The 57505-nt window shown below is 68.5% G+C and carries 42 protein-coding genes and 13 pseudogenes; 20 read left to right on the top strand and 35 right to left on the bottom strand.

Going from position 1 to position 57505, the window contains the following annotated elements; translation table 11 throughout:
• Positions 1 to 181 (top strand): annotated as a pseudogene (locus tag GA0115254_RS45205) (IS5/IS1182 family transposase); the annotation flags it as partial.
• A 101-nt stretch (positions 182 to 282) separates the two neighbouring features.
• Here GA0115254_RS45205 and GA0115254_RS12100 read toward each other — a convergent pair.
• Positions 283 to 3306: a 3-keto-alpha-glucoside-1,2-lyase-like domain-containing protein gene (locus tag GA0115254_RS12100; protein WP_093895279.1), complete on the bottom strand. Its 3024-nt coding sequence runs from the start codon at positions 3304 to 3306 to the stop codon at positions 283 to 285.
• A 314-nt stretch (positions 3307 to 3620) separates the two neighbouring features.
• Between GA0115254_RS12100 and GA0115254_RS12095 the strand changes: the two are divergent.
• A pseudogene (locus GA0115254_RS12095) lies at positions 3621 to 4307 on the top strand (site-specific integrase); the annotation flags it as partial.
• A 180-nt stretch (positions 4308 to 4487) separates the two neighbouring features.
• Here GA0115254_RS12095 and GA0115254_RS12090 read toward each other — a convergent pair.
• The gene (locus GA0115254_RS12090; RefSeq protein ID WP_093895284.1) at positions 4488 to 5258 is read right to left on the bottom strand and encodes an SDR family oxidoreductase; all 771 of its coding nucleotides are present in this window, start codon (positions 5256 to 5258) and stop codon (positions 4488 to 4490) included.
• Positions 5259 to 5449: 191 nt separating this feature from the next.
• On the opposite strand from GA0115254_RS12090, the gene GA0115254_RS12085 reads away from it, so the two are divergent.
• Entirely contained in the window at positions 5450 to 6430 is a 981-nt protein-coding gene (locus GA0115254_RS12085; protein ID WP_093895278.1) for a helix-turn-helix transcriptional regulator, read from the top strand.
• A gap of 132 nt (positions 6431 to 6562) precedes the next feature.
• Positions 6563 to 6655: pseudogene (locus tag GA0115254_RS47495) on the top strand (helicase); the annotation flags it as partial.
• A 111-nt stretch (positions 6656 to 6766) separates the two neighbouring features.
• Here the strand turns inward: GA0115254_RS47495 and GA0115254_RS12075 are convergent.
• Together GA0115254_RS12075 and GA0115254_RS12070 are read right to left on the bottom strand one after the other, a co-directional pair.
• Positions 6767 to 7405 (bottom strand): HD domain-containing protein, encoded by a 639-nt coding sequence (locus GA0115254_RS12075; RefSeq protein WP_093895276.1) that lies wholly within the window; start codon positions 7403 to 7405, stop codon positions 6767 to 6769.
• 135 nt (positions 7406 to 7540) lie between these two features.
• Positions 7541 to 8532, bottom strand: a pseudogene (locus GA0115254_RS12070) (GlxA family transcriptional regulator).
• 789 nt (positions 8533 to 9321) lie between these two features.
• Between GA0115254_RS12070 and GA0115254_RS12065 the strand changes: the two are divergent.
• Complete coding sequence (locus GA0115254_RS12065; protein WP_093895275.1) at positions 9322 to 10107, top strand: HD domain-containing protein; 786 nt, start codon at positions 9322 to 9324, stop codon at positions 10105 to 10107.
• 65 nt (positions 10108 to 10172) lie between these two features.
• On the opposite strand, the pseudogene GA0115254_RS12060 reads toward GA0115254_RS12065, so the two are convergent.
• A pseudogene (locus tag GA0115254_RS12060) lies at positions 10173 to 10943 on the bottom strand (Tn3 family transposase); the annotation flags it as partial.
• A gap of 457 nt (positions 10944 to 11400) precedes the next feature.
• Here GA0115254_RS12060 and GA0115254_RS12055 point away from each other — a divergent pair.
• The 3 genes from GA0115254_RS12055 (at position 11401) to map (ending at position 13962) form a co-directional block, all read left to right on the top strand.
• Positions 11401 to 12189: a calcium-binding protein gene (locus GA0115254_RS12055; protein WP_093895274.1), complete on the top strand. Its 789-nt coding sequence runs from the start codon at positions 11401 to 11403 to the stop codon at positions 12187 to 12189.
• A gap of 660 nt (positions 12190 to 12849) precedes the next feature.
• Positions 12850 to 13152: a hypothetical protein gene (locus GA0115254_RS43795; RefSeq protein WP_141720798.1), complete on the top strand. Its 303-nt coding sequence runs from the start codon at positions 12850 to 12852 to the stop codon at positions 13150 to 13152.
• A gap of 27 nt (positions 13153 to 13179) precedes the next feature.
• Entirely contained in the window at positions 13180 to 13962 is a 783-nt protein-coding gene (gene map, locus GA0115254_RS12045) for a type I methionyl aminopeptidase (RefSeq protein ID WP_093895272.1), read from the top strand.
• A 37-nt stretch (positions 13963 to 13999) separates the two neighbouring features.
• On the opposite strand, the gene GA0115254_RS12040 is transcribed toward map, so the two are convergent.
• Genes GA0115254_RS12040 through GA0115254_RS12030 form a run of 3 tightly spaced genes read right to left on the bottom strand, consistent with a single transcriptional unit; the run spans position 14000 to position 16164 of the window.
• Positions 14000 to 14296 (bottom strand): hypothetical protein, encoded by a 297-nt coding sequence (locus tag GA0115254_RS12040; RefSeq protein ID WP_218105529.1) that lies wholly within the window; start codon positions 14294 to 14296, stop codon positions 14000 to 14002.
• 57 nt (positions 14297 to 14353) lie between these two features.
• Entirely contained in the window at positions 14354 to 15535 is a 1182-nt protein-coding gene (locus GA0115254_RS12035) for a GDSL-type esterase/lipase family protein (RefSeq protein WP_093895271.1), read from the bottom strand.
• A gap of 56 nt (positions 15536 to 15591) precedes the next feature.
• Positions 15592 to 16164: a TetR/AcrR family transcriptional regulator gene (locus tag GA0115254_RS12030; protein WP_093895283.1), complete on the bottom strand. Its 573-nt coding sequence runs from the start codon at positions 16162 to 16164 to the stop codon at positions 15592 to 15594.
• A gap of 499 nt (positions 16165 to 16663) precedes the next feature.
• On the opposite strand from GA0115254_RS12030, the gene GA0115254_RS12025 reads away from it, so the two are divergent.
• The 3 genes from GA0115254_RS12025 to GA0115254_RS12015 all read left to right on the top strand — a co-directional run bounded on the left by GA0115254_RS12025 (position 16664) and on the right by GA0115254_RS12015 (position 20237).
• Entirely contained in the window at positions 16664 to 18490 is a 1827-nt protein-coding gene (locus GA0115254_RS12025) for a S8 family serine peptidase (RefSeq protein WP_093895282.1), read from the top strand.
• Between the two features lie 115 nt (positions 18491 to 18605).
• Positions 18606 to 19610 carry a helix-turn-helix transcriptional regulator gene (locus tag GA0115254_RS12020; protein WP_093895270.1) on the top strand — a complete coding sequence of 335 codons (1005 nt, stop codon included), beginning with the start codon at positions 18606 to 18608 and terminating at the stop codon, positions 19608 to 19610.
• Between the two features lie 33 nt (positions 19611 to 19643).
• Complete coding sequence (locus GA0115254_RS12015; protein WP_093895269.1) at positions 19644 to 20237, top strand: Imm21 family immunity protein; 594 nt, start codon at positions 19644 to 19646, stop codon at positions 20235 to 20237.
• Between the two features lie 30 nt (positions 20238 to 20267).
• Here GA0115254_RS12015 and GA0115254_RS44350 read toward each other — a convergent pair whose 3' ends face one another.
• Positions 20268 to 20426, bottom strand: a complete 159-nt coding sequence (locus GA0115254_RS44350; RefSeq protein ID WP_176740077.1) for a hypothetical protein — start codon at positions 20424 to 20426, stop codon at positions 20268 to 20270.
• Between the two features lie 110 nt (positions 20427 to 20536).
• Here GA0115254_RS44350 and GA0115254_RS12010 point away from each other — a divergent pair, with 110 nt between their 5' ends.
• Entirely contained in the window at positions 20537 to 21079 is a 543-nt protein-coding gene (locus GA0115254_RS12010; protein ID WP_093895268.1) for a MarR family winged helix-turn-helix transcriptional regulator, read from the top strand.
• Positions 21080 to 21095: 16 nt separating this feature from the next.
• On the opposite strand, the gene GA0115254_RS12005 is transcribed toward GA0115254_RS12010, so the two are convergent.
• The 11 genes and pseudogenes from GA0115254_RS12005 to GA0115254_RS11945 form a co-directional block, all read right to left on the bottom strand.
• Positions 21096 to 21449 carry a hypothetical protein gene (locus GA0115254_RS12005; protein ID WP_093895267.1) on the bottom strand — a complete coding sequence of 118 codons (354 nt, stop codon included), beginning with the start codon at positions 21447 to 21449 and terminating at the stop codon, positions 21096 to 21098.
• A gap of 46 nt (positions 21450 to 21495) precedes the next feature.
• Positions 21496 to 22272 (bottom strand): annotated as a pseudogene (locus tag GA0115254_RS12000) (cbb3-type cytochrome c oxidase subunit I); the annotation flags it as partial.
• A 123-nt stretch (positions 22273 to 22395) separates the two neighbouring features.
• Positions 22396 to 23355, bottom strand: coding sequence for an alpha/beta hydrolase (locus GA0115254_RS11995; protein WP_256102515.1), 960 nt, complete (start codon positions 23353 to 23355; stop codon positions 22396 to 22398).
• Between the two features lie 190 nt (positions 23356 to 23545).
• Positions 23546 to 24655 (bottom strand): radical SAM protein, encoded by a 1110-nt coding sequence (locus GA0115254_RS11990; RefSeq protein WP_093895265.1) that lies wholly within the window; start codon positions 24653 to 24655, stop codon positions 23546 to 23548.
• Between the two features lie 915 nt (positions 24656 to 25570).
• Complete coding sequence (locus tag GA0115254_RS11985; RefSeq protein WP_093895264.1) at positions 25571 to 27829, bottom strand: ATP-binding protein; 2259 nt, start codon at positions 27827 to 27829, stop codon at positions 25571 to 25573.
• Positions 27830 to 29158: 1329 nt separating this feature from the next.
• Positions 29159 to 29686 (bottom strand): SixA phosphatase family protein, encoded by a 528-nt coding sequence (locus GA0115254_RS11970; RefSeq protein ID WP_093895263.1) that lies wholly within the window; start codon positions 29684 to 29686, stop codon positions 29159 to 29161.
• Positions 29683 to 29961, bottom strand: coding sequence for a hypothetical protein (locus tag GA0115254_RS44345; protein ID WP_093895262.1), 279 nt, complete (start codon positions 29959 to 29961; stop codon positions 29683 to 29685). Before GA0115254_RS44345 ends, GA0115254_RS11970 begins: the two co-directional genes overlap by 4 nt.
• Positions 29900 to 30646: an ATP-binding protein gene (locus tag GA0115254_RS47490; protein WP_370740857.1), complete on the bottom strand. Its 747-nt coding sequence runs from the start codon at positions 30644 to 30646 to the stop codon at positions 29900 to 29902. The genes GA0115254_RS44345 and GA0115254_RS47490 overlap by 62 nt, the downstream gene beginning before the upstream one ends.
• Positions 30647 to 30914: 268 nt before the next feature.
• A pseudogene (locus GA0115254_RS47485) lies at positions 30915 to 31316 on the bottom strand (GAF domain-containing protein); the annotation flags it as partial.
• Between the two features lie 64 nt (positions 31317 to 31380).
• The gene (locus GA0115254_RS11950; RefSeq protein WP_093895261.1) at positions 31381 to 32073 is read right to left on the bottom strand and encodes a cytochrome b/b6 domain-containing protein; all 693 of its coding nucleotides are present in this window, start codon (positions 32071 to 32073) and stop codon (positions 31381 to 31383) included.
• Entirely contained in the window at positions 32021 to 32743 is a 723-nt protein-coding gene (locus GA0115254_RS11945) for a molybdopterin-dependent oxidoreductase (protein WP_176740079.1), read from the bottom strand. Before GA0115254_RS11945 ends, GA0115254_RS11950 begins: the two co-directional genes overlap by 53 nt.
• A 449-nt stretch (positions 32744 to 33192) precedes the next feature.
• On the opposite strand from GA0115254_RS11945, the pseudogene abc-f reads away from it, so the two are divergent.
• From abc-f to GA0115254_RS11925, 3 genes and pseudogenes are all read left to right on the top strand, one after another.
• Positions 33193 to 34826: pseudogene (gene abc-f / locus GA0115254_RS11935) on the top strand (ribosomal protection-like ABC-F family protein).
• Positions 34827 to 34905: 79 nt separating this feature from the next.
• On the top strand, positions 34906 to 36570 hold the full coding sequence (locus GA0115254_RS11930; RefSeq protein ID WP_093895259.1) for an ABC-F family ATP-binding cassette domain-containing protein: 1665 nt from the start codon (positions 34906 to 34908) through the stop codon (positions 36568 to 36570).
• 100 nt (positions 36571 to 36670) lie between these two features.
• Complete coding sequence (locus GA0115254_RS11925; RefSeq protein ID WP_093895258.1) at positions 36671 to 37234, top strand: CGNR zinc finger domain-containing protein; 564 nt, start codon at positions 36671 to 36673, stop codon at positions 37232 to 37234.
• Between the two features lie 122 nt (positions 37235 to 37356).
• Here GA0115254_RS11925 and GA0115254_RS11920 read toward each other — a convergent pair whose 3' ends face one another.
• The 4 genes from GA0115254_RS11920 to GA0115254_RS45880 form a co-directional block, all read right to left on the bottom strand.
• Positions 37357 to 37668: a helix-turn-helix transcriptional regulator gene (locus GA0115254_RS11920; protein ID WP_256102513.1), complete on the bottom strand. Its 312-nt coding sequence runs from the start codon at positions 37666 to 37668 to the stop codon at positions 37357 to 37359.
• A gap of 120 nt (positions 37669 to 37788) precedes the next feature.
• Positions 37789 to 38418, bottom strand: coding sequence for a hypothetical protein (locus GA0115254_RS11915; protein ID WP_093895256.1), 630 nt, complete (start codon positions 38416 to 38418; stop codon positions 37789 to 37791).
• Between the two features lie 503 nt (positions 38419 to 38921).
• Positions 38922 to 39203: a sigma factor-like helix-turn-helix DNA-binding protein gene (locus tag GA0115254_RS45885; RefSeq protein ID WP_256102512.1), complete on the bottom strand. Its 282-nt coding sequence runs from the start codon at positions 39201 to 39203 to the stop codon at positions 38922 to 38924.
• Positions 39104 to 39340 carry an RNA polymerase sigma factor gene (locus GA0115254_RS45880; protein ID WP_256102517.1) on the bottom strand — a complete coding sequence of 79 codons (237 nt, stop codon included), beginning with the start codon at positions 39338 to 39340 and terminating at the stop codon, positions 39104 to 39106. The genes GA0115254_RS45885 and GA0115254_RS45880 overlap by 100 nt, the downstream gene beginning before the upstream one ends.
• Positions 39341 to 40249: 909 nt before the next feature.
• Here GA0115254_RS45880 and GA0115254_RS11900 point away from each other — a divergent pair.
• Together GA0115254_RS11900 and GA0115254_RS11895 are read left to right on the top strand one after the other, a co-directional pair.
• Positions 40250 to 41014, top strand: coding sequence for an MBL fold metallo-hydrolase (locus GA0115254_RS11900; RefSeq protein ID WP_093895253.1), 765 nt, complete (start codon positions 40250 to 40252; stop codon positions 41012 to 41014).
• 348 nt (positions 41015 to 41362) lie between these two features.
• Positions 41363 to 41914, top strand: coding sequence for a hypothetical protein (locus GA0115254_RS11895; RefSeq protein WP_093895252.1), 552 nt, complete (start codon positions 41363 to 41365; stop codon positions 41912 to 41914).
• Positions 41915 to 42481: 567 nt separating this feature from the next.
• On the opposite strand, the gene GA0115254_RS11890 is transcribed toward GA0115254_RS11895, so the two are convergent.
• From GA0115254_RS11890 to GA0115254_RS11880, 3 genes are all read right to left on the bottom strand, one after another.
• Positions 42482 to 43084, bottom strand: coding sequence for a GPP34 family phosphoprotein (locus GA0115254_RS11890; RefSeq protein ID WP_093895251.1), 603 nt, complete (start codon positions 43082 to 43084; stop codon positions 42482 to 42484).
• Positions 43081 to 44520 carry a dihydrolipoyl dehydrogenase family protein gene (locus GA0115254_RS11885; RefSeq protein WP_093895250.1) on the bottom strand — a complete coding sequence of 480 codons (1440 nt, stop codon included), beginning with the start codon at positions 44518 to 44520 and terminating at the stop codon, positions 43081 to 43083. The genes GA0115254_RS11890 and GA0115254_RS11885 overlap by 4 nt, the downstream gene beginning before the upstream one ends.
• A gap of 126 nt (positions 44521 to 44646) precedes the next feature.
• Positions 44647 to 45093 (bottom strand): VOC family protein, encoded by a 447-nt coding sequence (locus tag GA0115254_RS11880; RefSeq protein ID WP_093895249.1) that lies wholly within the window; start codon positions 45091 to 45093, stop codon positions 44647 to 44649.
• 515 nt (positions 45094 to 45608) lie between these two features.
• On the opposite strand from GA0115254_RS11880, the pseudogene GA0115254_RS11875 reads away from it, so the two are divergent.
• Positions 45609 to 46474: pseudogene (locus GA0115254_RS11875) on the top strand (SGNH/GDSL hydrolase family protein).
• 473 nt (positions 46475 to 46947) lie between these two features.
• Here GA0115254_RS11875 and GA0115254_RS11865 read toward each other — a convergent pair.
• From GA0115254_RS11865 to GA0115254_RS11855, 3 genes are all read right to left on the bottom strand, one after another.
• Complete coding sequence (locus GA0115254_RS11865; protein ID WP_093895247.1) at positions 46948 to 47376, bottom strand: organic hydroperoxide resistance protein; 429 nt, start codon at positions 47374 to 47376, stop codon at positions 46948 to 46950.
• A 1472-nt stretch (positions 47377 to 48848) separates the two neighbouring features.
• Entirely contained in the window at positions 48849 to 50054 is a 1206-nt protein-coding gene (locus GA0115254_RS11860) for a ParB/RepB/Spo0J family partition protein (protein ID WP_093895246.1), read from the bottom strand.
• Positions 50051 to 51316: a ParA family protein gene (locus GA0115254_RS11855; RefSeq protein ID WP_093895245.1), complete on the bottom strand. Its 1266-nt coding sequence runs from the start codon at positions 51314 to 51316 to the stop codon at positions 50051 to 50053. Before GA0115254_RS11855 ends, GA0115254_RS11860 begins: the two co-directional genes overlap by 4 nt.
• Positions 51317 to 51491: 175 nt before the next feature.
• Between GA0115254_RS11855 and GA0115254_RS11850 the strand changes: the two genes are divergently transcribed.
• On the top strand, positions 51492 to 53174 hold the full coding sequence (locus tag GA0115254_RS11850) for an IS200/IS605 family element transposase accessory protein TnpB (protein WP_093895244.1): 1683 nt from the start codon (positions 51492 to 51494) through the stop codon (positions 53172 to 53174).
• Between the two features lie 309 nt (positions 53175 to 53483).
• Here the strand turns inward: GA0115254_RS11850 and GA0115254_RS11845 are convergent.
• The 3 genes and pseudogenes from GA0115254_RS11845 to GA0115254_RS11835 all read right to left on the bottom strand — a co-directional run.
• Positions 53484 to 54066: pseudogene (locus GA0115254_RS11845) on the bottom strand (IS3 family transposase); the annotation flags it as partial.
• An 85-nt stretch (positions 54067 to 54151) separates the two neighbouring features.
• On the bottom strand, positions 54152 to 54742 hold the full coding sequence (locus GA0115254_RS11840) for a hypothetical protein (protein WP_093895242.1): 591 nt from the start codon (positions 54740 to 54742) through the stop codon (positions 54152 to 54154).
• 589 nt (positions 54743 to 55331) lie between these two features.
• Positions 55332 to 55574: a pentapeptide repeat-containing protein gene (locus GA0115254_RS11835; protein WP_256102511.1), complete on the bottom strand. Its 243-nt coding sequence runs from the start codon at positions 55572 to 55574 to the stop codon at positions 55332 to 55334.
• On the opposite strand from GA0115254_RS11835, the pseudogene GA0115254_RS47480 reads away from it, so the two are divergent.
• Positions 55567 to 55802: pseudogene (locus GA0115254_RS47480) on the top strand (IS982 family transposase); the annotation flags it as partial. The gene GA0115254_RS11835 and the pseudogene GA0115254_RS47480 sit on opposite strands and share 8 nt — an antisense overlap.
• A gap of 1037 nt (positions 55803 to 56839) precedes the next feature.
• Here the strand turns inward: GA0115254_RS47480 and GA0115254_RS47215 are convergent.
• Together GA0115254_RS47215 and GA0115254_RS47475 are read right to left on the bottom strand one after the other, a co-directional pair.
• A pseudogene (locus GA0115254_RS47215) lies at positions 56840 to 57022 on the bottom strand (AAA family ATPase); the annotation flags it as partial.
• A gap of 186 nt (positions 57023 to 57208) precedes the next feature.
• A pseudogene (locus tag GA0115254_RS47475) lies at positions 57209 to 57322 on the bottom strand (hypothetical protein); the annotation flags it as partial.
• Positions 57323 to 57505: the final 183 nt, after the last annotated feature.

The following is a 57505-nucleotide window of genomic DNA, read 5'->3' as shown; positions in this document are numbered from 1 at the left end:
CGACGCGCCGCCCGGCGAGCACTACGCAGGGCGGGAAATGCGCCGACGGCAGTCCTCGGCCCGGATCTGCGTCGAGCACACCAACGCCGGATTACGGCAGTGGTGCCCGTTCCAGCGCTGCACCACCCGACGCGAGGCCTACGCCGAAACCCGCGGACATCCATCGGTGGCCGGATGTTGAGGCGGTCCAGTGGCCGGTTGCGCCACTGGACCGCCCAGTTCCGCGGAGACCTTGTCGGTGGCCCGCGAGATCAGGTCTCGGGCCCCGTCTCCGTCCGGCTGTCAGCCGAGCGGTTCGATCCAGAGGTTCCTGAAGCGGACCCTGTTGCCGTGGTCCTGGAGCCGGATCGCGCCGGCCGCGGCCGACTCGGCATCACCGGCCCCGGTCGGGCCGTCGACGGCCACGTTGTCGTGGACCTTCTTGCCGTTCCACACCACGGTGATCCTGGCGTCGTCGGTCTTCTTGCCCGCGGCGTCGAAACGGGCCGCGCGGAAGACGATGTCGTAGGTCTGCCAAGTCTCGGGGGCGGTTGCGGCGTTCAGGTCGGCCGCCTTTTTGTTGTAGATGGACGCGGCCTCGTTCGCGGCAAGCTTCTCCACTCCGAAGGAGTCCAGGATCTGGATCTCGTACCGCTCCTGGAGATAGATGCCGCTGTTGCCGCGGTCCTGCCCGGTGACGTCGTCCGGCAGCTTCGGCACCCGGAATTCGGCATGCAGTCTGAAGTCACCGAAGGCCTGCTTGGTACGGATGTCGCCGCAGCACACCTCGATGGAGTCCTCGGCGGTGTGCGGCCATTCGACGCTACGGCCGTCGGTGTGCTGCCAGCCGGTGGAGACGCTGCCGCCGGAGAACAGGTCGATACGGCTGCCGGGTCTGCGCACCTCGATCATGTCGAGGTTGACGTGACCGGTGTCCTCGGGCCGATAGGTGTAGGTGATGGTGTTATGGCCCTTGCGCAGGTTGAGCCGCTCGGACCGGGTGGACCAGCGGTTCCAGCCGCCGGTGGAGGGGAGGCTGGTCTGCTGCGACTGCCCGCCGTTCACGCTGACGCCGATCGTCTTGGTGCCGGTGAAGGGGTTGGGGCCGTTGGCGTAGCGCAGTCCCACGTCGTAGATGCCCTTCGCGGGTGCGTCGACGTCGAAGGTGGCGGTGGCACCCTGGGTGCCGAAGCCGTCGACGAAGCCGCCCCCGGTGTAACCGGTGTGCTCGGTGTCGATGTCCGCTCCCCCGGAGAGTCGCGCCGACTCGGCGTCGTACGCGGTCACGGGCGACTCGGGGCCCGGACGCGCGTTCAGCGTGTACCAGGCCTCGGTGGACCAGAGTTGCTCACCGTCGGCCGAGGCGAACGGGCGCGGCGAGCGTATGTGCACCACCCGGTCGGTCTTCAGGCCGGGGACGGTGATCCTGACCGTGCGACGGTCGTTGGATATTCGGGCCGCCGCGACAGGGAGTTCCTCCTCGTCGACCTTCGGCCCCCCGTATGCAGGGGTGGGAACGTAGCGCCACTGCTCTACGGAGTAGGCGCCGCTCGTCAGCTTGGCGACGGTCTCCTCCGACAGAGGCTTGGTGTAGCTGAGTTCGAAGCCGTCGCGCGTGGCGCGCATGGTCTTGATGTCGAAGACGCTCTTTCCGTTCGGTGTGAGTTTCTGCAGGCCGAAGCGGAGTTTGCCTTCCTGGCCCCAGTTGCCGTCGGCGCCGAGGCCGCCCACGTAGATCGCGCCGTCCGGTCCGGTGCTGATTCGGGTGATGCCTGCTTCCAGGCCCTGTGTGTGCCGGAACACCGCGCCCTGGTATTCGCCGTCCACCTTCTCCAGGTCGGCGCGCTGGATTCCGCCGTAGGTGACGTCGCCGAAGAGCATCTGCCCGGCGAAGGGGCCCTTCTTCAACAGCATCGGTGTGCTGGGCGAGTTGGCGATCTCGTTCTGCGGCAGCCACAGCACCGGCTTGGTGACCGTGCGGTCGTCGAACGGGCCGTCCGGGTTGGTGTAGTGGTTGAAGAACCGGTCCTGCTTGACATGTACCAGCTTGGAGGCGGGCAGCCAGCCGCCCTGGTTGTCGGTGACGAAGAGTTCGCCCTCAGGGCCCCGTCCGATCCCATTCGGTGTGCGCAGGCCACCGGCCAGGTAACTTACCTTTCCCGTCTTCTTGTTCACCTTGATGGTGGTGCCTCGGTTCGCGGCCGGCTGCGGATCGGTGGTCGCACCGCCGTAGTTGATGGCGACGGACAGGTTCAGATAGAAGTTCCCGTCCTCGTAGAGCAGGCCGAAGGCGAACTCATGGAAGTTCCCTCCGTACGGCCACTCGGCGACCTTGCGGATCTCGCCTGCGGTGTTGTCGCCCTCGATGTCGGACAACTCGGTCAGCTGGTGCTTCTCCGAGACGTACAGCTTTCCGGCGACGTACTTGATCCCCATCGGCTCCTTCAGGCCGCCGGCGATCTTCTTGTACGTGACCTGCTCCGGGCCGGTGTCGCCCGTGACGTGGTCGAGGACGTACACCTCTCCCTCGGTCTTGGTGCTGCCGCCCCAGGTGGCCACGGCGAGCCGGCCGTCCGGCAGCCAGTCCATCGCGGTGACCTGCGGCTCGAAGCCGGAGGGGCGCAGGTCGGTGAGGGTGTAACCGGGGTTGACCGAGGTCAACGGGAGGCCGTCGCCAGGGGTGTCATAGGTACCCTCGCACTCCTTGCGCCCGGGGGCGGTGACCCGGACGACGTCGGCGTCGGTACTGAGCACGGAGTTCGGGACGAGGGTGAAGTCGGCTGCACCCGGTGGCTTCCACTGCAGGGTGACCTGCTGGCCGCCGCCGCGGTCGAAGTGGTCGATATGCAGGGCGTGGTAGCCGGGGGTGAGAGTGATCTCACCGTCCTTGGGTTCGGCACCGTGCAGTCCGTCGTGGTCGATGACCTGCCGGCCGCCGATGAAGAGGCGGGATCCGTCGTCGCTGATCAGACGGAAGGCGTACGTACCGTCGGCAGGGACGTTGATGTTGCCGATGATCTGCGACACGAAGTTGTCGGTGAATCCGAAGCCGTCGGTGGAGGACCAGTCGGCAACAGGGATCAGTTTGTCGACGTTGGGGGTCTGGGCGGGCTTGAGGTCGCAGAGCTTGTTCAGCGGGGACTGGATGTCGAAGACGCGGAGGGTGACACCGGGTTCCTGGGGCGGCAGGTCCGTGAAGGGCTTCTCGCCCGCGTCGGCGGTGGCGGCGGCGAGGCCACTGGTGAGAAGCACCGAGAGGAGCAGCCCGGTGATTCTTTGTGCTCCGGGGCGATGACTACGGAGGTTCGGGTACTTGCGTGACGTCACTCTTCCTCCTGCTGGGCGCTGTGATGCGGCGCGTCCGGGGCGGCCCACGTCCGCGGAGTGGAGTTCATGCACGTACGAGTGGTGCGGTGGCGTTCTGCTCTGTTGCAGGCATACTTCCGCGTGAAATCGACGCCCAGCGTACGAACATCGCACCGAGCCGTCCATACTTTGTCCTCAACGAGGAGAAACTGGTGGAGAGTTGACCAGCATCACCAAGACCTGAGAGATGGGCTGCTTCAGGAGAGAGGGTGGCGTCCTGGCCGAGGGCGTCGAGCCGACGGACCGGGTCACGGGTGCGGCGGCAGGGTTCGATCAAGCACGGCTACGACGGGCCGACGGTGCCGGCCTGGACGAAGCGGATGCCGCCGCCGGACTCCGACACCCCGGCCCGCTCGAAGCTGGCGATCGACCGGCTCATCGCCCGCTGGGATGTCCACCTGCGGGAGAAGACGCTGTGGCGGATGCTCTACGAGACGTGCGCCCGCGCCGAGGAGATCTTGGACGTCAACATCGAGGAGCTGGACCTGGCCGGGCGCCGGGCCCCAGTGAAGACGAAGGGCGCCCCCGCGCGGCGCCGAGGCGGCCGCGCCCGCGAGGACTTCGCGCTGGAGACGGTGTACTGGGACGCGGGCACCGCCCGGCTGATCAAGGGCCGCACCCGCGGGCCGGTGTTCGTCACGCACCGCCGCCCCGGCCCCGGCAAGGTCCTCGCACCCCGCGACGTCTGCCCGGACACCGGGCTGGCTCGGCTGTCGTACGGGCAGGCCCGCGCACTGCTGGACGAGCACACCGCCATGCACGGCCCGGGAACGGGCTGGGACCTGCACGAATACCGGCACTCCGGCCTCTCCCGCCTCGGGGAACAGGGCGCCTCCCTGCTGATGCTGATGGCCAAGTCCCGGCACAAGAAGCCCGAAAACGTCCGCCGGTACTTCAAGCCGACCCCAGAGGCGATCGCCGAGGTCACCAGCCTGCTCGCGCCGGGCGGCAGCAGGCAATGAGCTGGCAGGCGTAGCCCTCCGACAGCGGTTTCGTTGTCCGGGTCCTTGCGTGAGGACACCGAACTCTGATCTCCCCCTCGTCACCCCGTCGCTACGAGGCGCACGTACGACGAGCAGATCCGCCCGAAGCAGCAGCCCAGGCTCCGGGCAGGGCGCGACCGCGCCTGCCCGCTCCGGCGGTCAGGCGGGCTGGCCGGTGGGCATGATCGTGATCTGCTGCAGGTTGACGCGCGGCGGCAGCGAGGCGGTGAACACGATGGACTCGGCGATGTCCTCCGAGTGGAGCATGATGTCGTGGATTCCGGCCGTCCACTCCTGCACGCCCTGGTCGGTGACGTGGTCGTGCAGCTCGCTGTGCGTCATCCCGGGCTCGATCGCCGACACGCGCACGTGCTTCTCACCCAGCTCGGCGCGCAGGTGGCGGGAGAGCTGCGTGACGTAGGCCTTGGTGGCCGAGTAGACGGCGAAGTTCGGGAAGATGTTCTTCGCGGCGATCGAGGACAGGTTGACCAGGTCGGCGACGCCGCGCTCGGCTCCCGCCGTGACCAGCTGCGGAACGAACGCGCCGATGACGTTCCTCAGGCCGGTGATGTTCAGGTCGATCTGGCGCTGCCACTGGTCGGTGCGCAGCTCCTCGATGGGGGCCGGGAGCATCACTCCGGCGTTGTTGACGAGCAGATCGACGGTTCCGAGCTCCCGCTCGATCCGCTCGGCCGCCGCCCGCACGGCCTCGGCGTCGGTGACGTCGACGGCCAGGACGATCGCGGCGCCGCCGGCCTGCTCGATCTCGGCGGCCAGCGCCTCCAGGCGGTCGGCGCGGCGGGCCAGCAGGGCCACCTTGGCGCCACGTGCGGCCAGCCGTCGGGCGGTGGCCTCGCCGATACCGCTGGAGGCTCCGGTGACCACGGCGATACGGCCGGCGAGGGTGGTGTCGGTGATCAGTTTGGGCATGAGGTGGTGCTCCTTCATCGCTGCCGGCGGCGGACATCCCCCGCCACCTCATCCAGGAGACCAGCCGCACAGGCGATCGCGGCGGCTGTAGCTGGCCCGCTCCCGCCTGGTTCCACCGGTACCAGGTTGCGGGCCGGCAGCCTCACCAACGCCCCGCACAATGGACATACGGAACAGATCACGGAGGCCGTATGAAGCAGACTGCGGAGCTCGGCGCGTTCCTGCGCTCCCGCCGCGCCCGGCTGCGGCCCGACGACGTCGGGCTCGCACCGGATGCCCGCGCCCGGCGCATGGCCGGACTGCGCCGTGAGGAACTGGCCCAGCTTGCCGGTATCAGCACCGACTACTACATCCGCCTCGAACAGGGCCGCAGCGGCAACGTGTCCGAGGAGATCCTGCACGCCCTCGCCGAGGCCCTGCGCCTGGACCGGACCGAGCGCGCCCACATGATGAACCTGGCCGCGGCCGGTACCGGTCCGCGCCGCCGCGCTCCGGAGCGCCCGCAGCGGGTCCGCCCCGGCCTCCACGAGGTACTGGACATCCTGGAACACGTACCCGCGTTCATCCTGGGCAGGCGCACCGACGTCCTCGCCGCCAACCGGCTCGCCCGCACCGTGCTCACCGACTTCGACGCACTCCCGGCGAGCCGGCGCAACTATGCCCGCTACCTGCTTCTCGACCCCGCCGCACGGGAGCGCTGCCTGGACTGGGAGCGCACGGCGGCGGAGACCGTGGCCATGCTGCGCCTCGATGCCGGCCGCCATCCCCACGACCGGCAGCTGACGGCCCTGATCGGCGAACTGTCCGTGCACAGCCCGCAGTTCCCCCGCTGGTGGTCTGACCATCAGGTCCAGGAGCGCAGCCACGGCGTCAAGCGCTACCGCCACCCCCTCGTCGGCGACATCACCTTCCGCTACGAATGCCTCTCCCCGCCGGACGACCCCGACCAGACCCTGTGCATCTACACCGCGGGCCCCGAACCCTCCGACCGGGAGAACCTGGCGCTGCTCGGCAGCCGGACCGAGCGGGAACACCACGCGCACAGCCAGCGCCGCACCCGGTACCGAGCGCGGATCCACGACCCGCCGGCCATAACGCTCCTCCCGGGCTCTGCTCCCGAAGCCGCAGTTCAACGGAATGTCGCCGTGCGTGACGATCGTCGCGCACGGTGATTCTCGTAAATGCCTGGAACGTTGCATCACCGTCTCCTACGACACGGCCCGGGCCTGGTGCGCCACGTTCGGCCCCGCCTACGCCACGCAGTTGCGCCGCCGGCGGCCGCGTCCCGGTGAAACATGGCATGTGGAGTGCGGATTTCGAACACCCGCGCGAGACGTGACAAGCTCACCGCCGATCAGCTCGCCGCCCTGGCCGAGCTGGGAGTCGAATGGGCATAGCTCGCGGACCCCTGGGCCCTCACGGTCCGGGGCATCTCCGGCCGACCGGTGACAGTGCGGTTGGACCGGTCCGGCTCTTTCGCCAGCTGCTGGTGAGCCGCCGTGGCGGCCTCACTCCGGCCACGGGTTGTTCCGGATGATCTCGACGAAGTCCTTCCGGCGAAACGAGGCGTCGAAGTGGGCCAGCACGTCGTCGTTCATGGTTCCGAAGGTGGTGTCGGGGCGGTCGGCCATGCCCTCGTAGAAGGCCTTCAGGATGCGGTTCTTGAAGTCTGGGCGCGGGTGCGCGGCCACGACCTCGGCTCGCTGCTGTTCGGTGATCTCGGCGAGGTCGAGGCCGAGGACGTCGGTCTCGACGCCGAGGGTCACCACGGCGACGTCCGGCGGCAACTGGAGCGGCACCTCGGGGGTGGTGTGCAGCGCAATGGCCAGCCAGACGTTGCGGGCGTCCTGCTCGGTGCGGCCGTGGTCGAGCAGGAAGGTGCGGGCGGCCTCGGCGCCGTCGAGTTCGAAGCGCCGGTCCTTGGTGGCGTAGGTCGGGGTGAGGCCGAGGTCGTGGAAGAGGCCGCCCACATAGGCGAGTTCGGGATCGACCTCGAGCCCGCGCGCGGCCGCCTTCAGCGATCCCCATAGATAGACGCGACGCGAGTGGTTGAAGATCGTCTCGTCGGCAACGCCACGGACGAGGTCGGTGGCCTCGCGGACCAGCTGGGTGTCGGGAATGACGATCCCCGCGATGTTCTCCGACATGAGCGCTCCTTGCTCGGGTGTGGAGTGAACTGAATTCAGCGTTCCTCCCGATCGCTGTCCGGCCCACCGCCCAAACTGCCGGGTATCCCACAGATCCGGACCCCGGCCAGATCCGGACCCCGGCCGTGCGAGGGTTCAGCGGGCCCGGGCTGCCACACCATCTTTGCCGCCGCGCTGGGCGGTGGCGAACCGGGCCCGGTAGCCGCTCGGCGAGACACCCAGGCGGGCCACGAAGGTGCGACGCATCGTCTCCGAGCTCCCGAATCCGGCGGCTCGCGCTGCCTCAGCCACCCCACAGCCCGAATCGAGCAGCGCTTTCGCATGGTCGAGACGGACCTGCTCGACAAACTTCGCCGGAGTGGTGTCCATCTCGGCGGTGAACATCCGCGCCAGGTGGCGTGGGCTGACGTCGATCAGGGCGGCCAGTGAGCCGACGGTATGCGGGAGCCCGGGCTGCGCTGCGACCAGGTCGACCACAGAGCGCAGGGCCTGTGTACGGGGAGGGCGTACCTCCAGGGGTGCCGAGAACTGGGACTGTCCCCCGGGGCGTTGCATGAACACCACGAGGCTGCGGGCAACGTTGCGCGCCAGGTCGCCACCGTGGTCCTGCTCCACCAGCGCCAGGGCCAGGTCGATGCCGGCCGAAACGCCTGCCGAGGTGACGATGCCGCCGTCCTCGACGAACAGGGCGTCGGGCTGCACCTGGACATCGGGGTGGGCGCGGGCGAGCAGCTGGGCGTGCCGCCAGTGGGTGGTGGCACGCCGCCCGTCCAGAACGCCGGCGCCGGCGAGGGCGAACGATCCGGTGCAGATCGACACCAGCCGCCGGGCGCGGGGGTGCAGCATGCGGATCGCCTGGGTCAGATCGGCAGGGACGGCTCGGGTGACCAGGGCGTCGCCCCCGAGACGACGACCGTGTCCGCCTCGGTCACGTCGGCCGCCGCCTTGTCGACGGGTAGGCGCAGGCCCACGGAGGTGATGACCGGTTCTCCGGACGGCGAGGCATAGCTGAGCGAGTAGTGGGCGCCGAACAGGTTGGCCTCGGCGAACACCTCCGCCGGGCCCGCCACATCGAGCATCTTGATGCCGTCGAACACGACGAACACGATGTGCCGCCTGGGTTCCATGACTGCTCGCCTTTCGCTGCCGTACCACCGTCCCTGTTTCGGGAGGTCGGGCCGCGGTATCCGATCGCCTTCCATCGCCGGCGGCGGCTGCCGGGCCGCCCCATGCGCGGCAGCACCAATGTCCCACAGATGCAGACAGAAAGGCGATCAAGGACTGCGGTGGCGAGGACTTCGTCTTCGCCCCGTCGGCGTACGGATCCGTCGTGCACCATCGCGTACGGACTGGATGTGCTCAGCCGTCTGTTCGAGCCGGGAGTCCGGTCATCGGCGCTGAGGCAGAACACGCACGACGCCATTACTGTCTGCCGACTCCCTCAGCTGGTGGTTCTCCACTTCCAGGACATGGACCAGCCTGGCGGACTGCTTCGTCTGCTCCTTCAGCGTGCCCCCTCCGCGCGGACCTTCTTGAGCCGTTCTTCCAGCTCCTGGTTCCGCTGCTGCAGGTCCTCGTTGATCGCGTTCGGGGATCCTTGGCGCTTCCCAAGGCATAGAAGAAGGCCGTGAGAGTGGTGTGCCTGTGGGTGAGCTTGCTGCGCCTCAGCCCTGCTTCCCCGGCGGCCGGGTGGAACCGTCCCCGCAGGAGCGGGACTGCCGAGGCGCCCGAGATCGCCCCGGCCGGTGCGGGTGCGCTCAGTGTGGTGCGCCGTGACCCCGGCCGAGCTCGTATGGATGCTGGCGGTACGAGTGCTCGTCGTCCTGGCGGTGCGCGGTGGGAACACCCTGGGCACCCGGTGCGCCGTCGACGGCAGCCCGGCGCGCTCGCCGGTTGGCGTCCTTGGGCACCGTTAGATGCTGCCCGGCACGGCCGAGGTAGCCGAGCTGTACGACGGTCAGTTCCAGACGCCCACGACGTGCGCCGCAAGGGCGTCACCGACCGCTGCTCCGGGGTTCTTCCTTGCTCGGCTGAAGCAGATCAACCCCGAAGTCGAGACCGCTCACATCGACCCCGTCAACTTCACCACCCGAGTCAAGGAACGGCACACAGTCGACAAGACCTCCGCCTGCCTACCAGCGCATGATTTCGTCTCGGCCCGGGTTTCAACGCCCGTCCTGCACCACTCCGTGCGGGTCGGCTCTCTTTCGCAACTCATTGCCGAACGGGAGCAAATCGATATACCTGAGGAAATCATCTGGGCCGCCGCACTCCTTCACGATGTCGGAACCGCCGCCGGACAAAGCTCGCCACAACGATTCGAGGTGGCCGGCGCCAATGCGGCAACTGCACTCCTGAAAGCTCAGACTGAGCTGTCAGGAGTGCAGTTGCAGGAAGTATGGGACGCCATTGCTCTGCACACCTCACCTCACATCGCCGAAGCGCGTGGCGGTCTGACTCGAGTTATCCGACTTGGCGTGTTGATGGACTTCGGGAAAGACATCCTGCCAGATGCTGCTGAGGTTCGAAAAGAGCTGGAGCGCGCGTGGCCACGCGCGGACATCGAACGGACCTTGGCTAATGCGGTGGTACAGCAGGCGCTGCAAGTGCCAGAGAAAGCTCCGGTCGCGAGCTGGCCCAACAATCTCTACGTGGCCCACCTACAGAATCCAAATCATACGGGCATCAACCCCGCGTTCTAGGACCCTGTAGCAGGACCAACTACCGGCGGTGACTGTCAGAGAGAAAGGACCAAAGTTGATGCATCTTCATCCGGAAGTTCCAACGATGGGTTCCCCGACACTCTCTCGGCGAGGGTGAGCACGCCGAAGACGGTGTCGGGGTAGCTGGCGGTGTCGGTGACGATCATCTCCGGGCGGCGGCCGCCGTCGCGGTCGAAGAGGACGTAGAGGACGTCGAGGACGTAGAGGGAGTCGCGCGGGGTGCCGGCCACGACCTTCCCGCCGAGCCCGGCGGCCTGGTCGTTGATCATGTTGAGCCAGGTGGCGCCGGAGCGGCGCCCGCCGCCCCGGGTCGAGGCGCCGAAGTACCGGGGGTTGGGCCGCGCGTACACGCTGGGGACCGGGACGACGAACCGCATGCCGTTCACCGAGGCCACGAGCCCGCCACCCCACGCCTGTGCGAGCGGGATGGACGCCTGGTGCGCGATGAGGGCAGCGTTCGCCGCCCGGTACGTCGCCAGCCGCAGGTACGTCTGGTCGACGTGGGACAACCTCCCGTACTTCAGCGCGTCGGCGCCACCGAGGACCGGGGTGTAGCCGACGTTGCAGCCGTGGGCGACCAGCAGCGCGGCGATCGTCACGTGCAGGTCCCGAAGGCGGGGATCGCCGCCGGTGACGGAGGTGAACGCCCGGTCGGCGCCGGTCCAGGAGAACACCTCCAGCAGCACCTCCGGCAGGTCCACCCGCGGCAGCATCGCGCCCACCGCGGCGCGCAGGTCGAGCAGGGAGGCAGGTTCGGGCTCCGGCTCCAGGGCGGCGAAGTGCAGCCGGCCGCCGTCGTCGTAGACGGCCTGCGCCGCTCCATCCCGATGTCCTTGCGGCCCTGCTCAACGACATCGGCATCCCCACCACCGCCGGCCGCACCGCCGCGATCCGGCAGCACGTGTTGGAGATGCCCGCCCCGGTCGTCGCGGAGGATCTGAGCTACCACCGGCTTACCACAGCCAAGTTGGCCTCCGAAGCCGGAGGTACCTGGAGCCGATACGCCTCCGGTGACCACTGGCGGTCACCACCAGGCTGGACGCCTCGGGGAACTGACAGTTGAATACGCGAGCCCACCAGTAAACCGAGGCTGGAACACTTTGGGGCCCGAAGATGGCGTGAGCCCCGCGCTCGTCCTGGCAGGCGTGTGATCGATGGGCAACCATTCCTGCGACCTGATGGTCATATCCGTGCCACCCGCGTACCGGGTGGGCATTGTCAGCTCCGCCTCGGAATGCTCCTGAGGCGCTGGAACATGGGGGATACGCCTTCATGCATCACCGCACCACCGTGGCAGGCTTCGTCGGGGCCCTCGCCCTGTCCGCGCTCACGATTCCGGCGGCCGCCCAGGCGGATGACTTCTCGGGCGACATCAAGATCACGAAGGTGGTCGTCAACGGAGGGAAGGACATCGTCCTGGGGACCACGGACGTGAAGACGTTCACCATCGCGGTGACCGCCACGGACGACTCGGGCATCGAGGTCGGAAGGACCTTCCCGGTCATGTGGCACACGGCCCTCCCGAACGGCGACTCCTACGGTCTCGTGGTGCCCGACAACATCGCGGGCAAGTGCGTGCGCCAGAGCTTCACCACGACCACCTGCACCTACACGCTGAAAATGAATCCGCGCATCCACCCCCACGACAACACCACGGCCGGGACCTGGACCGTGAGAGCCCATGCCCTGGCCAACGACGGTGACTACATCACCAAGGATTCCGCCGCGAAGGCGAAGGTCCTGCGCAACTCCAGGCTGACGGTCAACGCCTCGCCGGAACCGGTGAAGAAGAACAAGACGATCACCGTCACGGGCGCCCTGACCCGCGCCAACTGGGAGACCTACAAGTACGGGGGTTACGCCAAGCAGCCGGTTAAGCTCCAGTTCAAGAAAAAGGGCACCAGCACCTACAAGACCCTCAAGACCGTCACGACGGACAGTAAGGGCAACCTGAGGACGACGACGACGGCCACGGCGGACGGCTACTTCCGTTACTCCTTCGCAGGCACGTCTACCACCCCGGCGGTCGCCTCCGCGGCAGACTACGTCGACGTGAGGTAACCCTCGGGAGGGTCATCTACCCTCCAGCAAGCGCGGAAGGCCCAGGCCGGCGACCCTTCGGTCTGGGCCTTCTTGAGCCCTGGCTGTTTCCCGGCCGGCGGGCCGGTCGGCCGCTGCATCCCTTCGCGCTCTCCAAGTTGATCGACGATCTCGGTGTCCCCCCAAGCCTGCCAGCCGCACCGCAGTATCCGAACGCAGGCCCTGGGACATCCGCCTCCGTCGTCACCCCTGTCTGCCACCGCACCACGACCTCACATCCCGCTTCGCACCCGAGTTCGGTGGAGCCCGGAACCAGCATGCCTCCGGCGACCACACTCGGTCATTAATAGGTGGGTCTCATGGTGAATTGGTGACAGTTGAATACGCGAGCCCACCAGTATCAACCCCCGTCAACCGCTGACCACCCGAACCGACCCACAGCCCACGCGTCCCCAGTACCTGCCTGACACATGTTCATGGGCCCGACCCGTCCGCACGTCAGCAGATGTGTGCGCCCCAAGCGCGTCGGAGGTTGTTCAGTACTGGAACGGTGCTTGTGCTGATGGGTGGCCGAACGGCATCCGGACCTGCCCCACGCGGGCCTGCACCGCGGGGGTTGTCCTGTCCGAGGACCTGAACCATCCCGATGACGGCTGGGCGACCTTCGACATCCGGTACTGGGTGCTGGGAACCACGCCGGACACCCGCGACCGGTATTTCGACCTGGTGACGGGGGTGTGGCGCGAGTGGGGCTGGGCGACGAGGGACGGAGGGGCTGCCCGTACGCTCACGGGTTGGGACACCCCCGACGGCTACGGCCTCGCCCTCACGCGGAGTGTGAACGGCTACCTGAGCATGGCCGGCTCGGCACCGCTGTTCCTGCGGGACTCGGTGGTGGGGGAGCCGATGCCGACGCGGATCGCTTGGCGGGCGGCGGCACGGACCAACCACAATTCTAATACCGGTATAGTAAGGCCGGTATAGTTATTGGTTGCGTGAGAAGGGCGCCGCATGATCGAGATCCTCAACCCCACCCTGCTGGTCCGGGCAAAAACCACCGGCGCCCTGGTCGGTGACATCCTGCAGACGCTGAAGAGCCGTAGCACGATCGGCACGAACCTTCTGGACATCGACCGGTGGGCCGAGAAATTGATCGTCGAGGCGGGGGCGTCGTCCTGCTACGTCGACTATGCGCCCTCCTTCGGACGCGGCCCGTTCGGCCACTACATCTGCACGGCCGTCAACGACGCCGTGCTCCACGGACGGCCGTACGACTACACGCTTGCCGACGGCGATCTGCTGACACTCGACCTCGCCGTCTCCAAAGGCGGAGTCGCTGCAGACGCTGCCATCAGCTTCATCGTGGGCGACGCACAACCCCCGGAGAGCGTCGCGATGATCAGTGCGACCGAACGCGCGCTGGCCGCAGGAATCGCCGCTGCCGGGCCCGGGGCCCGCATCGGCGACATCTCCCATGCCATCGGCACAGTCCTCAGCGAGGCGGGGTACCCGATCAACACCGAGTTCGGAGGGCATGGCATCGGATCAACGATGCACCAGGACCCACACGTTGCGAACAATGGACGGCCTGGCCGTGGATACAAACTGCGCCCCGGGCTGCTACTGGCACTGGAGCCGTGGGTCATGGCGGACACCGCTGAACTGGTCACTGATGCCGACGGGTGGACGCTCCGAAGTGCGACAGGCTGCCGGACAGCACACAGTGAGCACACGATCGCCATCACCGACGACGGAGCCGAAATCCTCACCTTGCCGAAGCAAGCGCAGCCATGAGGAACGCCCCCGCAGACCCGCTGACACCCGGCGATCTTCAAGCAACCATCCATTGGTGATCCAGTCCGAGCCGCTCCGCACCGCCGACGGCGGAGCCGATCTGCTGGGTGGTGGAGGCCATGGCGGAGGCGATGCCCTGGTGGCGGGCGTCGACACCGCTGGTCGCCGCGACGAGCATCGTGGTCCAGGCGATGCCCTGGCCGAGGCTGTGCAGGACGACGCCCGGCAGCAGGGCCGGGTAACTGCCGCCGGGGAACATCGCCAGGGCCAGGGAGGCCGTGCCGTCGGCGCCCAGGAGAGCCTGCGCGGCTGTTTGACGAATGGGGGCACACACTTCGGGACGTGAAACTCGGCCACGGCTACGGCCATGAAGCCTCTCGAAGGTCGGCGGTCAGTGGTTCCCCGCGGCAAAAGCGCCGCCTTCGCCGAAGGCATGGTGGGCGAAGCGTTCGCCGATGCGCTGGTGGGTGGCCGGGTCCGGGTGCAGATCGTCGGGCAGGGGCAGTTCGGCGTGGTCGGCCTCGCCGTAGAGGTCGAGGCCGTGGAGGTAGTGCAGGTTCGGGTCGGTGGCGGCTCGCTGCTGGACGATGCGGGCCAGCTCGTCGCGGATCACGGTGAGGGTCAGCTTCCCGGCAGCTGTCTGCGCGGGGTCGCCGGTGGCCACGAACCGCAGCCGCCCCTCGCTCATCGCGCTGAGGTCCGGGGCGCTGGGTCCGGGCGTGTTCTCGTGGATGGCGCAGTAGATGGGCGAGACGACCAGCAGGGGGGTGGTGGGGTGGCCGTCGCGGATGGTGTCGAGGAAACCGTGGACGGCCGGGCCGAACGCGCGCAGCCGCATCAGGTCGGTGTTGACGAGGTTGATGCCGATCTTGATGCTGATCAGGTCGGCGGGGGTGTCGCGCATGGTGCGGGCGGTGAACGGGTCGAGCAGGGCGCTGCCGCCGAATCCCATGTTGACCAGCTCCACCTTGCCCAGAGCTGCGGCCAGGGCGGGCCAGGTACCGGTCGGGGTGGTGGCATTGGAGCCGTGGCTGATCGAACTGCCGTGGTGCAGCCAGACCTTGCGGCCGCTGGGCAGTGGTGTGTGGACGGGGGCGTTGGTGCGCAGGGCGGCCAACAGGGTGGTCTCGTCGTGCGGCAGCCAGATCTCGACGTCCTTCTCCTTGTCCGGCAGGTCGGTGAAGCGCAGGGTCTCCACCGGCCCGGGACGGTTTTGCGCGGCCCCGGAGGTGAGGTCGATGGTGATCGTGTCGCCCTCGGTCGCGCTGGCCCGGCCCGCGAGCCGCCCGTCGACGAGGAGCTCGTACACCCCGTCGGGACGCGGCGGCGCTCCGACGTAGACCCGCTTGGTGGCCACGACGTCCAGCTCGACGGCGGTGGCCCGGGTGCGGAAGGCCAGCCGCACTCCGGAGGGCTGTGACTCCGCCATGGCCAGCTGGCCGTCGGGGATCTGCTGCCGGGCGCGCGCGGGCAACCGGTGGGGCAGTACGCCGCGTTCGGTGCGCTCCAGGTCGAGGGCGCCGCGCAGCAGGCCGGCGGTGATGGGGGTGGTCCAGTGGTGCTCGGTGTTCATCTCGTCGGTCTCTTCGATCGGGAGGGTCGGTTGTCGGGGGCGGCCGGAAGGGTTGGTCAGGAGGTGGTGGGCCAGGTGCGCAGCAGGGCGTCGAGCGCGTTGAGGATCTCGGTCCAGCTCTCCTGCGAGTCGGGGGTGCTGTGGCTGAAGCCGCCCGCGGTCTCCAGGCCGACGTAACCGCTGAAGACGCTGCCCAGCAGCCGCACCGCGTGTGTCTGGTGCGGTTCGGCCAGGTTGTATCCGCGCAGGATCGCCCGCGTCATCCGGGCGTGCCGGACTCCGGCGCTGGCGGCCGCCGTCTGCGGGTCGAGCCGGAACTGGGCTGCGGCGAAGCGCCCCGGGTGCTTGAGGGCGTAGTCGCGGTAGACGTTCGCGAAAGCGGTCAGCGCGTCTTTGCCGGCCCGTCCGGCCACCGCGGTGGAGACCTGGTCGGCAAGTTCCTCCAGGGCGAGCAGAGCGATCTTGGTCTTGAGATCGTGGGCGTTCTTGACGTGCGAGTACAGGCTCGCGGTCTTGACACCGAACCGCCGGGCCAGCTCCGCAGGGGTCGCCTGCTCGAAGCCGACCTCGTCGGCCAGCTCTGCCCCCGCCCGGACCAGGCGCTCCGTGGTCAGTCCTACCCGTCCCACCCGTGCCATGTCCATCCTCCTAATCACTTCTCATCCCTGACATCGACGATTATGCACTTACCTAAATAGATTAGGCAAACTAGCATGTCCATTATGAAGCGCCTGGCTGAGCAAGCTGGACGCGCAGGCTCTGGCTGAACGAGTGGACTGCGACCTTGTCGGCGTTGTAGGTCGGGGTGAAGGGGAGCGGCTGCGTTGCCTCCCGCCTGACGGGCGGCCCGGACCCCGCCCGGGTCCTGCGGGCCCAGCAGGCCACACCCGGCAGCGTGCGGCCCATCACCGGCCCGGATGAAGCCGATCATCAGGAAGGGCGGACCGACGACTGCCCGCTCCACCGGCGGCCCGATCCCCTGCCATGTCCCGCCTCCGCCCCGGCGGTAGCGCAGTTGTGCCATGACGCAGCCGCGCCAGAGGGAATCCATTGCGGGAGGCCGAGGGCCCCTCCATGATCCAGGTCAACTCCCGTTCCTGGTTCCCCCGGAGGCCCTCCTTGCCCGAAATGACCGTTCCCAGACCCAGGTTGATCGCGCTCGGCGCGGTCGCCGCGCTGGTACTCGGAGTCGTACCGGCCACCGCCGCTGTGTCCGCGAACCCGGTCACCCGCGTGCCTGCCGCATCCGCACAGCAGTCACCCGGCAACAGCGGCACACACACCGTCACCCTGATCACCGGTGACAAGGTCACGATCGGCACCGCCGCCGACGGCACCGTCGTCCGGTCCTTCGAAGCCGCGAACGGAGCCGGTGCGGGCTTCCACCGTGCCGTCATCGACGGGGCGACGTACGTGTATCCCGACGCCGTCCTGCCGTACGTCGGTGCCGGGAAGCTGGACAAGCAACTGTTCAACGTGACTCGGCTCATAGCCGACGGTTACGACGACGCGCGCGCCTCCCGGTTGCCGCTCATCGTGAGCTACACCGACGCCGCCACCAGGTCCCGGGCCCGGCCGAAGGTGGCCGGTTCGAGCGTCGTCCGTCGGCTGGACGTCATCCAGGGTGCCGCCCTCGCGCAGAGCCGTAAGCAGGCCCCGGTGTTCTGGTCCGCGCTCACCGGCGGTCCCGGCGCGGCGGCCCGGACGGCGAAGCCTGCCTTCGCCGGAGGCATCGCCAAGGTCTGGCTCGACAGCAAGGTGAAGGCCGACCTGGCCGACTCGACCGCTCAGATCGGCGCGCAGCAGGTCTGGGCGGAGGGGAACTCCGGCAAGGGCGTGACGGTCGCGGTGCTCGACAGCGGCGTGGACGCCGAGCACCCGGACCTGACCGGCCAGGTCGACACCGGCGCCAGCTTCGTCCCCCACGAGGAGGACACCGCCGACTACAACGGTCACGGCACCCACGTCGCCTCGACCATCGCCGGCACCGGCGGCGCCTCGGGCGGCAAGGAGCGGGGCGTCGCCTCCGGTGCCCGGCCGGCCATCGGCAAGGTGCTGGACTCCGACGGCAGGGGCCAGGAGTCCTGGATCATCGCGGGCATGGAGTGGGCCGCCCGGGACCAGCGGGCCAGGATCATCAGCATGAGCCTGGGCGGTGGCGGCGACGCCACCGACCCGATGAGCCAGGCGGTCGACACGCTCAGCCACGAGACCGGCGCGCTGTTCGTCGTCGCGGCCGGCAACGGCGGCCCGGATGCCATCAGCAGCCCCGGTGCCGCGGACGCCGCGCTGACCGTCGGCGCCGTCGACTCCGAGGACCGGCTGGCCGACTCGGACTCGCAGGCCGGGCACTGGTCGCGGGCCGTGGCCGGCGACGGCGGCGGTGTCGGCACGTCCGCCGCGGACCCGGTCGGTGACGCCACGGGCGCTGTCCTGTATCGCGACGGCCAGAAGATCGAGGAGATGGACGGCGCCTGGTCGGACGTGGAGGTTCCCGCCGACCGGGCCCGGTACCGGCTGGATCTGGCGACCTCGCGGAATGCGCAGGACTGGAAGTCGGGCGTCGCCACCAGCACCTCCTGGTCCTTCCCGTCGGGCCGGACGGACACCGCCACGCCGTTGTCGCTGCTCCAGCTCGACTACGACGTACCGGTCGACGCGCGCAACGCGATACACGCCGGGCGTGCACACACCATCGGTGTCCGGGTCCGCCTCCAGGACGGGCTGTCCGTTCCACGCGGGGTGACGGTCCGCGTCGAGGCCTCCTACGACGACGGTCGCACCTGGCGCCGGGCGGAGGTGACCGACCGCGGTCACAACGCCTTCCGGGCCCGGATCGAGGGGCCGTCGCGGAGCCGACCCGGCTCCTGGGTGACCCTCCGCGTCACGGCTCGTGACGCGGCCGGCAACTCGGTCCGGCAGACCGTGCAGCGCGCCTACGCCCTGCACCCGTAGCGCCCCGCCGGGGGCGTACGGCTCGCCGTACGCCCCCGGCTCCTCCCCCTGGTGTAGTACGGTATTCAACCACCAAGTTCAATCATGGAATCCCAGGGGCCGAGGAGGGACATTCGTGGCGCTGGAGGCCGCGGGAGTCTCTCCCGAGGAGGAGTCCGTCTATGGGCTGCTCGTGACGTCCGGCCGCGCCACGACGGCGGACCTCGGCCGGCGGGCCGGTCTGACGGAGCCGGAGGCCGAGCGGATCCTGACGTCACTGACGTCCAAGGGCCTCGCCAGCCATACGGACGCGACCCCCCGGGTGTTCCGGGCGGTTCCCCCGGACGTGGCGCTGCTGCCCCGGCTGAGGCGCAGCGCCGACGCACTGGACCTGGCCCGGACCGAGGCCACTCGTCTGGTCGAGTCCTACCGGGAGACGATGCGCCGGCACGACGCCGGCCAGTTGCTGGAGGTCATCACCGGGGCCGAAGCCCTGCGCCAGCACCTCCGGCAGATCCAGACCAGCGCGCAGGACGAGATGCTGTGGTTCTGCAAGGCCCAGTACGTGGCCATGCCGTCGGGCAGCAACGCCGAGGAGTACCAGGCACTGACCCGGGGCGTCCGGTACCGGGTGCTGTACGAGAAGGCGTTCTTCGACGACGAGGGTGCCGTGGACAACGTCGTTGCGGGCGTCCGGGCCGGCGAGGTCGCCCGCGCCGTACCGCACTTGCCGCTGCGCCTGGCGATCGCGGACCGTTCCGTCGCCATTTTCCCGCTCGTGGCCGGCGGACCCCACGGCAGCCCGGAGGAACCCACCACCGCGCTGGTCAGGGACAGCAATCTGCTGGCCGCCCTGATCGCCCTGTTCGAGCGCTACTGGGAGGACGCCGTCCCCCTGCACGTCGACGACGCCGGCGCGGTCTCGGGCACCGACGGCGTCGGCGGGGCCGGCTCCCTCTCCCCCACCGACCACAAGCTGCTGTCCCTGCTGGTGGCGGGAGTCGCCGACAACGCGATCGCCTCGCAGATGGGGCTGAGCCGACGGACCGTCCAGCGCCGTATCCAGAGCATGATGGAGCACGCCGGCGCGACGACCCGCATGCAACTCGCCTGGCAGGCGGCACGTCGCGGATGGCTGTGAAGCGTTGTCGGTGGGCGGGGAGACACTGGCGCCATGAAGGCTTCCTCATCCACCTCAGCCAGTTCGTCCGAGCATTCCCTCACCTGGGTCGAGTCGATGGGCGGCCCTCTGATCGCCGTACCGGTTTCCGGATTGGACGGATGGCGTGGTTGCACGGAGTCGGGGCTGGTCATCGGCGACGGGGACGCCCCGGACGACTACGACCGCGCCTGCGAGGTGGACGGTCTGGCGGGAGTGATTGCTGTCGGTGGAAACGGCCCGCAAGGGCTTGTCCTGGCGGACGAACCCGCCACCACCTGCTATCTGCCGGAACACCAAGTCTTCGTCCGTTGGCTCGGAGCCGGCTCGGAGGCCGATCTGATCGCCGCAGCCAGGGCCGTCCTCACCGACCCCACGGCCGAGTGGGAGGAGTGCGGTATCTGGGAGACGGACGGGCCGGCCATGCTCATGGACTCTGTCATCGCCGGGAACGAGCTGGACGTCGAGTACCCCAGCGGCGGCGGACCGCCGGAGCAGGCGCCCGTCCCGATACCGCCCGGCCGCTGGGCCGTCCGCGCCGTCCACACCTCGGCAAACGAGTCAACCTCGGTGGGTCTGGTTCAACTTCTGCCCTGGTCACAGAGCTGATGGCGTGGCCCCATCACCGGGAGCAGGACATCAAGAGGCTTCGCCGTCGAGTCGGCTGAGGAGTCCGTCGAAGATCTGCTCGCGTACCACCTGTCCCTTGGCGGCTGCATCGTCTCGCTGGCGTTCGAGAGTGGGCCGGAAATCGATCGTGGTGACGAAGAAGGTGCGGCCGGCGGCGGCGTCCCACATCCGCGCGCAGCTCGCCCTCGCGCTGGTCCCTTCGCGACGCTGACAGGGCGACCGTACTGGCCCCAGCGCCGGGCCGTCCTCGGTCACCGTGCCGATATCCTGGTCCCAAGATGAGCGAGGACGACGTGAACAAGGCCGTGAGCGACGGCGATAGCGTGGACGCGATGCTGGCCGAATGGCGGAGCGAGTGGCCCGAGCTCGACGTGTCGTCCAGCGAGGTGGTGGGACGCCTGCTGCGCGCGGCCCGGCTTCTGGAAGAGTTGTTCGCGACCCGGCTGCGCCGTTCGGCAGGGATGCCCATTGCGAATGTCGGCGACTTCGATCTGCTTCAGGCGCTGCGCCGCAGCGGTCCCCCCTATGCCCTGACGCCAGGTCAGTTGCGCCGAGCGCTTGTGGTGTCCTCGGCCGGCTTGACCGGACGGCTCAACCGACTGGAGCGGGAGGGGTGGATCGAGCGCGGCCCCTCTCCCGTCGACGGCAGAAGCATCCTGGTGGGTCTGACGGAGGAGGGGCGGGCGAGTTTCGACCGCACGGTGAGACGCCACTTCGGCCTGGAACAAGACGTCCTGTCCGTCCTGGGACCACGTGAACGCGCCGCGATCGCGGACGCCCTGCGCAAGCTTCTGGTCTCCCTCGAGCAGGACACCCTCTGACCGCAGACGGACGACATCAGGCAGTACCGGCCGCCGTCCCCAGGATCACCGCGATGCAGAGGCCGATCAGCGCCATCGTGATGACCCCCATGGCGACGGCCGTGTCCCGGACGAAGCGGCGGTGGCGCGCCGTGTACTGAGCCTCGACCTGGCCGATACGTTCCGCGATGTGCTGGGTGCCCTGGCGCGCGTTCTCCATCTCCTTGTGGGCGTAGGCCTCCTCGACCATGAGGCGCTGGTCGTGGGTGAGTCCGGGCAGCTCCCAGGCGAAGTCCCGGGCCCTGCACTGTGCCTCGTGGCGGTTGGCCTCCCAGTGGAGGAATCCCTCGATTTGGTGCAGCCCGAGGGCTGCTTCGTCATTGGCGTCCATGGACGACTCCTGAGCGTGTGATGGAGCGGGCGGACAAGGGCCTGGATCAGCCCCGGCCGCCGGTGGCCGTCTGCTTGTACTCGGCTTCCTCACGGACGGCGATGCCGGGGTGGTGGAGGTCGAAGGCGGGCGACTCGCTGCGGATCCGCGGCATTGCTGTGAAGTTGTGCCGTGGCGGCGGGCAGGAGGTCGCCCGCTCGAGGGAACGGCCCCAGCCCCATGGGTCGTCGACGCCGACCGGTTTGCCGTACCTGGCGGTTTTCCAGATGTTGTAGAAGAACGGCAGGATCGACAGGCCGAGCAGGAACGAGCCGATGGTCGAGACGGTGTTCAGAGCGGTGAAGCCGTCGGCCGCGAGGTAGTCGGCGTACCGGCGCGGCATGCCCTCGGCGCCCAGCCAGTGCTGGACGAGGAAGGTGCTGTGGAAGCCGATGAACAGCGTCCAGAAGGTTATCTTTCCGAGGTCCTCGTCGAGCATCTTGCCGGTGAATTTGGGCCACCAGAAGTGGAATCCGGCGAACATCGCGAACACCACGGTGCCGAAAACCACGTAGTGGAAGTGCGCGACCACGAAGTACGAGTCCGTGACGTGGAAGTCGAGAGGAGGCGAGGCCAGGATCACACCGGTCAGGCCGCCGAAAAGGAAGGTGACCATGAAGCCCAGGGACCACAGCATCGGGGTCTCGAAAGACAGCGAGCCCTTCCACATGGTTCCGATCCAGTTGAAGAACTTCACCCCGGTGGGGACCGCGATCAGCATCATCATGAACGAGAAGAAGGGCAGCAGCACGCCGCCGGTGGCGTACATGTGGTGCGCCCACACCGGCCAGGCCCACGTCTGCACCCACACAAGGGAAGGACCGATCCACCGGGGGACCGATCCGGTCCGGACCGGTCCCCCGGGGCGCATACGGACGGGCCCGTGCGGCTCGCCCGTACCGTGCGTTCAGCGGTTCAGAAGGCGGCACAGCCAGCGGAACCGGGCGTGACGGGCATCCCTCGCGACGTTGGTGTGAGGTGCCAGTTGATCGAAGCCGTGGAATCCGCCGGCCCAGACGTGCAGCTCGGCGTCACCAGCCGCTTCCCAGATACGCGTCGCGTACAGGACGTTCTCGTCGCGGAAGGTCTCCGCGGCACCGACGTCGACATAGGCGGGGGGCAGCCCCGAGAGGTCCGCCGCACGGGCCGCAGCGGCGTACACGGAGATGTCTGCGCTCCCCCGGGCCTCACCGAGGAGAGAGGCCCAGCCCAGATCGTTGGCGTGCCGATCCCATACTCCGCGGCCCGCCATCTGGTGGGCGGAAAGGCTGTCGTTACGGTCGTCGAGCATCGGACACATCATCAGCTGACCTATGAGCGAGGGGCCTTGACGGTCCCGCGCCATCAGCGCGAGTGCGGCGGTAAGACCCCCGCCGGCACTACCACCCACGATGACGATGCGCTGCGGATCCCCGCCGAGGTCGGCGGCATGGCGGGAGATCCACACCAGCCCGGCGTAACAGTCCTCGATCGAGGCCGGGTACGGGAACTCCGGGGCCAGTCGGTAGTCGACGGAGACGACGACGAGTTCGAGGGGTTCGGCCCACTCCCGCAGTATCGTCTCCATCCCGGTCCGGCTGGTTCCGCTGATCATGCCTCTGCCGTGCATGTGGTAAATGACCGGTGCGCCTTCGTACAATCCGGCGGGCCGTGCGACGAGCAGTGACACGTCCGGCGCCCCGGCCGGGCCGGGCACCAGTCGTTCGTGGATTTCGAACCTGCCCCGGTCGCGCAGCTCGTCGAGTGTCGGGTCCGCCTTCGCGAGGTGCGTGCGCCATCGGGGAATCTGGTCGGCCGACGTGGGCGCGCTCTCGTGCGGGGGTCCCAGTTTCTCCAGGGTGGGGTTCAGTTCCGGGTCGAAGGGCACGGGCGGGACCGTGTGCTGACCTCGGTCACGATGGTTGTTCATACGTCCTCCAGGACTGCGGGGTGGGTATCACGGGTGCCGGGGCGGGGCATTGGCCACCGACCGCCTTTGTGCTGTGCATGTGCGGACGGTCGACGCCGGGACGGAAGCGCACGCCTCCGGTCGTCGTACCGATGCCCCGTTCCGTGCTTCAGCCGGTTGCCGTCCGACGGGACTCCGACCGGGCCGGCCGTCCGATCTGCAGCAGACGGTCCTCAGCGGGACGCATCGGCGGAAGAACGGTGAGGGAGCCGCCGGGAGGGGCGGAGGCGGTGTAACGGGCGTGCAGTTGGCCGCAGGCGGCATCGATGGACGAGCCGAGCTGGCGTCGTCTGGTGGCGTGGATGCCACGTTCACGCAAACCTGCGACGAACTGACTGACATGTGTCTTCGAGGGCGCCTGGTAGGCGGGATGTGCTCCCAGGGCCTGGTTGTACCGGATCACGCTCACGTGGAAAAGTTCCGGCCTGGATCGCGACGCCACGAGTCGGGCAAGCTGATGCAAGTGGTCTTCGGTGTCGTTGACGCCGGCGATCAGCAGATACGCGAGGTAGATCTTGCGACGTGCCGTGCCCGCGTGCTCGTCCAGAATCGCCAGGTTCTCTGCGAGGGGGAATCTCTTCTCCAGCGGAATCAGTTGCGCACGTTCGTCCGTGAACGGTGAATGCACGGACAGCGTGATCGTGACCTGTGGGTATTCCTTGGTGAGCCTGGACAGATTGGGCGCGAAGCCCACAGTGGAAACGGTGATACGGCGTTGCGACAGTTCCCCGTAACCGGTTCCCGAAAGCAGGCACAGTGCATCGAACACATGCGGGTTGGCCAGTGCCTCACCCATGCCCATGAACGCCACGCTCTCCGGCAGGGATTTGTCCGGAAGCCGCCAATGCGGATGTATCACCTGCGCGTAGATCTCGTCGGCCGTCAGGTTCCTGGCGAGGCCGACGGCGGCCGTGGCGCAGAAAGTGCAGCCCAGTCCGCATCCGGCCTGTGACGAGATACAGAGAGAAGTCCATCCGGCCCTGTAGCGGGAGAGAACGGTCTCGAAACGGATTCCCGGATCCGACTCGAAGACGACCTTTTCGACCTGGTCCTCCGACTGGCGGGCGACCGGAACGATGGGAAGTATGCGCGGCCCGAACTTCTCGGTGAGTCCTGCCCTGAGTTCGGCGGGCAACTCGCGAACGGTGTCGAAGGTCTCGGCTTCCGCGCGGCGAAGGGCGTTCACGAACTGCCGGTAGCGGAAATCGGGTGCGCCCATCGATTCGAGATGCTCCCGGATGCGCGCGAGCCGGGTACCGGGGGAGGGTTGGCGAGTGCGACGCGGGACCGTCGAGCCCGGTCACTCGATTTGTTGGCATGGTGCTGGTTCGTCATGAGGTGATGCTCACAATCTTCCACGTGATCTCTCTCTCGGTGGACCAGGCATTGCTGACGAGAGACAGTCCTCGAAAGGAATGGGCGCCGTCCGACGCATGGCGACGGGAACACAGGGCGGAACCGCACAGGACGGAATCGCACAGGGCGGACTGCACATTGCATTCCTCGAACGACGTCAGCCATGCCGGTCCGGACCCGGACCGGAGGAATCACGGCTTGAAAAAAATTTCTACGTAGCTGAAGGAGTCAGTGCATGCTGTGAACGCGCCACGAGGGGAGGCTGATTCGGGATATTCCAGCAGGTGGCAAAAAGAAATGTGAGGCGCGCCGGCCATAGGTGTGCCTGGGTATGCACTTCCAAGCGCGGAAGTGTGTAACCGTGCGCGTAATCCACATCCTGGCCATTGCGGACCGGAGTCAGTGGCACAGGCCGATAGCGTCTTTCGACGCCCGGCGGCTACGGTCTGTCAACCTCGATAAGCATGGCGGTACTTTACCACGAAAGAAATCTCGGTCCAGCGAATAATCCGGGGGCTCCACCGCCGGCCCTTGCGCACCGGTTTGTGCCCTCGCGCCGCAGCGCGGTGATCAGCTCGTCGAACCGACGAGTAGCCCGCCGACACTGCGAAACGTATCGCGGCCGTCAGGTACTGCCACCCGCCTGACGTCACAGCGGGGACTGATCCGACCCCGGTGGCAAGACGCCTGCCTGCTACGGCTCCCCGCAGAACGGGAAAGCCTCCCGTCGCCCGGTCCGGGCACGACTGCGCAGCCCTACCGCACACAGAATGCCGAGTCAGTTGATCGGCCGGTTCCTCGGCTCTGGCAGGGCCTCCGCCTTGGCCCGCATCTCCGCGGCTCGTGCGCTGCGGAGGGTGTCCAGCACCTCCGCTGCTCGCAGCCAGCTTGCCCGTGCTTGAGCTGCGCGTCCCCGTTCCAGCTGCACCGTCGCAAGGTGATCCAGCACCCCCACCTGGCTGAAACTGTCGAGGAGTTCTTCGAAGAGGTTCAGCGACTTCTCGTAGCTGATGATGGAGCCTTCGAGATCGCCCAGGCCCTGCTGGGCGTAGCCGATTCCCTGCCAGGCCCCCGCCTCGAAACGCCGGTCCCCGACCTCCCGGAGAAGGGGGATCGCCTCCTCACACGTGGCGATGGCTTCCTCGTACTCGCCGAGCTGGGCGAGTACCCAGCCCACGTTACTGAGGGCGCTCGCGATCCCGTCCTGCCGGGACAGCTCGTGGTTGATCGTCAGGGCCCTCCGGGCGTGCCCCAGGGCCTCAGCGAAGCGGCCCTGACGAATACGGTAGTAGCCGATCTCCCGCTCCGTGCGGTCCTGGGCCATCAGCGGCAGCCGGTGAATTTGTACGAGTATCAGGTCGATCAGCGCGTTGACCTCGTCCACGGTGCCCGATTCGAGCAGGGCACGGGCCAGGATCGAGCGAATGTGCACGGTGGCAATCAGATCGTCGAGCGCAAGGGCAGCATCGAGGCCGATGCGCGCGACTGCGATCTCCTCGGCCCACCGGCCCACGGCCAGGTTGTAGCCGATCGATTCCAGTGTGAGGTTCACAAGGTGGCGGCGCAGTTGTGGATCGTCCATGGCGCGCGCAGCGGCCCCGACGGTGGACTCCTCCTGGCGGAACCAGCCGAGTGCGTCGTCGCGGTTGTCGAGCGCGACCTCCACGACACCTTCGAGACGGGAGGTGGTCGGTTCGGGCTCCAGGTGTGTGACGAATCGATTCGCGTTGTGCGCGTTGTGGCGCAGGTAGTCGAGCAGTCGTGCCTGGGTGCCGAGACGGTCGTCGTGTTCCTGCTCGAAGAGTTCGGTGCCGTAGGCGCGGACCAGGTCGTGCAGGACGTAGCGGCCGTCGGCGTCCCGTGACAGCAGGCTGGCCGTGGTCAGTTCACGCAGGTGGCGTCGCGCAGCGGGCATCTCCACGCCGGCCAGCGATGCGGCGGCTTCGGCGGACACCGTCGGCCCGGGGTGCATGGACAGGTACCGGAAGAACCGCGCGGTCCCGTCGGTGAGCGCCCGGTACGACCAGGAGAAGACGGCGCGGACATCGACTCGCTGGTCATCTGTTGCGAGGGCGTCCAGCCGAGGCCACGCCTGCCGCAGTTCCCGAACTCCCAGACGCAGCGCCATCTTCGGCTCCGCACTCAGTTGCGCGCCGACCACGGCGACCGCCAGTGGCAGGTACCCGCACAGCTCGACCAGTTCGGCAGCGGCCTCGGGTTCCGCTTGGCACCGCTCCTCGCCGATCCGGGCCTCCAGCGCGGCCAGCGCTTCCTGGGGCGTCCACACACCCAGCCTGATCGTCGAGGCGCCCTCCACCGCCACCAGGCCGGACAGCTGATCACGTGACGTGACGATGGTCAAGCATCCCGCGGAGTCGGGCAGCAGCGGCCTGACCTGCTCCGAGTCCCGCGCATTGTCCAGGACGGCAATCAGCCGCCGGGACGCGGTCTGTTCTCTGAACAGAGCACTGCGCCCCTCTGTGCTGGAGGGCATACCGCTGCTGGGCACACCCAGCGCCCTGAGGAATCCTCCGAGTGCCTCGCCGGGATCCAGGGGCTGTCCCGAGGGCTCGAACCCGCGCAGGTTCACATACAGCTGACCGTCCGGGAAGCGGTCCGCCATCTGATGTGCCCAGTGCACTGCCAGGGTGGTCTTACCCACCCCGGCCATGCCGCGGATCGCGGAGATGACGACATGCCCGCCTTGTGCCGTGCCCTGGCCGGTAGCCCCTCGGGCGGCTGTCAGTGCTTCCTCATGCCCGCGGAACACCAGAAGATCGGGTGGCAATTGCTGAGGAACCGGGACGTCCTGTGCACGCCACGTGGATATCTGCACCAGTCGGCGCCGCTCGTCCTCATCCAGTTCGAGCGCGTCCATCAACTCGCTCAACGTGGTCTGACGCGGCAGGCTGTGCCCGCGCTCCATGTCGCTGATGGCCCGGACGCTCACTCCGGACGCCTCGGCAAGACCTTCCAGAGTCAGCAGCGAGCGCTGCCGCGCCTCCCGCAGCAGCCGACCGAATTTCCTCTTGTCCATCCCCACCCAGCCAGGAAACACGCTGGCTCACTGTCCGAGAGCCACCACCACTTCGGAATGGCGTCAAGGTAGCAGTTCTGGATCAACCGTTCGTGATATGGCCCGCATGGCGACGATCCTTGCCGCCCCGGCGGCCCGCGCGAGGAGCGGTGCAGCCCCGCGCCGGGTGGCTCGGGAAGGTGTCTGCGATCGGGTCCCTCAGGCGTACATGGCGATGCCGACGCCGTCAGCTCGTGGTGGGAGCGGCGGCGGGCGAAGCCATCACGCGTACGGGACGCGGGCGGTCCAGAGGTCAGCGGCGGTGTGGACGGAAACGTGTCCGACGCGGACCTTGCGGACCAGGGCGGACACGGTCCGGCGGGTCGATCGCCCCACCGGACTGGTTCATCTACTGCGCAGCGACGAAGGCGTCGTAGAAGGGGTGCGGTACGACGCTAAGACCGACCGGCAAATGGGGGGTGGGAGAAGGAGCGGGGCTGGGTGCGTGCAGCTGCAAGGCGGAGGATTGAGACAGATGGGGTCTCCCCTGCTCGAGCGCAGCCGAGAGCTGGGGGAAGGAGCCATGGTGATTGACGACAACGCGGCAGATGCGCGTGCCCAGCCCCGCGACGCCGCCCCCCATTTGCCGGTCGGTCCAAGTGTGACCTTCACGGACAAGGAGATGGAAGACGTGCGCCAGTCCGCGGCCGCCGAAGGCAAGAGCCTTCAGCAGTACCTGCACGACCTACGGGAGATGCAGCGCAAGCAGTTCGTCGCCGTCGCCACCGGGGGTTGCCGTGTTCACCTTCATCTACCTGAAGCGCCGCACCCAGCAATGATCCCTGAACAGTGGGACGGCATACACGCCCCGACATCGCGGTCCTGTTGCCCGGCAGCTCGCTCCGCTGTCCCGGCTTGTCCGTGGCACGAGTGTCTGCCCACAGAGGCATCCGCGCGGTCACCGCGGCCCTCGTGGGTGAACAGGCCCTCGGCGACGAGGACACATGACCGGTGCAGGGTGGGCAGCAACGGCGGCGCCGCGAGCGGGGACTACCGGGCGGCGCGGGCGGTCGGTTCATGGTGGACCGCGGCCACGTTCCGTTTCCACAACGCCAGCAGGTGGCGTACCTCGGGGGTGACGGTAAACCGGTCACAGGTCTGGGCCCGCCGTCCGGGCTCGGCGGCTGCGGCTTCGTCGTGCTCGGCGGTGGCCGGCCATCGTCATACCGTGCGCTCAGCCACCTGAGGGGACTGCGCCATCAGCCGTACGTGCTGGGTCGTCAGCGCCTGCTCCCGGCGCAGCCCCAGCAGCCGGCGGCGTACGCACCTGTGGGCGTCGGCATCGCCCCATCATGGCTTCGCGCCGCGGGGCACGACCATCTCGGTCAGCCGGGCGGCACCCGGTTCCAGGTCCGACCAGGGACCGGGCAGGCACAGCACGGCGATCGCGGACGTCGGGAACTTCGTACGCGCCTGCTCCGGGGCGTAGCCGTCCGCCTCACCAGCGAGCATCAGGACCAGGCCCTGCACGCCGGGGTTGTGCCCGACCAGTATCAGCGTCCGTACATGCGCCGGGATGTCCCGTACGACGCCGAGCAACTCCCTGGCGCCGGCCTGGTAGAGGCGTGCGTCGTAGGTCACCGGCGTGGTGGCGTCGAGCTCGTCCGAGACGAGGTCCCATGTCTGGCGGGTACGGCCGGCGGTGGAGCACACGACGAGGTCGGGAACGCAGTCGGCCTCGCGCAGCCAGCGGCCGGCCGCCGGGGCGTCACGACGGCCGCGCGGGGCGAGAGGCCGCTCGTGGTCGGCCACCTCGTCGGGCCAGGCGGATTTGGCGTGCCGCATCACGACCAGGCGTCGGCAGCCGCCCGAGGTCATGGTGTCACCTGGTGCTGGTGGCCGATCTCGCGCGCGAGGTCCAGCCCGAGGACGCGGTCGAAATGGGCGAACGTCTCGAACTTGGCACCGGCCGTCACGCCTGCGTCCCTCTCCACGCTGCGCAGTATATCCAGCACGGCGGGGACGCCGAGATTGTCGGCGAGCGCGGCATGAGCCTGTCGCAGCAGGACGGCTGGGATCGGCCTGGACGGCTCATGCGCCCAGTCGGCCACCAGTTGCCGCCGGTGCCGCAGTGTCCATCGGTACCTGCGCACGCGCCTTTGGGTCTCCTTGTGTCCATGAGCACGCCTGTGTCAGATGCTCACTCCTTCGACCCTTTCCGGCCAACGGGCACGGCTCGCCGACATCCGCGACAACCTGATCGCCCGCATCGCCGAGGCGGAACACGAGGGCCGGCTCGGCAAGGTCGAGGGCCTCAAGGTCGGCCTCACCGGAGCTGAGGAGAAACTCGCCGCGGCCGTTTTCGGCCTGCGTGCTTCCCTCGTCGGTGGGCGAGTAGGCGGTGGGCACGGGCGGGTCGCTGCCGAAGTCCCGCACCTCTAGGCGGACACGGTCCCCGGACACCCGCAGCCGCACGTCCACGTCGCTGCCTGCGTGGATGAGCGCGTTGGTCACGAGTTCCGAGGTGATGAGGACGAGGTCGGTCGACATGTGTGCCAGCCCCCAGTCGGACAGGCGCTCCTGCACGAAGCCGCGGGGTGCCTTCGCGCGGTCCGGCCGGAACGGGGGACGCGCCGGGGAAGAACAGCGCCCGTCCCCGCAGCGCCCGTGCGGCGGAGGTGTCGGTGTACAGGGCCGTGCCGTGCAGTTCGCGCACCAGGGACGAGGAGTCGCCGCTGTGGCCCAGTACCCACAGCCGGCCCTCGGCCGCCGAGGCCAGTACCAGCGCCCGGGCGTCCAGCGATGCCACGACACAGAACTCGGCCGCCCCCACGACATGCTCCATGGTGGTCGCCCGATTCAGCATCTCGGTCAGCCGCTGGAGGGCGTACAGCAGGGTCATCCCCGCGGAGCCGGGCACGTCGGGGACACCCCGTACCGTCCCTTCCTGCGTCACGGGCCGCGGCTCGGTGTCGAACACCGGGACCAGCACGGGCAGGTTCCCGGGTGCGATCACGGCACCCCGGGCGTGGAGGCCGTCCAGCAGTACGGCCAGCCGGTCGCCGATCCGGGCGAGCCGTCGGCAGTCCGCGTCGCTGTAGGCACCCCTGTTCTCGGTGCGCAGCACGGTCAGCGAGCCGAAGCGGCGCCCTTGCGTCTCCAGGGGGACCGAAGCGACGGTGTAGGGATAGGCCGGCGCCCCGTGCTGCGGATCGGCGAGCGGGTCCGGTTCGGCCAGGAGCGCCACGCCCTGGCCGGTCAGGGCCCGCGCCGAGGCGTAGGGGGAATCCAGGGACATCCGGCCGGGAAGGGTGAGGACGGACGGCGGGCTGCCGCCGATCATGGCGGCGCGCAGTTCATCGCCGCCGGGGGTCAGCAGGTAGACGGCCGCCGCGACGGCCTGGAGACGGTGGGCGGCTTGTTCCACGGCACGGTGCAGCACTGCCGTCAGTTCCTCGCCGCGGACTCCGGCGGACTCGTGCCCCTGGCCGTCCGGGCGGGAAGCCATGGCGTCCAGGGCGTTGCGGTCGTCCATGAGCCCTTCCGCCCGGCTTGTCCCTAGCGCTGACACGTCACACCTCGTCCGCTCGCTCGGCCACGCTGCCGTCGCGCTCCTCCCGCAACCACCGGGAGTGGTACCGCTGCGCCCAGGACCGGCTGACGTACCCGGTACGCAGGCCGAGTCTCGCCTCCGGGTCCTCGAATGCCTTGCGCAGGTGCCCGAGGACCACGAAGGTGATCGCCCAGGCCAGCAGGTCGTGGATGAAGATCGCACTGGTGCGGGAGATGAAGGGCAGCAGCCCCGTGAACCACATCAGCAGGCCGGTGAACATCATCACCAGGACGGCACCGGCGATCCAGCCCGCGTAGAGCTTCTGCCCCACGTTGAACTTGCCGGCCGGGCGCGCCTCGGGCGAGGTCAGGCGTCGGCGGACGGCCCGCAGCCACTGCCGGTCGTACACCGCGAACCGGTTCAACCTGCGCAGGTCCGCTCGGAAGTCGGCCGAGAGGAGTCCCAGCAGGAAGGGCAGCGGCAGTGAGATGCCCGACCACTCGTGCACGGTGACCACCACATGCCGCCTGCCGACGAGTTGGGCGAGCGGCCCGAGGTACAGGCAGGCGGCGGAGACCAGGCACACGAGCATCAGGTAGCCGGTGGTCCTGTGGACCATGCGCTCGGCGGTGCTGAAGCGGCGGACGTGTTCCGCGGGATCAGGCCGCTTCGCCGTGCCGGTCGGCGTCGTCGAGCCAGCCGTCGATCTCATATCCGCGCTCCCCCCAGAAACCGGGAACGACCTTGTCGGTGACCGAGATGCCGGACAGCCACTTGGCCGACTTGTAGAAGTACATGGGGGCCACATAGAGGCGGACCGGTCCGCCGTGCTCGTGGGTGATGGGTTTGTCCTGCATGTTCAGTGCCACCAGGATGTCCGATCGGCGGGCCTGCTCCAGGGTCAGGCTCTCGGTGTAGGCGCCGTCGAAGCAGGTGAAGCGGACCGCCGCGCCCGGTGAGCGCACTTCGGAGGCGTCGAGGATGTCCGCCAGCTTCACCGCGTCGAAGGGTGTCTTGTTCACGCGCCACCCGTCCGTGCACACCACGTCGTGGACGACCCGGGTCTGCGGCATCGAGCGCAGATCGGCAAGTGTGTAGGTCTTCGGCTTCGCCACCAGCCCCCCGACCGTGAGTGCGTAGTTCGTCTCGTCCTTGTGCGGCACCGAGCCGACGACGCTGTAGTACCGGAAGCCGCCCGGATTGGGCAGCAGACCGGTCAGTCCGGTCGCATCGACCTGGGAGGCGGCGCCGAGGAGCCCCTCCCAGCCACGCTGGAGGTAGGGCGCCGCGGCGAGCCCCGCGGCGCCGGCGCCGAGCATGCCCAGCACCGCCCGCCGTCCCACCGGTGCGCCCTCGGCCCTCGGCTTCGGCTGTCCTGCCATGGTCAGTGTGCTCCTTCGCAGTGGTGACGACCCCGGAGATGTGCGGCCGCACGGGAGACGGTGGCACCGGCCGGGCAGATCCACACGTGTGAACACTGTCGAGCCCCATCGTCACCCGTTCAACTGGTGACGATCGTGACATGTGGTTCCCCAGCTGTCAACGACGCGGTGGCGACACACACCTGTGAGCGACCTGCGGGCCCGGCATGTCGCGGCCGCTCCGGCGGACATACGCGAGCTGCTAGGGTGGTGGATGACGTAGACCATCTATTGAGGAGTCACAGACGTGGTGGGTGAAGACGACATCTCCGGGTGAGATCCGGATCTGACGACCACCGGCCCGCGCGCATGAGCGCTGCCGCCGTGGTCCGTTCTGTCGTACCCCCTTTCCCATGTCTGCCCAGGGCAGAGATCCACGTTCTGCCCTCAGTACCTCCGAGGTCGCTTCCATGTCCGACGCCGCCATCGTCTGCTCGAACCTCTCTTTCACCTGGCCCGACGACACCCCCGTCTTCCACGACCTGTCCTTCGGCGTGACCCCCGGTCGTACGGGCCTGGTCGCCCCCAACGGCTCCGGCAAGAGCACCCTGCTCAAGCTGATCGCCGGTGAACTCAAGCCCGCCACCGGCACGGTGTCCGTCAGGGGCACGCTCGGCTACCTCCCGCAGAGCCTGCCCCTGACCGGGAACCTCACGGTCGCCGAGGTGCTCGGCGTCGCCGAGGTGATCCGCGCGCTGGACGCCGTGGAGTCCGGGGACGTCGGCGAGGAGCACTTCGCCACCATCGGCGACGACTGGGACATCGAGGAGCGCACCCGCGCCCAGCTCGACCGCCTGGGCCTCGCCGACCTCACACTGGACCGCAGCCTCAGCACGCTCAGCGGTGGCCAGGTCGTCTCGCTCGGCCTTGCCGCCCAGTTGCTCAAGCGCCCCGACGTACTCCTGCTCGACGAGCCCACCAACAACCTCGACCTGGAGGCCCGGCACAAGCTGTACGACGTGCTGTCGGACTTCAACGGCTGTCTGCTTCTGGTCAGCCACGACCGCGCGCTGCTCGACCGCATGGAACGCATCGCCGAACTCGGCAGCGACGAACTACGCCTGTACGGCGGCAACTTCACCGAGTACGAGGAGGCAGTGCGCGCCGAGCAGGAGGTCGCCGAGAAGAACGTCCGCAACGCCGAGCAGGAACTCAAGCGGGAGAAGCGGGAGTTGCAGCAGGCCCGCGAACGCGCCGAGCGCCGTGCGAGCAACGCCGCCCGCAACCTGAAGAACGCGGGTCTGCCCAAGATCTTCGCCGGCAACATGAAGCGCGGCGCCCAGGAGGCCGCGGGCAAGTCCGGCACGATGCACGCCTCGCGGGTCGGCGAGGCCAAGGCCCGCCTCGACGAGGCCGGGCGCGCCCTGCGCGAGGAGCAGCGCCTCACCCTGGAACTGCCCGACACCCAGGTGCCCGCCGGGCGCAACCTCTTCCTCGGCGAGGGGATGCAGGCACGTCTCGGAGGCAAGGCGGTGTTCGCCGAGAGCGGTGTCGACCTGACCATCCGGGGCCCGGAGCGCATCGCGCTGACCGGCCCGAACGGCGCCGGCAAGACCACCCTGATGCGTCTCATCACGGGCGACCTCGCCCCGGACTGCGGGGAGATCAAGCGCAACGACGGCCGGATCGCCTATCTCTCGCAGCGCCTGGACCTGCTGGACCTGGACCGCACGGTGGCGGAGAACTTCGCCGCGTTCGCCCCCGAGCGGCCCGAGGCGGAGCGGATGAACCTGCTCGCCCGCTTCCTCTTCCGGGGCGCGCGGGCGCACCTGCCCGTCGGAGCGCTCTCCGGCGGCGAGCGGCTGCGCGCCACTCTGGCCTGTGTGCTGTGCGCCGAGCCCGCCCCCACCTGCTGCTGCTCGACGAGCCGACGAACAACCTCGACCTGGTCAGCGCGGGCCAGCTGGAGAGCGCGCTCAACTCCTACCAGGGCGCTTTCATGGTGGTCAGCCATGACGAGCGGTTCCTCGCCGCGATCGGGGTCAACCGCTGGCTGCGACTGGCCGACGGAACGCTCAAGGAGACGGGAGCCCCCGCGGTGTGACCCGTCGGTGCGTGCTGTGGCCCGCGTCCGAGGCCGAGTGCCCGGCGGGCCGACCACCGACCGCATCGGACGGACACCCGTGCCCCAGCCCGCTCTGCTCGCCCATGACGTCGTCCGCTCGCTGGGCGACCGACGCGTTCTCGACGGCGTCTGCCTGACCGCCTCCCCCGGCCACCGCATCGGCCTGATCGGGGAGAACGGCGTCGGCAAGTCCACCCTGCTGCGGGTGCTCGCAGGCGTGGACGAACCCGACGTTGGAAGCGTCACCCGCCCCGGCGACCTCGGCTTCCTCCACCAGGAGATGCCGTTCGATGCCGACTCGCCCCTCGCCGCGGTGCTGGACGAGGCGCTCCGCGAGGCCCGCGAGGACCTCGCGGAGCTCGACCGGCTCGGCGAGGAGCTGGCCCGCGTCCCGGAGGGCCACCCCGGCCACCAAGAACTCCTCGACGCCTACGGCAGGCGGCTGGAGCAGGCCCAGGACCGCGAGTCCTGGGACGCCGACCGCCGCGCCGCCCTGGTGCTGGACGGCCTGGGCCTCGGCGCGGTCGGGCACGACCGCACGCTCGGCTCGCTCTCCGGCGGGCAGCGCGGCCGGCTGGCCCTGGCCGCGCTGCTGGTGCGGCGGCCGTCGGCCCTGCTGCTGGACGAGCCGACCAACCACCTCGACGACGGCGCCGCCGCCTTCCTGGAGGAGCAGGTCCGCGGCCTGCCCGGGACCGTGGTGCTCGCCAGTCACGACCGGGCGTTCCTCGACGCTGTCTGCACCGACCTGATCGACCTCGACCCGGCGGTGGACGGCCCGGTCCGCTACGGCGGCAACTACAGCGCCTACCTGTCCGAGAAGCGCGCCGAGCAGGAGCGCTGGGAGCGGCAGTACGCCGAGGAGCAGGAGGAACTGGCGGGGCTGCGGCACTCAGCGGGGGTGACCGCGCACCTGGTCGCCCCGGACCGGGGGCGGCGCGACAACGAGAAGATGGGCTACGGCCACCGTGCGGGCCGGGTGCAGAACCAGATCTCCCGCCGGGTGCGCAACGCCACCCGGCGGCTGGAGGAACTGGAGCGCACCCAGGTCGCCGAACCGTCCCGGCCGTTGCGGTTCGCCGCCGGGGATCTGGCCGCGCGGGCGGAGGAGGGCTCGCAGCATCTGGTGTCCCTGCGGGACGTACGGGTACCCGGCCGGCTCGCGCTGGACGGCCTGGAGGTGACGACGACCGACCGGCTGCTGGTCACCGGCGGCAACGGGGCGGGCAAGTCGACCCTGCTCGCCGTGCTCGCCGGACGTCTCACGGCCGACGGCGAGGTGCGCAGGCGGCGCCGGCTGACGGTGGGGTTGCTCACCCAGGACACCGTCTTCGAACAGCCCGGGCGCACGGTCCGGGACACCTACGAGCTGTCGCTGGGCCTGCCGCGGGCCGAGAAGGTGCCACTGGACTCGCTCGGCCTGATGCACGAGGCGGACCTGGACAAACCGGTCGGGCGGCTGTCCGTGGGACAGCGTCGGCGTCTCGCGCTGGCCCTCCTGGTGGCGCGTCCGCCACAGCTGCTGCTGCTCGACGAGCCCACCAACCACCTCTCACCGCGCCTGTGCGACGAGCTCGAGGAGGCGCTGGGCACCGGCCCCGGTGCGATCGTGGTCGCCAGCCACGACCGCTGGCTGCGACGGCGGTGGCAAGGCCGTGAGATCCGACTGAAGGCGGGGCGCGGTCCGCGAAAGGAGGCGGAACCGGCCGGTTTCCATGCCTGATCTGCGGGCATCGCACGGGGTATCGTATGGTCGCGAAGGTCACCGTCCGCGACGGTGAGAAACCTTGCGTCCAGCTGGAGTCACCTGTCAAGATGGTGATGTGAATCTTAACCATGTCTTCGTCTGCGGGCACCCGGCCCTCGACTTCGCGGCCACCCTCCGCGCCCGGCGCTCGACCCGGTTCGAGATGTTCGTGACCCCGGAGCGGCTGAATGCCTGGTATCTGGAGTCCGGACTCGTGGACACGATCAGTCCCGGCGAGGACGACGATGTCCGTGAGGCGACAGTGGTACGCGAGGCCATCTACCGGCTCGTCACCGATCGTCGTCTCGGTGAGGAGTTCGACCGCGAGGCGCTTGCCGTGGTCAACGGCGGCGCGCGCGAGACCCCCGTGACGCCGCAGCTCACCGTGAAGGGCCGGCACACCGAGGCGACCCCTGCGCAGGCCCTGGCCACCGTCGCCCGGCAGGCCGTCGAACTGCTCAGCGGCCCGGACATCCCCCTGATGAAGGAGTGCGGCAACCCGGAGTGCACGCGCGTCTACATCGACCGGTCCCGTGGCACGCGGCGACAGTGGTGTGGCATGGAGTCCTGCGGCAACAAGTACAAGGCCGCCGCCTACCGGGCACGCAAGAAGACCGCTTCCTCCGCGCCCGTGGGATGACGCCCTGACCCGGCCGGCAACCGCGGTCCCGGCGGCCGCGGGACTCACCCGACGCGGGGCTCATCGGCGGCGAGAGCCTGGAGGTCTTGCGGAACGTGCCCGGCGCTGCAAAAAGACATGTGTCAGAAGAGGTCCGCCGCTTCCGTGGACGGATGCCCACGGTAGTCGTCCCGGGGTGACGTCCCCATGACACGTTTGAATACTGTGCTCAGGGCACTGTCCGAGCCGTAACCCACCGAATGCGCGATGGAGGCGACGGTTCCCTCGCCCTGACGAAGTCGCTCGGCCGCGAGTTCGATCCGCCGTGCCGTGAGGTACTCGTGCGGCCCCCGGCCGACCGCATTCTTGAACCGGGTGGCGAGCACGGGGCGGGACACCGATCCCGCCCGAGCCAGTTCGGCGACGGTCCACGGGTGCGCCGGGTCCCGGTGCACGCAGGCCGGCGCCGGGGCGACGGCGGGGTCGGCCAGACCCGCGAGCCGGCCGGGACCGGTATCCGGCGGATGCCTCGCGGCCTCGCGGATCGAGATCTCCCGGAGAGAGCACGAGGTGTCTCAGAGATACATGGCGCGGTGGCTGCGGTAGGCGAAGGTGTCGCCCGAGCTGAGGATGGTCACGATGTCCTCGCAGAAGTGCCGGTACTCCGTCTCCTGCTTGGCCGGCAGCGTCACGGAGACGACCGCTGCCGGGGGGACGATACGTCTCAGCAAGGTGAGGAGTCGTGGCGGAGGAGGAAGCACCAGCACTTCCATGACCCGCCGGAAGACGTCGGTGAGGGCCCCATCGCTCTCCTGCTGTTCGGCAGGCTCCTGCCCCGGCATGGCCCGCCGGGCCTGGTGGTGCCCGACGAACAGGTCGAGGCAGGCCGTCAGGTGCCCGAGGTCGACCGCGGTCACCTCGATCGGATACAGGCTTGTCAGCTGGTCGCCGCGCGGGCTGTACAGGACGTATCCGGCCCGCTCGTCCGAAGCGGGGTCGGTGGACCTGCCCGCACTGTGCCACTCGGACCACAGCGGCAGTTTCAGCAGTACCTGCACCCAGCTGTCATAGGCATCCGAGATGATCCGCTCGTCGTCGGACTCCCGGCCCTCGCTGTGGAGCCGGTACAGGTGGCGGAGAAGCGGTTCCTCAAGACTCTGGAACTTCGCGAAGAAGACGGGGTCGTCGGGGATCAGGACGTACAAGGAACTCCTCCTCTCACCAGCGTGACGCCTCGTGAAGGCGAGCCATCGGCCGGACCGCCGCCATGAGGCCCGTCCCTGACGGGGTACGTGCCTCGTCCGGTCGGCACCGCCAGGCAGTACGGCTGTGCACCGCCCGAAGACACGAGGACCGGCCTGATGGTGGAGCAGGCTCCGGCAACGCGTTCGCCCGGCTGTCGCCAGCCCGTCTTGAGGGTGAACGAAGCGGCCTTCCACGAGGTTCACCGGCTGTTCTGCCGACCTCAGCATTCCGGCACACATGTCTCCTGTCAAAGAAACACCCTCGCCGTCAGCCTCCCTACTCGAGACATTCCTGCGCCGATTCCGCCCGCACGTTCCGACGACACCCTGACCGTCGTCCGAAGCATCGCGCACACGCGGGTGTGAGAAGCGCCCCGCCGGCCGCCGGAAACCGTCCCGAAGTGCGGGCTTGCCGACGGTGCCGACACGTCACGGCACCGGCGCAGGCTCCGGTCCTCGTGCTTCTAGGCCGCCTCGGAATGCGCGGCCGTGCGCAGCTTGCGCAGGGCGTTGTGCTGACGGCTCTTGACGGTGCCGGCCGGAACTCCGAGGATGACGGCGGTTTCCTTGATGCTGCGGTCGCAGAGGTATATGTGGACCAGCACGGCGCGGTGTTCGGGAGACAGCCGCCGCAGCAGCGGTCTGGTCACCAAGGCGTTGTGCACCGCCTCGGTGCTGTCGGCGCCCGACACGGGATCGTGGTAGGTGACTCCGATGACCTCCCTTCGGGAGTGGGGCTTGCGCACCCAGTCGATGACCAGGTGCCGGGTAACGGTGAAGAGCCAGCCTCGGACGGACCCCCGAGCAGGCGGTCGATGTTCCGCCAGGCCCGGATGATGGTCTCCTGCACGATGTCCTCGGCAAGTCCGTGGTCACCCAGCATCTTCTCGGCGTACGAGACGAGACCGTCCCGGTGTTCCCTCATGATGGTGGCGAGCAGGTCGGACCGGGACATAGCCGTGAGCGGGGTAGCCATAGTGTTCTGAACCATCCTGGTTCTCTGTCGTGCGACGATCGGAGGCCGGATGTAACCCCTGTATTCGCACTGTAGGCGTCGGCGAGTGCCAGAAAACTGATGCAAGTGTGTCGCTGCGGTGCCGCGCCACCGATCGACAGGCACGTGTGCGCGAATATTTCCCGGGTTGGAGCGATGAACCCATTCTCATCAGGCATTATTCCGGTCCGTGTACTGACGCTCCCTGTTGGCGCGATACAGACAGGGAAAAGCTTATGAGTTACATGTCACGTGTGTCGAACCGTCTCGACTTCTGCCCGAAGATGTGAGAAACCAGAGACATATATTAACTTTTCGGGCAGGTGTATGGAGATTCTGCGGGGATGGGCCGATCAGATGTGATACGTGTGTGAGACCATGTGCTCGACACGTGATACGTGCGGCGCTGCGCGGCACGAGCGTCATGGAGGCTCTGACGACGGCCCGCGCGGAGGTCGCGGCCCGCGCCACCGCGCGCCGCCCAGACGCCTCCGTCGGCCGAACTGCGCGAAGCGGTCATGGGTCCGAGGGATGCCGTGTGCGATGCCGTCGGCGACACCTGACCACCCTCGACGTGCGGCTGCAAAAGAGCACCGAAGCGGCCGGGAGCGGCACAAGGACTGAAGCCGCCTATCATACGTATCAATTCTTCTCACACACATGACACCATGGGATGATACCGCCGGGATCCTGGTGTGAGTGTCACGAGCGCTGTCGGCCATCCCCCGATCGGGCTGGTGAGCCGCAGCGACAGGGGCCTCATGGATACCCGGTCGCGACGAGAGGATCAGATCGACCATGCCGAAGGTTCTGCGGGACAACGACATCGTCCACGTCCAGAGCGATGTCTACTCGGTGTCCGGCAGCAACACCAACTGGGTGATCGTCAAGGACGGCGACAGCTGCACCCTCATCGACACCGGCTACCCCGGCGATCGCGACGCCGTGCTGGCCTCGCTGGAAGCGGTTGGGCTGAACCCGCGTTCCGTGGCCGCGGTCCTGGTCACGCACGCGCACAACGACCATATCGGCGCGGCCGAACACCTGCGCATCGTGTACGGCGTGCCCGTCCTGATGCATCAGGCCGAGGTGGCGCACGCCCGCCGCGACTTCCTGGACCAAGTGTCTGTCGGACAAGTCCTCGCGCAGGGATGGCGGCCCGGTGTGCTCCCCTGGGCCGTACACGCCCTGCGCGCCGGGGGAACCACCCACGTGCCGGTCTCGGAGCCGCAGGCCTTCCCCGTGCAGGGGGCGCTCGACCTGCCCGGCGGCCCCGTTCCCGTGCACACACCGGGGCACACCAACGGCCACTGCGCCTACCACCTGCCGGGGAGCGGCATCCTGGTCACCGGCGACGCCCTGGTGACCGCGCATCCCACGTCGCGGATCAGTGGGCCGCAACTGCTGCCCACCATGTTCCACACCGACCGTTCCCAGACACTCGACTCCCTGGCCCTGATCGAAAACGTGGACGCGGACGTGCTGCTTCCCGGCCATGGACCCGTGCATCATGGTCCGGCCAAGGGGGCCGCTCTGGTGGCCCGCGAGCACGCGGTCAGGTGACGGATCCCGCCCTCACGGCGCGCACCGAGGCGCTCTGCTGCCGCCGCCGGACCGCGGGCCCACTGTGGCCACGGCCGCAACACACAACGGTCCACGAAGGGCCCCCGCGGACGGTTCGACGACACACCTGCCGGGCACTCTCTACAGAGTGAGCCTGATGCAGTCGGCTGCCACGCGCCTTTTCCGGTCGAAGAAATCCCGGCGCCAGCTATATGCGCGAGTACATCGGCGCTTATCGTGAAGAGTGAACATGCCCGGCTTACCACCTGGCGCCGACACTTATCTGCACGGGACCCTCGGCGTGGGTACCATGCGCAAAATCATTCATATCGAGGGAGTGAAACGGTTGTGACCAGCCAGTCAGCCGCTACGTTCCGATCGCGGTTGGTAGAACAAGCCGCGTCGGACCTGGAGGAGAACCACCGTCGACAGCAGGAGCTGACGGAGAGGATCATGGTGTTGAAGCAGGAGGAGGCCCTCCTGACAGACATTCTGAAGCTCGCCGAGCGGTACGAGGGTTTCGCCGATCCGTCACGTCTGCCCGAGCAGTTGCAGGACGAGCCCGTCGTCGGAAAGGCGAAGCGAGCCCCCGCCGATGTCGTTGCGCGACGCTCGGCCGGGACCGCTCGTGGAGCGGGTGACGCAGCGGTCGGCGCGAAGGGGAAGTCGCGCCGACCGCTGCTCGGTGACATGCTGATGGACCTGCTCGGCAAGCACGACGGGCCTCGCCTGGCGAAGGAACTGCGGGACGAGCTTCTGGAGAAGCACCCGGACCGGAACCCGACTCCGCAGGTGGTACGGAACACCCTCGAATCCCTGGTCGCCAAGGGACGCATCCAGCGTCACAAGCAGCAGCGTTCCGTCATGTACACCCTCGTGGAGCAGAACGCGACCGACTGACATGTTCGTGTGTCCCGCGCGCGGTGGTTCCCGAAGGCGGACGCGCGTGTGTGCGCTCCGTGCGACGCTGTCCCGCCGCGGGGCTCCGGGCATGGCCGGGGGTCCTCCTGCAGGACCGCATCCGCCAGTCGTTTCACCTGGTCGACGTCGTCGAGGGCCGGGTTGAGCACGAGTTCGTCGGCACCGAGGTCCTGGAAAGCCCTGACCCTCGCCCGTACGGCCTCCGCTCCCCCACTCACCTCGGCGGCTCTCGCCCGCGCACCGTCCGGTCCGGCCGGCGGGCCGGTGGTGGTCATAGACGTTGGCACGGCCGAGGTCCTCGTCGCCCAGGGCGAAACAGGCAAGGGCGACCAGCTACGGACTGCCGTCGGGCTCGGCCGCCCTCCATGCCGTCCGCGCGCGGACGAAGGCCGGGCCGACGACGGCCTGCGTCGCCAGGGCGGGCCGATGTCCCCCGGCCCGGCCTGGCGGCGCAGGCCGGAACTCTCACGACGGGGCCGGCTGGCGGGAATTATCCCCACGCACGCATAGGTGTCACGTCGCCCGGGTGTTTCCGCCATGAGGTCCCTAACCGCGCCATATGTTGTCGAACGCGCTGCCTTCCACATCCCGGCACAGCCGTACGGCCTCCAGCTCCGTCACCGCGTCCCCGACCGCGGCCAGCACCGCGTTCGCCGCGTCCCCGTCGAGGCTTCGGCAGTCGTCCGACGAGGCGTCCCCGGTCCGCAGGAAGGCCGTCAGAGCGGCGAGAACAGGCTCGCCCGATGCCCGTCGCTCCTCTGCGCGGCGGCGCTCCGGCGAGTCGGCCGGCGCGGTCCGCGTGAACCGTGACCAAAACCCGATACCCCGCGGGGGGACGATGAGTCCGGCCCGTTCCAGATCCTCGGCGTAAGCCGCGGCGAGTCGGGCACCGCGGCGCCACAGCCAGTCCCCGACCGTCTCGTACGGCTCCCGCCGGACGAGCGAGGCGAGCGCCTGGTCCAGCAGGCGGTCGCCCGTCGTCACCCGCAGTCCGGGCACCATGCGGTCGCCGTCCAAGGTCAGCGCCCCGCTCTCCAGCAGGTCGAGGGCCTCGGCCCCCGCCAGCACCAGGGAGAGGTCGCCCTGTTCCACGGGCCGGTCGGGCGGCAGGCCGAGGGTGACGAGCGCGAGATCGCGTGCGGTGGTCACGAGTCCCTCCTGGTCTCCAGCAGGCGCAGCCACACCTCGCTGATCGTGGGGAAGGCGGGGACGGCGTGCCAGAAGCGGTCGACGGGCACCTCTGCGGTGATGGCGACGGTGGCCGAGTACAGCAGTTCACCGACGCCCGGTCCGGCGAAGGTGGCGCCGACAATGACCTGACGGTCACGATCGATGAGAATGCGGGCCTTGCCCCGGTAGTCGGGGCGGTACTGGAGGGCTCCGGCGAGGTGGCCGATCTCGTGGTCGACGACCTCGACGGCGCGACCGGTGAGCTCGGCCTCGCGGACGGTCAGGCCCACGGAGGCGACCTCGGGGTCGGTGAAGACGACGCCTGGCACCGCCTCGGTGTCGGCCGTCCCGCTGTGCGGTGCCCAGCGGCCGGTGTCCAACTGCTCACCACGGGCCCGGGCACCGATCACGGCACCCGCGATGCGGGCCTGGTACTTGCCCTGGTGGGTGAAGAGTGCCCGGCGGTTGACGTCTCCGACGGCGTACAGCCAGTTCCCGGGGACGGCGGTGACCGTCAGGCTGTCGTCGGTGGCGAGCCAGTCGCCCGGGACCAGTCCCACGGTGTCGAGCCCGATGTCCTCCGACCGCGGGGCGCGGCCGGTGGCGAACAGGATCTCGTCGGCGGTGAGTTCACAGCCGTCCGTCAGGGTGATCCGGACCTCCCCGTCGCGCGGCCGCTCCGCTGCGGCCACCGAGACGTTGAACCGCACATCCGCACCGGCTTCCCGCAGCCGCTCGGTGACCAGCTCCCCCGCAAAGGGCTCCATGCGGGGCAGCAGCCCGTCCTCACGGGCGAGCAGGGTCACCCGGCTGCCCAGTGCCTGCCAGGCGGTGGCCATCTCGACGCCCACCACACCTGCGCCGACAACCACCAGGCGCCCAGGCGGCCGCCGGGCGCTGGTCGCCTCCCGGCCGGTCCAGGGCCTGAGGCTCTCGATCCCGGGCAGCGGGGGCAGAGCCGCGCGACTGCCGGTGCACACGGCGACGGCGTGCTGGGCACGCAGCCGCACGGTGTCGCCGTCCGGGGTCTCCACGGACACCTCGCGCTCCCCCGTCAGGCGTCCGTGGCCGCGCAGAAGGTCGATGCCGGCCGACTTGATCCACTCGACCTGGCCGTCGTCCTTCCAGTCGGCAGACATGCGATCGCGATGCGCGAGGACGGCCTCGATGTCCAACGGTTCCCTGACGGCGGGGTGGAGGCCGGGAACGTGTACGGCGTCGGCGCGGAGCAGCACCGGACGCAGCAACGCCTTACTGGGCTCGCAGGCCCAGTACGAGCACTCGCCGCCGACCAGTTCGCTCTCCACGATGACGGTGCTCAGGCCCGCGGCGGTGGTGCGGTCTGCGACGTTCTCGCCTACCGGCCCTGCGCCGATCACGATGACGTCGTAGGTGCGGATGTTCTCGGTCGACATGTGTCCTCCGGTGGATGGACGGGGCCGGGCGGATGGGTCCGGCTGGATGGGGCCGGGTGGATGTCGTGGCGCCGGGGATGGCGGTCCCGGCGCGGCGGGAGAGGCCAGCCGCGCCGGGACCGGGTCTCAGCGGCCGGGGGCGCGCTGGGTGACCTCCTGGAGGAACCACTCGTTGCCGTCGGGGTCGGCGAAGGCGGCGAAGGTGCCGTAACTGGCACGTTCGGGGTGCGGACCGGGAACCCGGTGGGAGTCGCCGGCGTGGTGAAAGGCGCCGGTCTCGTCGCGGAACGGGCCGGAGACCTCCACACCGCGGGATTCCAGTTCCTTCTGGGCCTCGACGATGTCGGTGACGGTCAGCTGAAGGCCGTGGAGGGTGCCCGCCTCCTGCTGGGTGAGGCCGTTGCCGAAGATGATCGAGCACTCGGAGCCGGGCGGGGTGACCTGCACGATCCGATACCCGTCGTCGATCGGGAAGTCGGCGTCGAGGCGCCAGCCGAGCTGTTCCGCGTAGAAGCCCTTGGCACGGTCCACATCGGACACCGGCAGAACGACGACTTCGAGTTTCATGTCCACTGCTGTTATCCCGCTTTCGATGGTTCTGACATTCGGACAGATGTGAGGTCGGTGGGCGGTGCCATCGAGGACTCACATGCCGTGCGTGGGACTCGCCATGAGCGTCGGGACCACACCCGCCGACGGCACTCACGTCCACGCCGGTGGGCACCGTGCTCTCACTGTCGGCCGCGAGCGGCGTATGCCGCATCAGTCACCTGACGGTGTGTTCCGGCCGGCCCTCGGCCGAGGGCCCTTAAGCCATGCGGCCCTCGAGGGGCCCGTCGGCCCGGTTCGCCGGCGGTGACCAATTCGTTACCGATGCCACCGGCACCTGGCAGTCCTCGGATACGTGTGAAAGGTGGGTGCTCCGCCTTCCATCAGACGCGCCCGCACGGCAACCCATGGCGTCGACCAGTCGACCGGATGTGGCATGCGGTTGCCGACGCGCTTCGGGCGGAGGCCATCGACCGATCACGGAAGGACAGATCTTGAGAAGATTCCTCCCCACCTCCCGCGCGGGACGCGCGCTCACTATGGGTGCCGCGCTGCTCTCCGCGGGGGCTGCCCTCGCCCCGGCCGGAACGGCCGCGGCGAGCACGGCCACGGAGAGCCGGCACAAGGTGGACTACGTCGCTCTCGGCGACTCGTACGCCTCCGCGCCGCTCGTACCCACCCAGGTCGATACGGCCTGCCTGCGCTCGGACCAGAACTACGCCTCGCTGGTGGCGCGGTCGAAGTCCGCGACGCTGACGGACGTCACCTGCTCCGGGCCACCACCGCCGACATGACGGCCCCGCAGGCCGACGGTGTACCGGCGCAGCTCGACGCCCTCGACCGGGGAACCGATCTGGTCACCGTCACCATCGGGGGCAACGACATCGGCTTCTCGACGGTGCTGGGCACCTGCGTCCAGCTCATGTCCGGCAACCCGGGGGGCACCCCGTGCCAGACCCACTACACGGGTACCGGAACGGACCGGATCACGGACGCGATCGCCGAGACCGGGCCGAAGGTCGCGCAGGTGCTGCGTGGCATCCACCGCCGCGCGCCGCACGCCCGTGTCGTGGTGGTCGGCTACCCCGATCTCTTCCCCGACGACGGAGTGGGCTGCACCAGCAGGAGCGTGCCGCTGGCCGCGGGCGACTTCGCCTGGCTCCGCGACAAGGAGAAGGAGCTCAACGCCATGCTGGCCCGCCAGGCGCGGCACAGCGGGGCGCGGTACGTGAACACGTACACGGCGACCGTCGGACACGACCTCTGCAAGCCGACCGGCGAGCGGTGGATCGAGACCTTCGCCCCCGAGACACCGGCGGCGCCTGTGCACCCCAACGCCGCAGGTGAGAGGGCGATGGCCACCGCCGTCGAAGGCACTCTCGCACATCACGGCCGGCACCACTGACGTTCGCGTCGTAGTGCGGTCGCCCGACCGGACGGCGGCTTGGGCGCTCTGCCCGCCCGTCCATCCAGGGCACTGCCGACCGCAGGTTCCAGGGTCGGCCCGGCGCGATCCCGTGCCGGGCCGACCCCTGCCCGTGGCCCCACGCGATGCTGTGCGTCACAGGAAACTGGACGGGGGTGGGCCGTATCCCAAAAGAGTCACGCTCTGCGCCCAGGTCCACACCTGTGTGTCGGTGGGCCAGGCAGACTCATCGGAGCCTGCCGCGCTCCGGGACGGCCGCTGCTCGCCGGGGACGGTGGTGGCACCGCCGGGAGCGGGCCGAGGGAGCCTGGCGCGCCCTACGTGTGTGTGAGTCGTGGGAGCCATGTCCCGTCCTCGCTCTTCGGTAGCCGGTGTGGGTGTGTGGGAGAAGGGAGCGGGTCCCGCGCCTGGGGGACGGGGGCACGGGACCCGCGGTCAGAAGGAGGAACGTGTCAGGCGGCGGCGCTGGCGTTGATGGTGACGGGCACGTTGTCGCGCGTGGCCTTGGAGTACGGGCAGATCTGATGGGCGGCGTGCGCGAGCTCCTCGGCAGTGGCCTGGTCCACGCCGCCGAGAACGGGGGTGAGGACCGCGGAGAGGGAGAACTCGTCGTCGTCGCCGTGGGTGAGAGTGATCTCGGCCGTGATGGTGGTGCTGGTCAGCCGGACCTTGCGCAGGGTGGCGGCGCGACGCAGGGCGCCGAGGAAGCAGGCGGCCCAGCCGGCGGCCAGGAGCTGCTCGGGGTTGGTCGCTGTGCCGGCTCCGCCGAGTTCCTTGGGGAGAGCGAGGCTGGTCTCCAGCAGGCCGTCGGAGGAGCGGACGTGACCACCGTTCCGGCCCTCTCCGTCGACGTCGACAACGGCGGTGTAGGTGACTGCCATGACTGGTGCTCCCCATCTGGGTCGAAAGGTTTTGGGTCATCCTCTGACCAGGACATTTTCTGGTCACTGGTTGAGGAGGTGACGCAATCATGGCAGCCTCCACGTCACCTGTCAAGACGGTGACTGATGTCTTCTTGTGGCTGCCTCCGACACGTGTCGCACGCGCCTCCCTGCTGCCCTTGCAACATGTCCCAGTCGTGCCACCGGCAGCGAGTGACATGTACCGCACGGCCGTCGGATCCTGTCGCGGCTACGAACTGCACGCAGCGCGCCGGGAGGGGCGGTCCCCGCGGTACGAGGGCTCGGGTGGAGATGTCGTACGACGGCTGCCGCACCTGGCGTGCGGCAGCCGTGCGCGACCGGAGCCACGGCACGTTCCGGGCCACGGTGGACCGCCGTGCTCCCGTTCCCCGTCCCACGTGGATTCCGGCCCGACTGCGGCCCGGGTCGCCTGGGCTACCACCCGTGCAGCGTCTTCGACGACAATCGAACCGCGTGGAACCAGTGCCTGAGCGGGCAGTATCAAGAAAAATGTGACGAGATATAACGACCCTGCCGGCAGCGGCGATCAGTACTACTGCTCGCCGACGGCGGTGACGAGGTGAACCTGTGATGGGAACTACATGTGCCCCTTCCACACCTCGGTCGTGCGATCGGTACCCCCAGGGATACCGGTCCGGTTCACGTAGCGACACAGTAAGGGCATGCACACCCTCTCAGGTGCCAACGGGCAAGCGGTCGCACGGACAGCTCGCCCGCTGCCTTGAGGTGGTCCGGAGTACATTCCTCAACTGCCCCTACCAGCGAGGGAGCATTCTGGATGCTGGAAGACGCGGGATCCCGCAGGAGCAGAAGGCTGTGACCGCCTGCCCGTCACGGCGGGTGGAGCGACGGCCGGGGACATCGCCCGGCGCACCGGTGTCAATCGGGCCGACGGCACACGTGTTCTCCGACGACACACCTCGGGTGTGTCGTCGGTGCCCCCGGACCTGACACCGCTCCCCCGTATCAAGCACACCGCCGCCGTGTTGATCGCCGCAAGGAAGGCTTCATGGATCCGCGCGCAGGGCATTCTCGGACGCCGTGCGTCGCCCAGCGCGGCCGTGAACGCCTTCGGAGAACGCTCTGAGCGCAAAAACGTCACTGTTGCCGTCGGACCCGTTCTCGGGAGAATCGCTCTGAGCGAAGAATCGAACAGTTCGAACTGATCAGGGATTTGGGTGAAATAGCCCCTTTGGTTCGGCAGTTGTTCAGCCGACCTCCCGGTGCTTGACTCCCCCTCCCCCACCGTCCCGCACCACAGAAGGTCAGCTACGGCATCCCGGCAGGGGCCGTCCCCGGCGCGCGTGCGCCTCGCACCCCGGGCTGAGGGACAACAGGCGGAGACCACGCCGAGCGCAGGCGAAGATCACGGCAAGAAACGCCTGTGGCCGGCACAAGCATCACTTCGCACCGGCCACAGGCGTAGTCATTCAGTGAGCGCTGGTTCGAGTCCCGCCACGCTCGCTCTGATGCTTGTTGAGGATGCTGAGCATCCTGTCGAACTCGGTAGCGCTCATTTCCTGAATGAGATGCATGGCGATGAACGCGCCGTCGTCGTACGGCAGCTGCCGAGTGGTCCTCGATTCGGGCTTGCCCTGATCGGTGTGTGCAACATCTGGCACCTCTCCCCCGGCGGCTCGGGGATCGGGCACTGTCTCAGCCCGCTCGGCCACAGCGGCCTGCGCAGGCTCGTCGAGAGCCGTGCCTGCGCCTGTCCTTGTCAGGGACTTCGCTTCATCGCCGCGGGACGAACTGCCTCGCGCCTCGCGCTGGGGCGCGCGGGTCGGCGGAACGGTCGCAGCCGGTTGAGTGACCGCGTCGCCCTCTGGACCCTGGTCTTCGACGATCGAGGAGGGGGCTGATAGGGGTGCGTCTTCCGGCGCGGGCCTCTCAGAGGGTACGACCGGTGGAGGTGTCCGTCGCTCGGCCTCCTTGCGTGCTCGTTCCTCTTTGAGTTCCTGGAGCACGGCCTGCTGGCGCTCCTGCGGTGCCTTGGCGACCGAGCGCAGAAGTTCGACAGGCTCTTGCCCGACGACTGCCTGAAGTTCGGGAGTCAGGTTGAGCAGAGCGATTCGCTGGGACACCCAGCCCTGTGACTTGCTCAGCCGCTTGGCCAGCTTGACCTGCGAGCCATGAAGGGCGAGCAGGCGTTGCAGAGCATGTGCCTCATCCAGGGGGTCGAGGTCGTTGCGATGGATGTTGGCAACCAGCGCGGACTCAAGGATGGCGTCGCCGTCACTCCCCTGCTCGTCGTCGACCATGACGTTGAGGTGAGTGAGGCCTGCCTCACGAGCGGCCGCCAGTCGACTGCTGCCGTCCACGACGACATGGGTGGTGTCGGGCTCGAGATCGCCGGAGCGCGACGGGTTGGCCTTGACGTAGGCGTCACGGTTCATGACCGTGACAGCCTGCTTCTGGCCATGTTCCTTGAGGCTGCCGACGAGGTCGGTGAGGTCGCCCAGGTTGGTGCGTGGGTTCTCCGGGTTGGGACTGATCCGCACGACCGGGAGTCGGGTCGGAGGAGCTACCCCTGCGGTCGGAACACCGGTAGCGACTCCGATGGCGGTACGACGGGCGCTGACAGGTCGGGCACTCCCCCCGAAGCGTCCGTTCCCCAACTGGTCGGCCTTACTCATGAGATCTCCTGAGCCAGTGCGCGCATGGCAACGGCCTGCTGTGAAGAAGGCGCGTAACTCAGCAGAGGCTGCTTCATACGGACGGCCTCCTTCTGTTCCTTGAGATCGTTGATGAGACCGACGACCTTGGGATCCTTTATGTCAATCCATCCCTGCAGGGACGAGGTGGCGATGTATCCCCGTCGGCTGTCGTAGAGGTTGACGACAATGCCCAGGTAGTCGATGTCGAGGGCGAGGTCGTTACGGAGATCCTCGATCTGGTTCGTCAGCAAGTCGTAGGCGTCGGCGGAGCTGTCTTCGGCCTGAACAACGATGAGGGCTCCGGACTGGCCTGGCCTTTCACCGTCGCGCCGACGCCCGTAGTAGGCGGCGGCATCCATGCTGAGGCCGAGGCTGGGCGGGCAGTCGACGATGATGACGTCGTAATCGGCTTCAAGTGGCATCAAGGCCCGCTCCAGGGCGGCCTCACGAGCGCGCACCGCGGACAGACGGACGTCCAGGAGGAAGGCGTCATGGCAGGCGGGCAGCAGATGCAGCCGCCCTCCGAAGTGCTCCTCGTCCACGGAGACGATCAGGTCTTGCAGCTCGCCCTTCGGGTCGCCGGCCATGTGGTTGGTGAGGCTGTCACCGTTCATCGTCAGGGGTGCCGCACCCAGTTGGTTGGTGAGGTGGCACTGCGGGTCGAAGTCGACCAACAGGACGCGGAGTCCGGGGCCGGGCAACTTCTCGACGTCGAGCGGGTCGTTGCCTTTCTCGGGGGCGTCGCCCTGCGAGTCGCCGGCACGAAGGGCGGTGGCCAGAGCTTTGGCGACCCGCACGGGGAACAGACGGTTGCGGTCCTCCGACAGTGCCTCCCCCACTCCGGCGGTGATCGCGGTCTTGCCCACCCCACCCTTCTGGTTGCAAACGACGATGCGGCGGGTGATCTCAGGACGATGGACATCAGGCGTCGGGTGGGTGTCGAGCCAGAGCTGGACGGACTGGGCAAGTCCTTGGATCAGGGAGACACGTCGGTCCTCCGCGATCCTTCGGAACTCCTCCCACTGCCCCGGCGGCAGGAAGGTGGAGAAAGACTCGGCCCCAGCAGTGTCGACCGAAGCAGTCGCTGAGGCGAGATCGCACCAAGCGGCGAGGCCCTGCTCCACGGCGGTCTGGATCTCGATGCCCAACTGGGCAGTTCTGACCTTGAGGTTCTGCCGGAGCCATCCCGGCAGTTTGGAGACGACCTTGACTCTGTCGTTCGAGGTGGCTGACATACTCATGGCACTACCTTACTAACGTTCTAGATCGTCAGTTGCACCGACACGTTAGTTAGTTCAACTACGTCTCTGGAAGGGGTTGCGAGCTGTTGCCTGTTTGCTGCACTGAAGTGGGTGGTGAGCGGGAGTGGGTCCTGTCGGTGGGTTCGCGGGGTGGGAACAGAGGTTCCGGAGCCGAATGGGTGACCTTGACGGCTGCTGCTCGTCGGGCTGGGTGGGAGGGGGTGTTGTGGTGGGTGGTTTGCGGGAGTTGGCGGCACCGTTCATGGTGCCGGGGCCTTGCGGGGTGGCGGTCCGGGACCGTCTGAAGCACCTCACGCCCCAGGACGAGAATGTGCTCCGCTTGGTCGGTGAGCATCAGGGTCGGCTGGCTTCGCGTGATCTCAGGGCCCGCTGTGCGGATGCTCTGGAGCACGGCGCGGACACCTGGGCGTCGTGCAAGCGGGACCTGACGGTGTTGTCGTCGTCGCGGATCGCGGGTGCGATCACCAAGGCCACGCACGATCAGTGGGCGCTGGCCCGGCGTTGCCAGGCCGCGCACATCCAGACGCTGGAATCCGGGATCAGGACGCTGCGGCACCGCCTGTCCCTCCCGATCGGGGAACCCGGGACGAAGCGGGCCGCGGGCGGCTACCGCTCCAAGGGCGAGTGGTTCCGCAAGTCCCGCCGCCTCGCCGCGCTGGAAGCCCGGCACGATGCCGCGGTCCGTGACCGGCAGCCTGGACAGGTGCGGGTCGTACGGGGCAGCAAGCGTCTCCTCAACACCCGCCACCACCTCGCCGACGCCCACCTCACCGAAGGCCAGTGGCGGGAGCGCTGGGAGGCGGAGCGCTGGTTCATCGCCGCCGACGGTGAGTCGGGGAAGCGGTTCGGGAACGAGACGATCCGCGTCACCCGGGACGGTGAAGTGTCCATCAGGCTGCCCGCCCCGCTCGCCCACCTGCCCAACGCCCGGCACGGCCGGTACACCCTCACCTCCACCGTGGCGTTCGCGCACCGAGGTCAGGAGTGGGCCGACCGCATCGCCGCGAACCGGGCCGTCGCCTACCGCATCCACCTCGACACCGACCGCGGCCGCTGGTACCTCACCGCGTCCTGGCAGCGCCCCACCGTCCAGACCATCCCGCTGGAGACGGCCCGCGCCCGGGGCGTGGTCGGCGTCGACACCAACGCCGACCACTTCGCCGCCTACCACCTCGACCCACACGGCAACCCCATCGGCGACCCGCACCGCTTCGGCTACGACCTGTCCGGCACCGCCGCCCACCGCGACGCACAGATCCGCCACGCGCTGACCCGCCTGATCCGCTGGGCCAAGCAGACCGGTGCCACCGCGATCGCCATCGAGGACCTCGACTTCACCACCGAGAAGACCCGCGAGAAACACGGCCGCCGGAAACGGTTCAGGCAGCTGATCTCCGGCATCCCGACCGGCAGACTCAAGGCCCGGCTGGTCTCCATGGCCGCCGAACAGGGCCTGAGCATTGTCGCGATCGACCCCGCCTACACCTCCCTGTGGGGTGCCCAGCACTGGCAGAAACCACTGGCCACCCCGCACCGCACCATGTCCCGTCACGATGCCGCCGGCATCGCGATCGGACGACGCGCCCTCGGACACCCCATCCGGCGTCGGACGGCACCGCCCCCACACGACCGGAGCGATCGTGCGGGGCATCGGACCGCCCAGGCCCCACCAGGCACCCGAGGACGTGACGGAATCCGCCCACCCGCAACGGACCGGCTCCCCGGAGGGCCGTCACCGAACGGGAAGCGAAAGCGGGGACCGAGTGCATCCAACACCGTTCGGGATGCGCCCAGAACGCAGCAGTGGGTCCAGGACTCACTCATGCACACTGGTTAGGAACGGTTCTCATGAACCTATTACGGCGTAATAGGTCTGCCGAGTTCACTGGGCTCTCCTCCCGCGATGTCAGGTGCCCCGCGGCTCGCATCAGGCGCCCATGGACACAGCAAGCAAGCGCTGAACCTATTACGGCGTAATAGGTGGGGAGTCTGGCAGTCGGCGGCAGGGGACCGATGCGGCAGCTCTGACGGATTTCCGGTTGGGCGACTGGTCCCACGTGGAAGCCGTGGCCGACAGGGCTGACCGGACAGCGAGGTCATTCATAACTCATCGTCCATTGCTGCTGCAGTTCCACGGCAGCGGCCAAGACCAGCTCTTGCGACCCTGGAGTGTCTCCCGCCTGAACGTCGTGTTGAAGGACTCGACAAGGGCGTTGTCCGCGCTGGAGCCGATCGCGCTCAAGGACTGCCGGACGCCGGCTCTCCGACTCTCCGGCAGGCGTCGGCGAGCCCGGGCTCGTGTACTGGGCGCCGTGGTCGGTGTGCATGACCGCTCCGGTGAGGCTGCCGCGGCATTGCTCGGCGGCGGCCAGGGCATCGGTGACGAGCTCGGTGCGCATGTGTTCCGCGAGAGCCCAGCCGGCCAGGCGGCGCGAAGCGAGGTCGATGACGGTAGCCAGATAAAGGAACTTCCCGCCATCGACTGGGAGATAGGTGATGTCACCCACGTACTTCGTGTTCGGTTCGGGCGCCGTGAAGTCTCGGCCGACCAGGTCCGGGGCCTTTGTCGCGACCGGGTCCGCAACAGTGGTGCGATGCCTGCGACGCAGCCGCACGCCTGCCGGATTGATGCTCCGCATCACGCGCGCAATCCGCTTGTGGTTGACGCGCTCGCCCTCCTCCCGGTGCTCGGCGGTGATCCTGGGGACGCCGTAGGTGTCGGCGTACACAGGCACCGTAGCCCTGGCCGACGCCGGATACGTGAAAGCCGGTCTGTGCTCATCCGGGCAGGTGGACGCGCCGAGAAACGGTGCCTCACCACCCGCGCTGGGCCTCCCCCAGCACGGTGCTGCCGAGATACTCGGCGAGGCCCTTGGCTCGTGGAAGATCGCCCCACTTGCCGACGTGAACGAACAAGGTGTGGTGATCGGTTCGCTGCAACCAGTTCACGTCGTCGCAGTTGAAGAGGACTTCCACGCCGTCGTACTTCGAGACGCCGTACGAATCCGTCTCCGGATCGTCGGGCCACCTGCCGCGCAAGCCGACCGAGGCGATGCCCCGGCCCACCGCTTCCACGAACGCGCGCTCCACGGTGCCCGGTGCGACGTAGTGCAGGACGGACAGAGGAAGTTCCGCCTCCAGGGCGGAGTGCTCCACGGTGCCGATGTCCAAGACGAAGTCCAGGAAGTCACCCGTCGCCGGATCCATCCGGGCACCCGCGTAGTCGAATCCTGCACCGGGCAGCGCCGCGGCCATCCGCTGCGCGTCCTCGACGGTCAGTAGTTCAGCCATCAGGATCACCTCGTCGTCCCGCTCCTCCAGCAGAGCGTTCAGGCGAAGTGCCTGCGTCCAGGCCTCTTCGGCGCTGGTGGTACGGAAGACCGGATACGCCCGCGAGTTGCCCATGCACGCCACCCTCGCACCCTGCCCCCAGCCCCTGCCTCCAACCGCACGGAGCTCCGCGGCTCGCTCCAGCGCAAGCCGCCCGCCTGAGCAGTCTCGCCGGTGAGCTCGACGGCCTCGACCGCCTCGCTCTGTTGTAAGCGGCGCTCGGCGCACCCACAGCAAGTGCGGGCCAACTCGATCCACTGGACTCCCGCCTGCCGGACATCGTCCACCGCACGCGCCGGGTGAAAGTCTGTCTGCTCACGCAGGCACTCCCACAGCTGTATGCGCTTCGAGGCTGCGGCACACCGAACCTCGGGGGATTGCTCCCGCAGCACCTGGACGTGTCTCTCGGCCTGCAGCAACGCACCGAAGAGTTCTCATCGGCCGGCATGGGCTCCACGTTCGGGTCTTCCGCATCCTCACGCAGCTTGCGCAGTTCGCCGACGACATACGGAGCATTGAGGGCACCGACGGGCACAGGCGCTTTGAGCAGCGGCTCTGCGGGGGCGGCTCGCACTCCGCGCGCCTCGTCATGCTGACATCCTGCTCCCCCTCAGCCATGTTCCACAGAATGTGACTCGCTCCCGCGTGGCCAGAGGGGCTGTGGTCATAGGCGCGGACCTATTACGGCGTAATAGGTCCGCGGTCTGGTCTGGCTCTTGAGCCCCTTCGCAGCCCTCAGGGAGAACTCACGCAAGGAGGCACCGCTCAGGTTGGCCCCGCGTAGATCGCACAGCTTGAAGCGGAAGCCGTTCAGGGTGGCTTGACACAGATCAGCCCCGCGAAAAGAGCACCGCGTGAACCACAGCTGTTCGGGCCGAGCTGAACATCCGACTGCTGCGGCCCGCAAGGGCGAAGCCAGGCGGACCGGATCACAGCTGTTCAAGCCTGCGGCAGGTCATCGAGTCGATCGACGAGACCTTCAGGGCGGACTCGACTCGAACGCCACCGCGGCCGCACACGCGCAGGCGTAGCCGTCCGCGTCCTGCAGCGCATCCTCGCACTCACCGCCGCCATCTGGCGCAACGACCACACTGGCCAGCCGGTCATACGGGCACTGACCACATACGATCACTGAACCCCTTGGAATCAATCACCATCCCTCTTTGTCGCCCTGCGATGGCGACTCCGGGCACCGGCTCCTGAGGCATCGGGAGTCTCCTCCCTGTCACAGCCTGCCGATGGGACGGGGTCGCCGACCTCTACCTCGGTTGCCCTCGTGCAGAGAATCGTGATGCGGACTCTGCCTCGACGAGGAGGCGGGCAACTGGCGGGACATGCTCGACACGGCAGTTGGATGTCCAACTTGGTAGGTCGCGGCTGGTCCCTCTGGCCGCCGGCGACAACTCGGACGCGTTTGGGCCTGTTGCCTGCGCACTCAACGGGTGCTGCACTTCCTGTACCTCGCTCCGTCGAAGACAGGAGCCAATCTCCACGTAAGGGCCGCCGGGGAATGGCGCGCCACCGCAGGTGATCGTGTCACGGCCGGTTTGCTGCATGCTTTGTATATGCCAAGGCTGTCGGGCTGGTTGGGAACCTGCCGGATCAGAAGTCAAGCAGCGCGGATCTTCCGCAGCAGGCCACGCACTGGGGCAGTCGGCCCTCTCTGCCCAAGACTTGGACATCCGTTGGCGTGCCAAGGCTGCTTCACCGGAGCAGCAGCCGATCCGCCGACCTATTACGGCGTAATAGGTCGGCGGATCGGCTGAGGCTGAACCATCCGCTGAAAGTGCTGCTCCGCCAGATCGAGAGGGGCCAGGCTGCATCTGTCGGGGAGTCCCTTATGTCTTTGGTCAAGGGAAACAGGGCTGCGTTGAAGCTGGGGGCCGGGGAGCATGGCGGTGTGGCTGATCTGCTGTGGGATGACGTGAAGTGCTTCTTCGATCCCGACCTGATGGGATCGCTGCTGGACGTACGTGCTCCTGGTGCCTCGGGGGAGGACTGGCACAGGGCGGACATGTTGCCTGAGGTTGTCGGACGCGATCAGTTTGCTTCCTTGATCATCAGGATCCACTACAACGATGAGGCTGCATGGCAGGCGGTGACGGCAGACCTACGTCAGCCGGGGGAGACGGGGCTTGCTCTGCTGCGTGCTGCGGAGCGCCGGGTTGCCAGGGCGTCGATGTTCGGGTTGGCATCGAGGTCGAAGGCCCGCAGGGACGTCTGGTCGCGGGCGGCGGCTTCGGCCAGTTCGGAGAACTGGGCGCGGATTGTGGGCAGCCAGAGCATGCGACATGCCTGGTCGACGGCGGCGTCGGAGGCTTGTTCGGTAAGGCCGCGGTGTCGTTCGAGTGTCACGGAATTCCTCCCTGAGTAGGAGGGTGGTCGGCCAGCTGCTGGGATCTCGGCAGCTGGTCGTAGGCCGCGACCGAGGCCGGCGACCGGCTTGCGGACCGGGGCTTCCAGGTAGTGGTCCAGTTCCAGACGCGATTGACCTTTTGCGATAAGCCGTTCGTGACGGGCGACTTCCTGCCGGCCGTCGTAGACCACGAGCTCGGTGGCGTGCAGTATGGCCCGCACCGTTCGACCGACCAACCTCACTGGCACCGAGTAGCGGTTGGTGCGGGCACTGATCTGACTGAAGTGGTCGACCCGCAGGCTGAACAGCCGCCCTGTCTCGAAGGGTTCGTTGGGTAAGTAACGGCTGCAGCAGCGGCCGTTCGACGGCGAAGTACTCGCTTACCGGCCGCGGTCGGGTGCCGACCCGGCGCTGTTCGTCCTCTGCGTCCCACTGCTCGATCACCGCGTTCAGCTGGGCGGGGGAGGCGACTTGCGGGACGG

The sequence above is a fragment of the Streptomyces sp. Ncost-T10-10d genome (assembly GCF_900091955.1).
Classification (GTDB): Bacteria; Actinomycetota; Actinomycetes; order Streptomycetales; family Streptomycetaceae; genus Streptomyces.
The sequence above is the reverse complement of the archived record's forward strand: the minus strand, read 5'-3'. Positions and strand labels throughout refer to the sequence as shown.

Coding starts and splice junctions, on each gene's coding strand:
- GA0115254_RS12090 (WP_093895284.1), bottom strand. CDS start 5,258: ATGCCCAAACTGATCACCGACACCACCCTCGCCGGCCGTATCGCCGTG.
- GA0115254_RS12085 (WP_093895278.1), top strand. CDS start 5,450: ATGAAGCAGACTGCGGAGCTCGGCGCGTTCCTGCGCTCCCGCCGCGCC.
- GA0115254_RS12075 (WP_093895276.1), bottom strand. CDS start 7,405: ATGTCGGAGAACATCGCGGGGATCGTCATTCCCGACACCCAGCTGGTC.
- GA0115254_RS12065 (WP_093895275.1), top strand. CDS start 9,322: ATGCTGCCCGGCACGGCCGAGGTAGCCGAGCTGTACGACGGTCAGTTC.
- GA0115254_RS12055 (WP_093895274.1), top strand. CDS start 11,401: ATGCATCACCGCACCACCGTGGCAGGCTTCGTCGGGGCCCTCGCCCTG.
- map (WP_093895272.1), top strand. CDS start 13,180: ATGATCGAGATCCTCAACCCCACCCTGCTGGTCCGGGCAAAAACCACC.
- GA0115254_RS12035 (WP_093895271.1), bottom strand. CDS start 15,535: ATGAACACCGAGCACCACTGGACCACCCCCATCACCGCCGGCCTGCTG.
- GA0115254_RS12025 (WP_093895282.1), top strand. CDS start 16,664: ATGACCGTTCCCAGACCCAGGTTGATCGCGCTCGGCGCGGTCGCCGCG.
- GA0115254_RS12015 (WP_093895269.1), top strand. CDS start 19,644: ATGAAGGCTTCCTCATCCACCTCAGCCAGTTCGTCCGAGCATTCCCTC.
- GA0115254_RS44350 (WP_176740077.1), bottom strand. CDS start 20,426: ATGTGGGACGCCGCCGCCGGCCGCACCTTCTTCGTCACCACGATCGAT.
- GA0115254_RS12010 (WP_093895268.1), top strand. CDS start 20,537: ATGAGCGAGGACGACGTGAACAAGGCCGTGAGCGACGGCGATAGCGTG.
- GA0115254_RS12005 (WP_093895267.1), bottom strand. CDS start 21,449: ATGGACGCCAATGACGAAGCAGCCCTCGGGCTGCACCAAATCGAGGGA.
- GA0115254_RS11990 (WP_093895265.1), bottom strand. CDS start 24,655: ATGGGCGCACCCGATTTCCGCTACCGGCAGTTCGTGAACGCCCTTCGC.
- GA0115254_RS11985 (WP_093895264.1), bottom strand. CDS start 27,829: ATGGACAAGAGGAAATTCGGTCGGCTGCTGCGGGAGGCGCGGCAGCGC.
- GA0115254_RS11970 (WP_093895263.1), bottom strand. CDS start 29,686: ATGACCTCGGGCGGCTGCCGACGCCTGGTCGTGATGCGGCACGCCAAA.
- GA0115254_RS47490 (WP_370740857.1), bottom strand. CDS start 30,646: ATGTCGTGGGGGCGGCCGAGTTCTGTGTCGTGGCATCGCTGGACGCCC.
- GA0115254_RS11950 (WP_093895261.1), bottom strand. CDS start 32,073: ATGAGATCGACGGCTGGCTCGACGACGCCGACCGGCACGGCGAAGCGG.
- GA0115254_RS11945 (WP_176740079.1), bottom strand. CDS start 32,743: ATGGCAGGACAGCCGAAGCCGAGGGCCGAGGGCGCACCGGTGGGACGG.
- GA0115254_RS45880 (WP_256102517.1), bottom strand. CDS start 39,340: ATGCTGGGTGACCACGGACTTGCCGAGGACATCGTGCAGGAGACCATC.
- GA0115254_RS11900 (WP_093895253.1), top strand. CDS start 40,250: ATGCCGAAGGTTCTGCGGGACAACGACATCGTCCACGTCCAGAGCGAT.
- GA0115254_RS11885 (WP_093895250.1), bottom strand. CDS start 44,520: ATGTCGACCGAGAACATCCGCACCTACGACGTCATCGTGATCGGCGCA.
- GA0115254_RS11865 (WP_093895247.1), bottom strand. CDS start 47,376: ATGGCAGTCACCTACACCGCCGTTGTCGACGTCGACGGAGAGGGCCGG.
- GA0115254_RS11860 (WP_093895246.1), bottom strand. CDS start 50,054: ATGAGTAAGGCCGACCAGTTGGGGAACGGACGCTTCGGGGGGAGTGCC.
- GA0115254_RS11855 (WP_093895245.1), bottom strand. CDS start 51,316: ATGAGTATGTCAGCCACCTCGAACGACAGAGTCAAGGTCGTCTCCAAA.
- GA0115254_RS11850 (WP_093895244.1), top strand. CDS start 51,492: ATGGGTGACCTTGACGGCTGCTGCTCGTCGGGCTGGGTGGGAGGGGGT.
- GA0115254_RS11840 (WP_093895242.1), bottom strand. CDS start 54,742: ATGGGCAACTCGCGGGCGTATCCGGTCTTCCGTACCACCAGCGCCGAA.